This is a genomic window from Arenibacter flavimaris (genome assembly GCF_030291335.1).
Classification (GTDB): domain Bacteria; phylum Bacteroidota; class Bacteroidia; order Flavobacteriales; family Flavobacteriaceae; genus Arenibacter.
In genome coordinates this window covers 1-57,671 of record NZ_JASWIM010000032.1, presented here as the reverse complement: position 1 = coordinate 57,671, position 57,671 = coordinate 1, and the positions used below count along the sequence as shown (strand labels likewise).

Below are 57,671 nucleotides of genomic sequence, written 5' to 3'. Positions count from 1 at the left end.
CCTCATTTAGTGATGGCATAAATTCTTTCCCTGTATTTTTCATAATGGAAAAACCAGCTACGACGATAAGGGTTGGAATAGATAGGAATAGTAATTTATTAGCTAAAGCCCATCTTAAGATTCGTGTGTAATAGTTTCTAAATACAGTGAATGCTCCTAATAACCCAAAACAAATAAGTCCAACAAAAATGAGATTCCAAAAAATGCTTCTATCTACACCTAGTGGTCGCCAATATTCTGCTAAAAGAAAAACTATTGCTAATGCAGAAACTCCAATATTTAAAAGATTGGCTCGTTTTTCTGTTATTTTATCCTGCATTTTTAGTAGGGCAGTAACTCCAAATGCAATTAGAATTAGTCCTAGCCAATAACCAAAGATTATTGCAACAATACCGAGAGCGACCAAAAGACCGTTGATTAAATAACCAGATGTCTTTTTTATACTCTTTTTTCTAAATAAGAACGCCGCAAATGGTGGAATTAGAAACAACGCCACAATGATGGATGCCGTTAAAGCAAATGTTTTTGTAAATGCCAACGGTCTAAATAATTTTCCTTCCGCACCAATCATTGTAAATACAGGAATAAAACTAATAATAGTGGTCATTACTGCTGTTACAATTGCTCCAGACACTTCGGCAGTAGCATTATAAACTACTGTGTTTATTGGTGCTTTTTCATTATTTTCATCTAAGTGCCTTATAATATTTTCGGAGAGTATAACACCAACATCTACCATTGTACCAATTGCTATAGCAATACCTGATAATGCAACAATGTTCGCATCAACTCCAAAGAGTTTCATCGCAATAAATACCATTAAAACTGCTACAGGTAGAAGCCCGGATATCAGAACCGAAGCGCGAAGATTAAATACCATAATGATGATTACCAAAATGGTAATTAGTATTTCTAAAGTCAGAGCTTCGTTAAGTGTTCCAAGTGTTTCTTGTATAAGTTCTGTTCTATCATAAAAAGGTACAATGGTTACTTGCGAGGTTCTTCCATCGCTCAATACTTTCGATGGTAATCCAGGACTTAATTCATTTATTTTTTCTTTAACATTATTAATGACTTCCATCGGATTTGCACCATATCGAGCTACTACAACTGCTCCTACAACTTCCGCACCTTCTTTGTCTAATATTCCTCTGCGAGTTGCTGGACCTAAAGACACTTTACCAATATCTTTTATTTTAATTGCTGTGTAATCTTCTGATGTGACGACGGCATTTTCTATATCAGCAATAGACTTGACATAACCCAAGCCACGTACCAAGTATTCGGCCTTATTTATTTCTAAGGTCTGAGCACCAATATCTTTATTACTTTCTTTTACGGCTTTTACAACGTGATGCAAGCCAATATTATATTGACGCATCAGTTCTGGATTAACATCTACTTGATATTCTTGAACATAACCTCCAATGGAAGCTACTTCCGAAACACCACTTGCAGATGACAAGGCGTACTTTACATAGTAATCCTGAATACTTCGTAATTCGTGTAAATCCCATCCGCCGGTAACTTTTCCGTTTTCGTCGCGACCTTCAAGTGTGTACCAAAATATTTGCCCCAAGCCTGTCGCATCTGGTCCTAAAGCTGGGTTTACTCCTTCTGGAAGTAATCCACTCGGTAATGAATTTAGTTTTTCGAGAATACGGCTACGACTCCAATAAAACTCTATATCCTCTTCAAAGATGATATAGATGCTCGAAAACCCAAACATAGAGGAACTACGAATGGTTTTGACTCCTGGGATGCCTAGAAGCGATGTTGTTAATGGGTACGTTATTTGGTCCTCTATATCCTGCGGAGAACGACCATCCCATTTGGTAAAAACGATTTGCTGATTTTCGCCAATATCAGGGATGGCATCTACAGCTACAGGATTGGATGGTAAAAAACCAGTATCCCAATTAAAAGGTGCATTTACTATTCCCCATCCTATGAATAGAACGAGTAGTAATACTGCAACAAGTTTGTTTTCTATTAGAAATTTTATGCTTTTGTTTAGCATTGGCTTGATAATTAAACAATTAGACAATGGTGTTAAGAAAACACCGAATACAAAGAATTATCCTAATGGAAAACATCCACTGGATAAAAAAGTCTATTGCTTAAAAATCAAATTAAATAAGTCTCGTCAAGCTTGTAGATTTGCCTTATGACGAGTGGGGGGACATAATCCCTAAATGAAGTTACATTTTTTTCCAACCCTTCAAAAAGGTTGATATAAGTATAAACGAAAGACGCAACAAATACTTGTTGGTCAAATGTTAGTTTGTCAAAAGATATTTTTAATTCATCTTGACCATCAATGATTAATTGTTCGTCAGAACAACAATCTTTTACCTTAATGGAACAACCATCAGTTGAAGGTTTTTCCATTTCCATACCGCAACCTTTTGCTTTGTGGAATATGGCAGTTTCAACTAAATTATCACCACAATAATGCATATCAATAGTAAATGACATTGTAGAGAAAAGCACTACAATTGCCATTAAAAAGGATGATATTTTGTGAAAAATTTGCTTCATTCTTGATGCAAAGGTATAAAAAACAAAATATTTTTTGTTAAAATTTTTCCTAAAAATAGTTTTATTTAAGGTTTTCAGTTCTAAAATCGTAATTATAAAAAGTGAGGAAATTAAAAATTAACTACGCTATCCAAGGCATCATCAGCATCTTTATGGATGAAGTTAGCTTGATAGTTAATTGTCGTTTTAAGGTCTGTATGACGATATAACTTTTGAAGCATTAATGGATGAATATTGTCCGCGGCAATATTCCCAAAAGAATGACGAGCAATATGCATAGTTACCTTTTTTTGAATGCCAGTTCTTTTTGCAATTTTTTTCAAATGGTCATTAAACTTTTTATTAGCGACCTTTTTCTTCCTATATATATCTTTTGCATCGGTCAAATCTGCTTTTTTCATTTCTGGGAATATAAAATCGTTATCATTTTCTTTGTCTGAAATATATTCCAACAAGATTTTTTCGACCTTATTGGGTATTTTTAGCGACAATAATTTTGAATTCTTGCCCATTCTATAATGTAATCTACCGTCATAAATTTGTGACCATCGTGTAAATAAAACGTCCGAAACACGCATTCCGGCAAAATAAAAGCTGAATAACCAAACATTTAGTGAATGTCTTTCCATATCTGAAAGCTCTGGGCAATTTTCAAGAGATTTAATTTCTTTACCAGATAGGCCTGTTTTAGTAGTTTCTGGGAATTTAATTTTAAACTTACTTGTTCCGAAAGGATATATTTCCTTACTGACCACCTTATCTTTTATTGCCCGGTTAAAAAGAAGTCTTATCAGGACCATAACATTCATAGCGGTAGTTTCAGAAAGAGTGCAAGAGCCTTTTAAATATATTTTGAACTTTTTGAGAAAACGCTCATCTATTTCTTGAAATGTAAGATTTCGAGCCTTACTATACTTCTCAATATAACTAAGCCAAGCAGAGTCTGTCGAATGCCGATTTATTTTATTTTCAGCTTCAAGGGATTCAAGGTGTTCATCCGCAAAATCAAAAAATGTAAGACTTGATGTGGGCTTGTAAATTTCCTTTTTTATTTGGAAAGCTGTCGCATCTTTATTGTTGGTCTGCAAGGCAATCAAACCTTTTCTAGCTTCTGAAAGTTTTGATGTCAAGAGGTTATTTAAACTTTCTGCATCAGGATGTGATTTCTTTATTTTAAGATTTTTTGTATCCCAATCCTCTAATTCAATATAATGCCCTATATGTTTGTAGGTAGAACGACGGTCCTTAGTTATTCTAATTGCAAGTGGATATTGGCCTTTAGAGTTGACCTTTTTACGGAGTATAATTTTTGCGCTTGTTGACATTGTAAACCTGTTTTGAGTACGAAAGTCAAATCAGGTACAACATTTGGTTTTAAAACCTTCCTAAAGATACATATTTATTAGGAAACTTGGGTACAACATAGGTACAACAAATGTTGAAATTAACTGATATTAAATGACTTTAAATAAAATGACGAAAAGGATAAATCATTGAAAATGAGATGATTTATGTCTTATTGGTGCAATATATACCAGACTTAGGATCTAGTGCCGCAAGGTGTGAGAGTTCGAGTCTCTCCGCCTGTACAGAGGGAAAAGCTCTTCAGAAATGAGGAGCTTTTTCTGTTTATAAATCCTTTAGTTTAATAGCGCTAAGTTGGTGCCGGTAAGATTTTGGACATTGGCGGTAATCTTATCAATGGGCCAGTCCCACCATTGCAGTTCCAATAGCTTGGCAATATCCGCTTCCGAAAAACGCTTCCGGATCAATTGGGCAGGGTTGCCGCCCACAATACCATAAGCTTCAACATCTTTTGTTACCGTGGAATTGCTGGCTATTATGGCCCCATCACCAATGGTAATTCCTGGCATTATGGTAGCATTATAGCCAATCCAAACATCATTGCCAATTACCGTATTGCCTTTTGAAGGATAGCCCTTACCTTCCATGGCGTGGCTCCAATCCTTGCCAAAAATGGCGAAGGGATAGGAGGAAATGGAATTGCTCAAATGATTGGCTCCATTCATTATGAAGGTTACATTGGAGGCGATCATACAGAATTTTCCAATAATGAGCTTGTCTCCAATAAAATCAAAATGATATTTCACATTTTTCTCAAAATTGGCCACATCCTCAAAATCATCGTAATAGGTGTAATCGCCCACATGTATATTGGGGTTCTTTACAATGTTCTTCAAAAAGCAAAGTCGATCGTAGTTCTCTAACGGAAACGGAATGTTTTTATCAGGTGCGTTCATAGGACTATAAATTTGATAATTAACGGTAAATTATGCCCAAAGCAGCGCTAAATGTAGCGCAAAGCGTTGATAGTTTTTAATTTTTTTAAAAATATTTAACCCGAATTGGGTTAATTGAAAAAAATACAAAAGTCCGTGAATTAAGTAAAAGTCATGACGAAGTCTTGTTATTATAAATAAATTAAAAAGAAAGGATTTGAAAGTACATGCCCAAACGGGATTATACGGGTAAGGATTCTTCTAGCTTTGGGAGATAATTGTAACGTCATGGAGAAAGTAAACTCTTGAAAAACCTCTGTAAAGTTAATGTCTTTTTTAAAATTGTCACTGAAAAGTGTTTATTGCAAATTATTGTACTTTTGGAATATGTTGCTTTCTTTAGCAATGAAATCTAAGATCAAAAATCAATGCCAAGCAATAAAAACCGACGCATTGCGGTCATAATGTTTACCGATATTGTTGGCTACACCGCTCTGATGCAGAGGGATGAAAATGCCGCAGCGGAAATGCGGGCCCGTCATAGACAGGAGTTCGAAAAAAATCATAAACTTCATAATGGGGATATCCTCCAATATTATGGAGACGGAACCCTGAGCGTTTTTTCCAGTGGGTTGGAGGCAGTGGAATGCGCCATAGCCATACAAAAAGCTTTGCAAAAGGAGAACGCCGTGCCGCTTCGCGTAGGGTTGCACCTGGGAGATATTGTTTTTGATGGAACGGAAGTTTATGGGGACGGAGTAAATATGGCTTCCCGTATAGAGAGTCTGGGAATTGCAGGTTCAATTTTGTTATCTGGGAAATTAAATGATGAGCTAAAAAACCATCCGCATATACCCACAATATCTTTGGGTGATTTTAATCTCAAGAACATTGCCAGGCCAATAGAAATATTTGCTATAAATAAGCAAGGTATACAGGTGCCCAGTCGTTCCGATCTTATGGAGGTTCCTGAAAATGAGCCCAAGTCTATTGCTGTTCTCCCCTTTGTAAATATGAGTTCCAATGCGGACAATGAATATTTTAGTGACGGCATGACAGAGGAGATCATAAACGCCCTTGCTAAAATCAAGGGATTAAAAGTAACTTCTAGAACCTCTTCCTTTCACTTTAAAAATGTTAATCTTCCCATAGCTCAGATAGGCAAGGAACTTAATGTATCTACCATCCTGGAGGGTAGCGTGCGGTTGTCCAAAAATAAAATGCGCATAACTGCACAGCTGATCGACGTAAAGAATGATTTTCATTTTTGGTCGGAAACTTTTGATAGGTCCTTGGAAGATGTCTTTGCCGTTCAGGATGAAATTAGCCTGCTCATTGCAGAAAGATTGAGGGAACATATTGGACATTTTGAAATTGAAGGCCAATTGGTCCAAGACCCCGAAGTGCCAATTGATATATACCAAGGCTATTTAAAAAGCAGGTATCATATTTTAAAGATGGGCAAGTCCGATATTGAAACAGGGATGTCAATTTTAGAAAGAATTCTAGAGGATTACCCTCATTTTGCATTGGCCCATTTGGGGATGCATCTGGCCTATACGTTATTGGGTACAATAGGTTTGGTGCCCCTACAAGAGGCCTTTGCAAAGGGACAGCCTTTTTTGGACAAGGCCATAGAATTGGATGAAAACTTGCCCGAATGTCAATTGCACCTTTCCTATGCCTCCTTGATTCAAAAATGGGACCTACAAGAAACCTATAAGCATTTAAACAAAGTGTATGAAGCGGGACCACTTGTTGACTATTACCCGAGTATGGCATCCGCCTTGGTAGCCGAAGGGAGTTTTGGTGCGGCCCGGACCTATATTGAAACCGCCCTTCAGCTCGATCCTTTCTCTTCCATAAATTATCATTTGAAGGGATTTATAGATTACTGCGAAGAAAAATATGATGATGCCATAAAGTGTTTTGAAAAGGGAGTAGAACTCAAAGTAGATTTTAAAACCTCTACATTATATTGGGGGCAGTCACTGTTGTTGATGGGTAAAGGCAAGGAAGGATTGGCCTTTTTTGAGAAATTGCCACAGAATGAAACCGAAGATATCATGAGACTGGGGGGGACAACAATGGCCCATGCGGTATTAGGTAATAAGGATAAGGCCGAAAAGGGAATAGCCAAGTTGGAAGTAGCCCTGGAAACCGATCTTATGGGGAGGGCCCTAAACTTGCTTATTCTGTGCAATGCCCTGTTGGGGAAAATACCGGAAACCATTAGCTTAATAGAACAAGGTGTTGCCCACAGATTGCCAATGATGATTTACATTTTTGTGGAACCAATATTGAAGCCCTTTTACGGAATGCCCCGTTTTAAGGAACTTAGGAGGCAAGTTTTGGGTGAAGACAGTAAATTTTCGACCAAGAAACGGAAGTATCAAAAATCGTTGTTCAATAATACACAGCTCAGGGAATATAAGAAAAATTTGGATCGGTTAATGTTGGAAGAGGAGCCCTACTTGGACCCCAACCTTACACTTCCGATTTTGGCGGAAATGATGGAAATTCCTTCCAATCATTTATCGCAGCTGCTAAATGAGGGGTATGGGAAAAATTTTGCCGATTATGTGAACACCTACCGTCTGGAAGCTTTTAAGGCCAAGGTGGCCGACCAATCCCAAAGACAGCTCACTATTCTTGCATTGGCATATGATAGCGGCTTTAACTCCAAGACCGTCTTTAACACCTATTTTAAAAAGATAATGGGTACAACCCCCAGAGCTTATTGGAAAAAAATAGTGGCTTAAAAGGTTCCGATTTGTAATCCAGAACGACCAGTCCTGACATTTTATACATCTTTGTCTCAAATAAAACTATTCTAATTTAAGAATTAATATAGGTTTTATAACAGCTTACAATTAATATAATTTTACTTAAAAATGTATAAGGATTTTTTTGTTGGGACCGCAATTCAGATAGCAATGATCATTACCATCTTAATTACCTCATGCTCCCGTAATGATACAGACTCATATGAAAATAAATACCTGGAGATTCCAGATTCTAGTTTTGAAGCCATTTTAATAGAGCATGGTATAGATTCTGACGGGGTCCTAAATCAAAGGATGTTGAGAAAAGATGCTTCGGAAGTAAGTGTTCTGGATTTAAATTTTTCAAGTGAAGGTGTAATTAGTGATTTGACCGGAATTGAGGGCTTCGTAGGGCTAAGGAAGCTATCCGTAATGCAACATGAACTAGTGAGCATCGACTTAAGTTCCAATACTTTATTGGATACCTTATACCTTGCCGGTAACTTTATTTCCAGCATTGACGTAAGTAACAATCCCAATTTAATTATGTTGGATGTGCAGTCTAACCAGCTTAGTGCCATTAACGGACTTTCCAAAGCGGTTCACTTAAAAGAATTAAATCTATCCTTTAACGAATTGGAAGAATTTAGCATTGAAAATGAAACTCTTGAAATATTGAAAATAAGCAATAACTTATTGCATTCCTTTGATGTCAAAAGATCTATAAATCTGAAAAATATATTGCTAACAACGAATGAGCTAACTTCTGTAGGTTTTGGCAAAAATGTAAAATTGGAAACCTTATTGATTTCTGACAATAAAATTCAGAATATAGATCTTGAACATAATACAGGTTTAACACACCTCTATATTTCAAGTAATTCGCTTACTGATCTGAATGTGGGCAGTAATCAGGAATTAATTGATTTAAAGGTGGATAGAAATCCTAATTTAAACTGTATCAGAATTGAAAGTGGACAGAACATACCTAATGTTTCAATATCCGAATACCAAGAATTAAATACTTCCTGTGAATAACCAAAAATCCCACAACTCAAAAAAGGTTTCATATGTCCTTCAATAGAATACAGCAATTGGACCTTCATTTTAAATATTTCCTGTACATAGCCCGGAAATACTATTTTTAGGGTTTCTTTAAGATTGATACTTATGACATATAAAATAGAGTCCATTTCCCAGGCCGAATACCCCGTGGTGGTTGAGGTTTGGGAGGCCTCCGTAAGAGCCACACACCAATTTTTAAGGGAAGAGGACATTGCCTATTTTAAGCCGTTGATGTTGAACGAGTACTTAAAGGCAGTACAATTAAGGTGCGTTAGGAATGAGGTCAAGGAAATAATCGGATTTATGGGAGTGGAAGGTCGGCATTTGGAAATGCTATTTGTACATCCGGCTTACCGGGGAATGGGAATAGGCAAAAGTTTATTGACTTACTCCATACAAGAATTGAATGTAAATAAGGTGGATGTAAATGAACAGAACGAACAAGCTGTTGATTTTTATAAATATGTTGGATTTAAAACAGTAAGTCGTTCGGAATTGGATGCCTCGGGAAAACCTTACCCAATTCTGCATATGGAATTAAGAAAGTAAGAGCATCTTTATTTGTCCTGTGGTTGAAAAGAATTGCAATGCTTACATACTGGATTGGGCATGGCAAGACATTTTGTTCCGATTCCGAAACCCGAACGATTGGCTTAAAACTGCGCGATACATTTGTCATATAAAAAATGAAAAAATGAAAAAATGAAAGCGATCATAACAACAAAGTATGGCTCACCCAAGGTTTTGCAACTCCATGAAATTCCAAAACCCGTACCCAAAGAAAATGAAATTTTGATAAAAGTAAAAGCTGCTAGTGTAACCACCGCAGATACTATGATGCGTAAAGGAAAACCATTCTATGGAAGGCTTTTTATGGGTATGACCAAACCCAAGTACCCAATATCTGGAACCGGATTTTCGGGTGTGGTCAAATCTATTGGTAAAAATGTAAGCCTCTTTAAGGAAGGAGATCCTGTTTTTGGCGAATCGGTATTTGGACAAGGCAGTAATGCCGAATACTTATGTATTCCGGAAAATGGATTGGTGGCCCTGAAACCTATAAAAGTATCTTTTGAGGAGGCCTCAGTCCTATGTGACGGACCTTTGACCTCTTGGAACTATTTAAAGAAAATGGGCGATGTAAAAAGTGGACAGAAAGTGCTTGTAAATGGGGCTTCCGGAAGTCTTGGTTCTGCAGCGGTGCAATTGGCCGATTATCTTGGTGCGGACGTCACCGCGGTCTGCAGTTCCCCCAATTTGGATTTGGTAAAATCGCTGGGAGCGGATCATACCATAGATTATACAAAGGTAGATTTTACTAAAACAGAAAAGAGGTACGATATTATTTTTGATACTGTGGGCAAAAGTTCGTACCTCAAAAGCAAAAAAGTACTGGTTAAAAATGGCACCTACCTTTCACCTGTACTTAGTATGCCACTGTTGTTTCAAATGCTGTGGACCTCTATATTTAGTAGTAAAAAAGTAAAGTTTGCCGCCACAGGGCTTTTGGCAGTCCCAGAACTTGGTGCCATGTTGAATGAGCTCACGAAGTTATTGATGGCCGATAAATTAAAGTTGATCATAGATAAGCGTTACTCCCTTCATGAGGTTGCCAAAGCCCATAGCTATGTAGACACCGGCCACAAAAAAGGCAATGTAGTAGTAAAGTTATAGCGCTCTTTCTCTCTTTTAATCTTCAAAAATAATACGAGCTGGATTTACAACTCTTATTTGAGGTGATTATCCATAGTTTTCCTTTGGCTTAAATAAAAAGTAACCAAATCATTTATGGCACATTTAGTAAGGAAAATTACATTTTATCCGTAGTTTGTTAGAGTTGAACGTTGATATTTTGATACACGGGGATTCCATGCTAACTTTATAATTGAATTTCTGTCTTATTTGGATCTATGAAATTTAAACCTAGGAATATCCTAGTCTAGTTTAATTATCTCTCCTGTGTTACTGCGGTGACTATGGAAAACAATAAATTAAGGAATGAAAAAGAAATTTAATTTTATAGACTTGGTATTGACATTCAGCGGTGCCTTTGCGGTTATTGTATTGTTGTTGGTAGCTTCCAAGTTTTTATAGTTGTGCTTGGGATTAAGCTTATAGGAAAGTTTCTTAAAATTAACGGTCCATGGATGCCAATTTTTACATAAAAATGGTATCTTATCATGGAGCAATTTATGTTTTAATTTAAATATAAAATAATGTCTAAAACATCCGCCCGTTGGTTATTGGTATTGGGTCTTGTCGTTGTCAGCTTTGGGGTCGGTATTTACTTGCAGGATTTAAAACATCAAGAAAGCACCAAGGCAGCCTGGAAGGCCAACCGCTTCAATGTGGCTAGGTTTAACAAAATAATGAGGTATGCCGGGGATATGAATGATCATAATTGGGCTACTATGCGGGATAGCATTGGTAGTCAATTGGATAGTTTGATGATATTGAGGTTCAGAAAAGAAGTTGATAGCATAAAAAAATCGAAATAATAAAATTTCCGGATTAAATTTGTCCAAGTGGTTACCTGTCATGGGGATAAGGAAGTACCGCGGGAAAATAATCGTTAGAAGCAACCTAAGAGGGTTGCTTTTTTTGTGGGTAACAACACAGATAGGTCTTGCATTTTTGATTTGAATAGTTAACTTAGAGGAAAATAAATATAATAGGAATAAAATTGTGTGGAACATTATAAACCTCACAATTGGTATTATATTGTTTACATAAAAATATTAAATTGCTACTATGGACATTGAATCGTGGGAATGGATATTTCAGTTGTTGGGACGCTTTCACCCTTTGGTGGTGCATTTTCCCATAGGCCTGTTAGTGGTTGCTTTGTTTCTGGAGTTTTTAACCCTGGGGGGTAAGCGACAAGGCCTCAGGGAGGGAATTAATTGGATGGTATTTTTGGGAACTGTGTTTGCCTCACTGGCCGCGGTCTTGGGCTGGTTACTTCGTACCTATGACGAATATGAAGGCGAGTTGGTTCAATTTCATCAGAATGCGGGTATTATCACTGCTGTTTTGGCCGTTGTTACCTGGTTTTTGTTACGCAGTACCTTAAATGGAAAACTTACCAATTACATATATTACCGTTTTGGGTTATCAGCAACAGTATTGGTTTTGGTCGTGGCGGGTCATTTGGGAGCGAATCTAACCCATGGGGAGGATTATTTAAGCAGTGTCTTGCCCCATAATCAAGATTCATATGATAATGAAAGGACAAAGGAACTATTAACAGAATTAAAAGGGCTGGATTCTTTGTCTGAAGTCCAACAGGAAAGTTTAAATCTGGGAGTCCGGGCCATATTGGCACATAATTGTTATCAATGCCATAGCGAAAATAAACAAAAGGGAGATTTGGTATTGGATAATAAACGAGGAGTCTACCAAGGCGGGAAGTCGGGCCCTATTATTGTGGCGGGCAGGCCGGAAGAGAGTGAGATGTTTTTAAGGGTAAACCTTCCTCCCGATCATGATGATGTAATGCCAAAGAAAGGAAAGGTATTGAAGGATAGTGAAATTAAGTTGATAGAGTTGTGGATCAAAAATGGCGCTAAATGGTCGGATGGGGCACTAAAGATTTTTCCAGAGGCCGAGTTGGCCCTTTCACAGCCCGAATTACCCGAAGGCAGCATGGAGAGCCACCCTTTGGACAAAATAATGGATACCTATTTTAAGGAGGAAAAATTAAAATGGCCAAGGATCGTGGACGATAGGACTTTTATTAGACGAACTTATCTGGATATCCTCGGTTTGCTTCCAGAGCCCATAAAAATAGATCAATTTGTGAATGATGGGGATAAAGGGAAAAGGGCGAAGCTCATCGATGAATTGTTGGCGGATAAACATAATTATACCCAACACTGGTTAAGCTTTTGGAACGATTTACTTAGGAACGATTACAGTGGTCCGGGATTTATAACGGGAGGACGTAAGCAGATTACGGATTGGTTGTACAAGTCGCTTATGGAAAATAAGCCTTATGATGTCATGGTCAAGGAACTTATAAATCCAAATGAAGCATCGGAAGGATTTATTAAAGGGATTAAATGGCGGGGTTTGGTCAATGCCAGTCAACGCACCGAAATGCAGGCCGCCCAAAATATTGGTCAGTCGCTGATGGGGGTGAATGTAAAATGTGCCTCCTGTCATAATAGTTTTGTTAGCAATCTTACTTTGGAACAATCCTACGGCTTTGCTTCGATTTTTGCCGATTCCATTTTGGAACTGAATAGATGTGATATGCCCATTGGGAAACTGGCCGAAGTGAATTTTCTATATCCGGAACTGGGGTCGGTAGAGGCAGAGGGTGTTAAGGAAAGATTGTTTTTGCTTTCAGAGATAATGGTAAAACCTGAGAATGGTAGACTTTACCGTACCATTACCAACAGGTTTTGGAAACGATTTATGGGAAGGGGGATAGTGGAACCTGTGGACGAAATGGACAATGAACCATGGAATGCCGATCTGTTGGATTGGTTGGCTGCCGATTTTGTAAATTCCGGGTTTGATATAAAACACCTCATGAAAATGATCATGACGTCCAAATCTTACCAACTGGAAACAATGCGATTGGAAAATCAGGAAGATTTGAAAAAGGGGTATGTGTTCAAAGGTCCCATACTTAGGCGTTTAAGTGCAGAGCAATTCTCCGATGCCGTTAGCCAGGTAGTGGCCCCTATGTATTATGCGGCGGCTTACGACCCCAATAATGAAGGCCTGCCATTTAATAGGATCTGGCACAGGGAAATTAAGTTTGATCGAGATGTATTGCCCGAACCAGGAAGGCGGTATTTTAGGCATAGTTTCAATTTAAATGATAAAGAAATAATGGCGGCCAAAGCTTTGGTTTCTGTAGATCATTCCTATGTCCTGTACCTCAATGGCAAAAAAATATCGGAAGGTGCCGATTGGAGAAAGGTAGATCGTTTAGACGTGGCCGATATGCTTGTTCCTGGAGACAATATATTGGCTATAGAGGGAGATAACGAAGGAGCCATTGCCAATCCCGCTGGAATCTTATTTGCCATGAAAATCCAGTATGGGGATGGGACGGAAATGTTGGTCACCTCCAACGATAAATGGAAAAGCACGGATAAACTACCTGAAAAGGGATGGGTAAGCTTAGCATTTGATGATGATGGTTGGCAAGGTGTCCGTAATTATGGTTCCGGTAATTGGGACAAGTTGGTGAATTTCAATTTTGAAAATACAGGACGGGAATTCGCAAGGGCCAGCCTTGTAAAACAACATCCCTTTATGAAGGTTATGGGAAGGCCCACTAGGGAAAATGTAGCCACAACAAGGGACGAACAAGCTACTTTGTTGCAGGCACTGGAATTGACCAATGGGGAGTATTTTAATGGGGTGCTAAAGGAAGGGGCAAAGGAATGGCTCCAGAAATATGGAGATAAGAACGAGGAAATAGTACTAAATTTATATCAAAAGACATTGGGTAGAAATCCTACCGATAAGGAAAGGGGAATAATGTTGAATGCCTTGCAAACCGATGCAAAGGATGAAGCCTTGCAAGATCTTTTTTGGTCCATGTTTATTTCACCCGAATTTCAATTTATATACTAAGCAATAATGAATAAGGATTTACATATCAATGCACGTAGGGATTTTGTAAAAAAGATGGCCGCGGCCAGTCTGTCGGCTGCCACCACAAGTATCCCCATTGCTAGTTTTTTAAGTTCCTGCAATTCGGCGCCTGCAATAACCTCCAAAGCGGATACGGTTATATTGCTTTGGATGGCAGGTGGAATGGCCCATACCGAAACATTCGACCCCAAAGCATTTGTACCTTATTCCAAGGGTGTGGAGAGCAAAAGGGTTTTAAGCACCTTTCCCAAGGTGCCTACAATTGTTGATGGTCTACAATTTTCACAAGGATTGGAATCTATTGGGAGTGTAATGGATAAAGGAGCCATAATCCGTTCCTATAAATCCGCAGACCTTGGCCATATTCTGCATACGCGACATCAGTATCACTGGCATACCTGCTATGAGCCGCCACAATCGGTCCAGGCTCCACACATAGGTGCGTGGATAGCCAAGGAGTTAGGCCCTGTAAACCCTGTTATCCCCCCATTTATTGCCATGGGGCAGCGATTTACCGTTGGGGAGGCAGAGGAACTAAAGGCATTTCATTCTGCCGGATTCTTAGGGAGTGAATATGGTCCTTTTCTAATACCGGACCCTTCCACAGGTTTGGATAGTGTAAGGCCGCCCCAAGGAATGTCCCTTAAGAGATTTGAAGCCCGTTACAAACTTTATAAGGAGTTGGCCAATAAGAGCAAGATTATGGAAGGCGGAAGCGATTATCAAAGGGAATCCCTGATGCGCTCCATGGAACAATCCTATCGGTTGTTAAATTCTCCTGAAGCAAAGGTATTTGACCTATCACAGGAACCCAAGGAGGTGTATGACACCTATAACACTGGTAGATTTGGACTAGGGTGTCTATTGGCAAAAAGGCTGGCCATGAACGGAGGTAGGTTCATTAGTGTATCAACGGAGTATGAGCCTTTTCTTGGCTGGGATACCCATGAAAATGGCCATACCCGGGCCGCGAAAATGAAAGAGCTTATTGATAGGCCTGTTGCCCAACTCATTAAAGATCTGGACGAGTCCGGGCATTTGGATAGAACGCTGATTATTTTGGCCAGTGAATTTAGTAGGGACGCCATTATGGAAGGTCGCCCTGGGGTACCCGTGCAGGACCAAGTTGATCAACCAGATATTATTGAGGATGAAAAATTCTATGGTATGCATAGACATTTTACGGACGGTAGTTCCATTCTCATGTGGGGCGGTGGAGTCAAGAAAGGTTTGGTGTATGGCAAAACAGCCGATGAGCGACCCTGTTCTTCCATTGAAAACCCAGTGGTTATAGATGAAATACACCAATCTATATACCATGCCTTGGGAATGGATCCTGAAACAAATTACACTATTGAAGGCAGGCCATTTTACACCACTCCTGATGGGCAGGGCAAACCAATATTGGACCTGTTTGGCGAAAGAATAGTAACCTAGATTGCTTGTGTGGGTTCATTGTGCATATATGTGCCAAATTGAACCTAACTCCAGAGTAATAAAACAAGTACCCGTCATTATTGGGAAAAAGAATACGACCCAGAATTGTTTGGGTCTGAAAGGCTAGGGCAGGTTCCTCTTAAAAGAAACCAAAGGCCGCTAAAATCAAACAGACTACCACAGCCAATAGGATGGCAACCAATACTACGACCATAAGGCTTAGGAATCCATTGAGCACCCTTGTGCCAAAAGTAACATCTTCCATGATATTTAGATTTTAAAACAATTTAATGAATTATCCTCAAATTATCATGTGTTTTAGGGGCAAATCCGTTAAATGACCATGATTTGGTATACTAATCCGTTGTACTGTAAAAATTTTCGATAAAATACTGATAATCAGCAAGTGGTATTTTCTTACTTACTAAGTTTTTTGCTTAGTTCTTCCAAGGTAATTCCTTTGGTCTCGGGCATTATAAAAATAACAAAGAGCAATTGAAGCACCATCATAAAGGCGAAGAACCCAAATACTGGTCCTGGTCCCACCCATGCAAAAAGTGCGGGAATCGAGGAGGGTATAAGCCATGCCAGTACCCAATGTACAGAACTGCCAAAGGCCTGACCGGAGCCTCTTAGGTGATTGGGGAATATTTCGGAAATAAAGACCCAAATTACGGCACCCTGACCAATGGCGTGGGAGGCAATAAATAAGAAAAGAAAAATAGGGACAGCCATGCCTTCCCAGTTTAAAATAAATGCGGCAGCTACCAGAGACAGTGAAATTATATATCCAATAGAGCCAAAATACATTAATTGCTTTCGGCCAAGGCGGTCTATTAGGAATATACCCAAAAGGGTAAAGATAAGGTTGGTGATACCGATTCCTATACTGCTCAGTAGGGCTGTGCTTTCTCCCAACCCTGCAGCTTCGAATATCCTGGGAGCGTAGTATAAAAATGCGTTGATTCCGGAGAATTGATTAAAAAAGGCAATAAGAAAAGCCAATGTCAGGGGAAATCGATATTTCTTCATAAAAATATTCTCGGAGGCAGCAGCACTTTCTTCCCCGGAGGTAATTTCCGCCTCCAGTTCTTCCAATGAGAGGTCTGGGTTTATGGAATACAGTATTTTTTTAGCCTCTTCAGTCCTGTTTTTGGTCAAAAGCCATCTTGGGCTTTTAGGGACGGTTAGAACAAATAAGGTGTAGATTATGGCAGGAAAAGCTTCCACACCTACCATCCAGCGCCAATCGTTTTCGCCCACATTGCTAAGGGCATAATTGGACATGAAGGCCACGAGAATTCCAAATACAAGCATAAATTGATATAGGCCGACCAATCTTCCCCGATTTTTTGCCGGCGCAATTTCTGAGATATAGGCCGGGGCCGCCACTGTGGATGCACCGACCCCCAAGCCACCAATAAACCTAAATATCCCGAAGGTGACGGGGTCGTTGGCAAAGGCAGATCCTATTGCGGAGATGGAATATAGGATACCAATCCATATAAGGGTGTTTTTTCTACCTATCTTATTGGTGGGGATTCCACCCAGAATTGCCCCTGTAACAGTTCCGAACAAAGCCATGCCTATAACCACTGTTCCGTGAAAAGCTTCCGAGGAGTTCCATAAAAGTTGTAACTTTTTTTCGGCGCCTGAAATTACTACTGTATCGAAGCCAAATAAAAATCCGGCCAATGCGGCAATAAGGGAAATACGAAGAATTTTGGAATCCATAATTTGGTTCGTTGGTTTTTGTAAAGCTAACAAAAAAAGTAAACCAAATGTATAGACTATTTAAGATAGGGCAATTTTGGGCCTTAGTGTATCCCGTGTTTTGGACTTTTGACCATTTTTGGTTTTGGGTTTCAATTTTATGGGATCCGGTTTCTTGATAACTTCCTTTTTTGGAGATGAAGCTCCCTTTTCAGTTGGGGTTGTGCCTTGTTGTTCTCTTACCGGTTCCCTACACGAAAGACAGGAAAGTGCAAAATAAGTTACTGTGACCAAGGTTAAAGTTCGGAAATATTGCATAGTCGTACATAGGTGTTCATATTAATGTACGTATATAGGTCATGATTTGGATGCTTGCTCCTTTATTTTCAGAGACATAGGTGCTGTTGATAGTACCGGTTTTTGAGAGATATTTTAAATCTCCTGACAGTTTGTTTATTATAGTTTTGAACTCCATTTTGGATTTTACTACCAATATTCCTCCTTTATTTACCAAATCTTCGGCTTCCTTAAATCCTTTGTAGTTTGGGCCAATAATTACGGGAACTCCGTATACTGCAGGTTCCAATGTGTTGTGCAAGCCAGTGGCGAAGCCACCACCTACATAGGAAATGTCCGCATAACTATAAATTTTGGTCAACAAGCCAATGGTGTCTACAATAAGTACCTCGTAGTCGGCTAGATTTTTACTCTCAATTTCAGAAAAAAGTACTGTTTTCTTTTGTATGGACGCCCTTAATTTGTTGATATGTTCCAATTTTATGTTGTGGGGCGCAAGAACAAATTTTAAAGGGGATGTGACAGAGTTTATATACGGGACCAAAATTGCCTCGTCCTCGGGCCAAGTGCTGCCGGCCACTACAGTTTGTGTATCATTCTTAAACGCTTGCATGAATTTTAAATGGTTGTCTCGCTGGAGAATTTCAACCACCCTATCAAATCTGGTATCCCCGCTGATATCTGTATTTCTAATGCCAATTCCCTCCAATAATGCAATGGATTTGTTGTCCTGGACAAAAATATGGGTGAAATTGCGTAGGGCGCTGCGCATAAAACCACCTAAACTTTTGAAATAAATTTGATCATCCTTGAAAAGGGCAGATATGAGTATGGTGGGTATTTTATGTTTGTTCAAGGCCCTTAGATAATTGGGCCAAATCTCGTACTTAACAAAAATCACCAGCTTTGGATCCACAATGTCTAGGAATTTTTTGACATTTTTTGAGGTGTCCATGGGCAGGTAGGTGACCATATCGGCCGCTGTTGTATTTTTTTTGACCTCATAGCCCGAAGGGGAAAAGAATGTAACCAATATTTTATATGTTGGGTAATCCTTTTTTAAATTTTCTATAATGGGAAGGCCTTGTTCAAATTCTCCCAAAGAGGCGGTGTGGATCCAGATTATGCGATCCTCTTTTGCAATATTCTTTATAAGGTAGGGCAGCACTCCTTTACGCCCCCTTGCGAAAAGTTTAATTTTTGGATGAAAGAGCGCTATCAATTCCAGGAAAAGAGCGGACAATTGTACGGCAAAATTATATATAGCAAACACTGAATCTTCGTTTGGGGCTAAAATACGCTTCTTTACATAAATTCCATTGGCTGCCAATCCTTATTTTTGTAATATTGTTTCCTCCAAACCAAGTTTGGAATCTAAGTTTTATTCAATGAGGAAAATACAAATGGTTGACCTAAATGGTCAATATGAGGTTATAAAGGAAGAAGTAAACGCCTCTATCTCCAAAGTACTGGAAACAGCTGCATTTATTAACGGTCCAGAGGTGCATGCCTTTCAAAAGGAGTTGGAAAACTATTTGGGCGTGAAACATGTAATTCCATGTGCCAATGGTACCGATGCCTTGCAAATAGCTATGATGGGACTGGGTCTGAAACCGGGGGATGAGGTAATAACTGCCGATTTTACTTTTGCAGCAACGGCAGAGGTAATTGCCCTTTTACAACTTACTCCTGTTTTGGTAGACGTGGAACAGGACAGTTTTAATATAGATCCAATAGCCTTGGAAAAGGCCATTACTCCAAAAACTAAGGCAATAGTACCTGTGCATTTATTTGGACAATGCGCCAATATGGACGCTGTATTGGAAATTGCGGAAAGGCATAACCTATATGTAATAGAAGATAATGCCCAGGCCATTGGTGCCGATTATACCTTTAGTAATGGTAAAAAGCAGAAAGCCGGTACTATGGGACATGTGGCGGCAACCTCATTTTTTCCGTCCAAGAACTTGGGTTGTTATGGAGATGGTGGGGCTATATTTACCAATGATGGTGATTTGGCGCATACCCTAAGGGGAATTGTGAACCATGGGATGTACGAACGTTATCATCACGATGTGGTGGGGGTAAACTCTAGATTGGACTCTATCCAGGCAGCAGTGCTGCGAGCTAAGCTCTGTAGGTTGGATGATTATAATGCCAGTAGGAGGGCGGCAGCAAAAAAATATACCGAAGCCTTTAGTGGGAACAAGAATATTGTTGTTCCACAAATGGCCAATGGCTGTAGGGAGATATGTGATACTTGTGATTGCCATGTATTCCATCAATATACCTTGAGGATCTTAAATGGCCAGCGCGATGCGTTGGTTAAGCATTTGGCTGAAAAGCAAATTCCTTGCGGGGTGTATTACCCAATACCTTTGCACAGGCAAAAAGCATACTTGGATGAGCGTTATAAGGAGAAGGATTTTCCAATAACCAATCAATTGGTCAAAGAGGTTATTTCTTTGCCAATGCACACCGAGCTGGACGATGAGCAAATTTCCTTTATCACCGGGACCATTAACCAGTTTATAGGGGAATAACGGTAAAACGCTTTGGTGCGGTCAAGTTTAATTAACGAAAATGAAAACCAAAATTTAAAATAAAAATTAATAAATGAAAATACTCGTAACGGGAGGTTTGGGATTTATAGGTTCCCATACCACGGTAGAATTACAGAATAAAGGCTATGAAGTAATTATTATTGACGATCTGTCCAATTCAACCGAAAAGGTTTTGGATGGTATTGTGGCCATTACGGGGAAGAGACCAATTTTTGAAAAATTAGATTTGAAAGAAAGGTCAAAAGTTGAGGACTTTTTTAAAAGACATCAGGATGTAGCCGGTGTTATTCATTTTGCGGCCTCCAAAGCGGTTGGTGAAAGTGTGGAGAAACCATTGTTGTATTACGAGAACAATATTGGTACATTGGTTTATTTGCTAAAGGAGCTTTCGCAAAAGAGCCAGTCCAGCTTTATATTTAGTTCATCTTGTACCGTTTACGGACAAGCCGATAAAATGCCCATTACGGAAAGTGCACCTGTAAAAACGGCAGAATCACCTTATGGTAACACCAAGCAAATGGGAGAGGAAATTATTCGTGACACCTGTAAGGTGACGCCGAGCTTAAATGCTATTGCACTTAGGTATTTCAATCCAATGGGAGCCCATCCAAGTACGGAAATTGGTGAATTGCCAATTGGTGTACCGCAAAACTTAGTGCCCTTTATTACCCAAACAGGCATGGGCATTCGGGAACAACTTTCGGTTTTTGGGGGCGATTACCCCACTGAGGACGGTACCTGCATTAGGGATTATATTCATGTGGTAGATCTGGCCAAGGCCCATGTAGTGGCATTGGAAAGATTGATGAACGGTAAAAACCAGGATAATTATGAAGTGTTCAATGTGGGGACAGGGAAAGGCAGTTCGGTTTTAGAGGTTATTAAAAGCTTCGAAAAAGTGTCCGGAAAAAAATTGAATTATAAAATTGTGGACAGGAGACCGGGAGATATTACATCGGCCTATGCCGATACCACCAAAGCTAACACGGTTTTGGGTTGGAAGGCCAAATCTACTCTGGATGAAGCCATGGAGTCGGCCTGGCTTTGGGAGAAAAAAATCAGAAAATAAATTTCGGGAACCGACCTTTCCTTTTTAACGATATCCAAGAGAGGTATGCACGCAATGCCAGCCTCCATTGTTCTAGGTTACTGGGTGATTTGGAAAAATTGACCTAGGGAAAAGCAACCCATCCGAATCCTGTGCATCCTAAAAATAAAGGACCTTATGAAATCATTTATTGTTTTAACATTTGTTTTGTTAGCGCTAAATTGCAGTGATAACGATACGGATGATGCCTCCAATTGTTCCGATGTATTTTGCACCCAAGAATTTAGGACCATTACAGTTAGTGTCAAAGACAGGGATGGCGTTGCCGTGGCCTTGGATAAATTTAAAGTTGTGGTTTTGGCTGGTGGAGAGGATATTACCCTGAATACCGCAAATGGTGAGTATGATGGGATGATAAAAAATGGTACCTACCCCTTATTTAGTGATAAGTATTCAATGGAATACAGAAATAAGGAACTTGAAGTCAACTTCAAAGGGTATATAGGGAATAGTTTAGTGGTGGACTCCCATTATACGGTGGGTGCAGATTGCTGTCATGTTACACTTATTGAAGGGGAAACGGCTATTGTAATAGATAATCCTTGATCCGAAGTGGAATATGAAATGTCCTATTTTTTAAAAGGTGCCCAGGTAGATTTGGGTTTGTTCTAGGTAATTTCATCGAAAAAAGGGGCGGGATTGCTGAAATGTAAAAAAAGTGGACTTTATTGCGCTTTCTTAAAAACCATTTCAAATAAAATTTCGTAAGTAGTATATGGTTGTAAATTTTCCCAGCATTTCGGCGCTTTTAAAACATGCCAAAGACCAAAGTCTTTATCAGGATCTAGTATCGCAACTGCAGAAAGATTTTGTGTTCGCCAATGTATTTATAGAATTGCCGGACAATATACCCCCAAAGGATCTAAAGACGTTGGTACATGAGAAAGTTTATTATTTGATCATGGAGAAATTTACCGATTATTTAAATCTACTTTACATTATAGATGTTCCTGAAAAAGCTGTCAAGGCCATTGAGACCACGGATGTGGTCGAAATTTCGGAACAGGTTACTTTTGAGATATTAAAGAGGGAATGGCAAAAAGTATGGTTTAGGAACAAGTATGGTTCCTAGCCTAGAAATATACCCGCACAAAAGGCATCAAGGCATTGGCGTAAATACTTTTTTGTGTGTCGTGCAATACATTGTATCGCATGCCCAAGGTTAGGTTTCTATTGCTATAGCCTAGACCAAGAAACAATGCCGGCGACCAATAGTTTTCTTCCTTATTGCCACCATCCAACTCTAATACCCTATTTACCCTTAGTTGTTCCAGTTCGCCCGAAAGTTGCAAGGCAGGAATTGGATTGTAGAGGGATAAAAGACTACCGCCATAGGCCATTAATTGTGCATTTCGAAATTTGGCATAGTTGAAATTTATTCCCACTCCCATACCCAGTTGTTCGGTGGCCTGATAAATAGCACTGGGAGAGATGGATGTGTTAAAGGAATTATTGCCAAACCCAAGGCCAAAATTGCCTCCAAAATATACGCGGTTCCAAAAATCGGAATTCCCAAGGGTTGATTGCGAATGACCAAAACTCCAGAAAACCGAAAAAAAAACACCTAAAATCAAGCTTTTTTTTAAGGAAGGGCTATTTATCATAATTATTGTAATAATTTTCCAATATTAAGGGCTAAGATAAGCTTAGATATGCTAAATGTTGTATTTTTGAATAAATTTTGTTCAAAAGACAGAGAGACTTTTTCATGGATAAATATTCCTTTTTAAACGCTGCGCATACTTCTTATTTCGCAGAATTATACGATAAGTATTTAATAAATCCCGATAGTGTAGAGCCTAGTTGGAGGGCCTTTTTTCAAGGATTCGATTTCGGTATGGAAAATTCCATGGGCGGGATGGATGATGAATTGCAGACGGCACCTTTGTCCGTAGCTGGAGGTCACGAGGTTGAGGTTCCCGAAAGACTTCAGAAGGAATTTCAGGTAGTTCGACTTATAGATGGGTACAGGACAAGGGGGCATTTGTTTACCAAAACCAATCCGGTTAGGGAAAGAAGGCAATATTTCCCCACCTTGGAGATTGGGAATTTTGGACTTGCTCCAAATGATTTGGATACCACGTTTACTGCTGGGGAAATTTTGGGTATAGGCCCCAGTACCTTGCGTGAAATTATAGAGCACTTAACACGTATCTATTGTGATGCCATTGGGGTGGAGTACATGTATATCAGAAACCCTGAGAGGGTGGAATGGATACAAAATTGGTTGAATGTCAACGACAATCATCACAAATACGATGCAGATAGGAAAAAGCACATTCTTAAAAAACTAAACGAGGCGGTTTCCTTTGAAGGTTTTCTGCATACCAAATATGTGGGCCAAAAGAGGTTTTCTTTGGAAGGTAGTGAATCGTTGATACCTGCATTGGATGCCGTAGTGGAAAAGGCGGCCGAAATGGGTGTTGAGCAATTTGTTATGGGAATGGCGCACAGGGGCCGCTTGAATGTTCTGACCAACATATTTGGAAAGAAGGCAAAGGATATTTTTAGCGAGTTCGATGGAAAGGATTATGAGCAGGAAATTTTTGATGGGGATGTGAAATATCATTTGGGGTGGACCTCTGAGCGGAAAGCTAAAAATGGTAAGAAAATAATTATGAACATAGCACCAAACCCTTCCCATTTGGAGACTGTTGGTGCTGTTGTTGAAGGTATTGCCAGGGCAAAACAGGATGCTCGTTATAAGGATGATTTTTCCAAAGTATTGCCTATAGTAGTCCATGGTGACGCTGCCATTGCAGGTCAGGGATTGGTATATGAAGTGGTGCAAATGGCAAATTTGGATGGTTATAAAACCAATGGAACCATTCATATTGTTGTAAATAATCAAATTGGGTTTACTACCAATTATTTGGATGCCCGTAGCTCTACCTATTGTACGGATGTGGCCAAGGTAACCCTAAGTCCGGTACTGCATGTTAATTCCGATGATCCGGAGGCAGTGGTGCATGCTTCGCTTTTTGCCTTGGAATTCCGTATGCGTTTTCAAAGGGACGTATTTTTAGATCTTTTGGGATATAGGAAATATGGACATAATGAAGGTGATGAGCCACGTTTTACCCAGCCAAAGCTTTACAAGGCAATCGCCAAGCATAAAAACTCAAGGGATATTTATGCAGAAGCTTTGATAAAGGAAGGTATTATAGGGGATAGTTTTGTGCGGGAATTGGAAGAACAGTATAAAGCCTCTTTGGAAGAGGAATTGGAAGATTCCAGAAAAGAGGATAAGACCGTAATAACCCCCTTTATGGCCGATGAATGGAGCGGGTACACCCATGTACGGGAATGGGAAATGATGGATGCGGTGGATACAAAATACGATAAAAAGAAACTTACGGCCATAGCCAAGGTGTTAACCGAACTGCCAAAAAATAAGAAGTTCTTACGCAAAGTTGAAAAGTTGGTGAATGACCGTAAGGCCATGTTTTTTGAAAATGACAACTTGGATTGGGCCATGGGGGAGCTATTGGCTTACGGTACGCTTCTGGAGGAAGGTTACGGGGTGCGTATGTCCGGTCAGGATGTTGAAAGGGGTACTTTTTCACATCGCCATGCTGTAATGAAGGTAGAGGAAAGTGAGGAGGAAGTAATGCTTTTGAACCACATTTCGGATAAACAGGGGGTTTTTCAAATATATAATTCACTTCTGTCCGAATATGGGGTAGTGGGATTTGACTATGGGTATGCTATGGCGAGTCCTAATACCTTAACGATTTGGGAAGCCCAGTTTGGGGATTTTAGCAATGGTGCCCAAATTATGATAGATCAGTATATATCTGCAGCAGAAGATAAATGGAAATTGCAAAATGGATTGGTGATGTTATTGCCGCATGGGTACGAAGGCCAGGGTGCGGAACATTCCTCCGCCCGAATGGAGCGTTATTTGCAACTATGTGCTAGGGATAATATGTATATAGCCGATGTAACCACCCCTGCCAATATGTTCCATTTGTTAAGAAGGCAAATGAAGGTAAATTTCAGAAAGCCCTTAATAGTGTTTACACCAAAAAGTTTGTTGAGGCATCCTCGGGCCGTGTCAACGGTGGAGGAATTTGCCAACGGAGAATTCCAAACGGTAATTGATGATGCATCCGCTGAGGTATCCAAAATTAAGAGTTTGGTTTTCTGTACCGGTAAATTCTATTACGACCTATTGGCATATAGGGAAGAAAACAAAAGGGAAGATGTGGCCTTGGTGAGGGTAGAGCAATTATTTCCGATGCCTACTAAGCAAATGAAGGCGATAATGGAGAAATACAAAAATGCCGAAGACAAGGTTTGGGCCCAGGAAGAGCCAAGGAATATGGGTGCCTGGGGGCACTTAACCATGCACTTTAGCGAGGCTCATAAATTAAGGGTGGCCTCAAGGAGATTTTATGCTTCCCCGGCCGCCGGTAGTGCAGTGCGCTCCAAGCGCCGTCATCAGCAGGTAATAGATTATGTTTTTGATATCAACAAGAACAATATGGGTAGAAACCCTGATAATATGGATAAATAATATTATTTTCCTTGGACATCTGGGGGTGAAAACGGCTTAATGACCAATAGAAGGTAATTTTAGAAAGATAAAAGTTAAAAAACGAGTTTAGGCAAAACACAAATCAAAATTATAAAACATGATTTTAGAAATGAAAGTCCCTTCTCCAGGGGAGTCCATTACGGAGGTAGAGATAGCGGAATGGCTGGTGAGCGATGGCGATTACGTGGAGAAAGATCAAGCAATAGCAGAAGTAGATTCGGATAAGGCCACATTGGAATTGCCGGCAGAGGAAAGTGGGATTATTACGCTTAAAGCAGAGGTGGGAGATGCTGTTGCGGTAGGCGCGGTAGTGTGTTTAATAGACACCAGTGCTTCCAAACCTGCAGGGGCAGCCAAGAGTGAAGAAAAACCAGAGGAGAAGAAACCTGAGGTGAAGCAAGTGGCTGAACAGAAAACCGAGCTAAAGTCGGAAAAAACTTCTTATGCCACGGGGTCGGCTTCACCAGCCGCCAAGAAAATACTCGCTGAGAAGGACTTGGATGCCTCCACCATAAAAGGTACAGGAAAGGACGGACGCATTACTAAGGAAGATGCGGTAAAGGCCATTCCTTCCATGGGCACGCCTACAGGAGGGTCGCGAGGTGAAAGTAGGACCAAATTGTCCATGTTGCGTCGTAAGGTTGCCGAACGTTTGGTAGCTGCCAAGAATGAGACGGCAATGTTGACCACTTTTAACGAAGTGGATATGTCGGCCATCTTTGCTTTGAGAAACCAATACAAGGAAGACTTTAAGAATAAACACAATGTTGGCTTAGGTTTTATGTCCTTTTTTACAAAGGCCGTAATCAGGGCTTTGCAAATGTATCCTTCCGTGAACTCAATGATAGACGGCAAGGAAATGATTTCCTATGATTTTTGTGATATCAGTATAGCGGTTTCTGGGCCTAAAGGTCTTATGGTACCTGTAATCCGCAACGCGGAGAATTTAACCTTCAGAGGTGTGGAATCGGAAGTAAAAAGATTGGCCATAAGAGCACGTGAGGGTGAGATTACAGTTGATGAAATGACAGGGGGTACCTTTACCATTACCAATGGAGGGGTGTTTGGATCCATGTTGTCCACCCCAATTATCAATCCTCCTCAAAGTGCCATATTAGGGATGCACAACATCGTGGAGAGACCTATTGCCCGCGATGGGGCCATAGCTATTGCTCCTATCATGTATGTTGCTTTGTCTTATGATCACCGAATCATTGATGGTAAGGAGTCTGTAGGCTTCCTAGTAGCAGTGAAAGAGGCCTTGGAGAGTCCTGAAGAGCTACTGATGGACAACAACGTTAAAAAGGCGTTGGAGCTTTAGTACGAAATTATGTTCGTGGGGGTCAACCCTATGTGGAATAATATGGACCTGTTGGGATTTTAAAACCTGACAGGTCTTTTTTTTATTTGAAGTCTAATAGGTCCTATTGTTTGAGGTAAAGTCGGGTTTTTTGGTAATCAATGATGGCCTTTCCTTTTTTTAATATATCCGCCCCAATAATGCCGTCAACGGGCATGGCTTGGTGCGAGGTCAGGGCCTGATTTACATGGACAAGGTCGAACAGGACTATTTTTTGTTTGTGTTTAAACCATTTCCCTATTTCTATAAGATTTTTGGTGGATAGTTTGGTGAACATTTCCGTGGCTCCTGCTCCTGCAGCCTTTACTTTGGAATCTTTGGAGTTTAATTTGAAGAATTCTATTTTGTCCAGACCAATACAGGTGTTGGAGGCGCCGGTGTCCAATATAAACCTGCCTTTTACTCCATTGATGGTGGCCGTGACTTCAAAATGATTGGTGGCCGTAAGTACCAACGGAATAGCTATATATTTTTTTTTATGTAGAAAAACTTTAAGACTGGGCATATGTACTTTTTTTGTCAAAGATAATCCTATTTTTGTTCTATGATATTAACAGATACACATACCCATTTATATAGTGAAGCTTTTGATGGGGATCGCTCCCTAGCCATAGAGCGAGCTTTGGATTTGGGAGTAGAGCGCTTTTTTATTCCCGCAATAGATTCATCCTATACTGAGGCAATGCTGGATTTGGAAAAAGCCTATCCGGATAATATCTTTCTTATGGCAGGGCTACACCCAACCCATGTTAAGGAAGATTATCGGAAGGAGCTGGCCCATGTGGAGGAAATGTTGGCATCCAGGAAATTCTACGCAGTGGGGGAGACGGGCATCGATCTGTATTGGGATAAAACTTTTTTAAAGGAGCAGCAGCTTGCCTTTAAACAGCAAATACAATGGGCTAAAAAGTATGCGTATCCTATAGTTATCCATTGTAGGGATGGTTTTGACGAAGTCTTCCAAATCCTGGAAGAAGAAAAGGGCGAAGGGCTTTTTGGTATTTTTCATTGTTTTACCGGCACTTTTGAGCAGGCACAGAAGGCAATTTCATATAATATGAAATTGGGTATCGGTGGGGTAGTTACCTTTAGAAATGGTAAAATAGATACTTATCTCGGAAAAATTGACCTAAAACATGTCGTTTTGGAAACGGATTCCCCCTATTTGGCCCCTGTTCCCTATCGTGGAAAACGTAACGAGAGTGCTTATTTGGTGAAGGTTTTGGAAAAGATGGCCCAAATATATTCCATGGACAAGGAAGAAGTTGCTGCCATTACCACAGACAACTCCAGACAGGTTTTTGGAATTTAAGAGGATCTGTGCATCGCTGGTCTAGAGGCCGTAGTTTTTGCTTTAGGGTGGATGGAGCTCCCTATTTTTTTTACCTAACGGATATTGAGAATGAAAAACAAATATTCCAAAGTCGATAAAACCCGAATACTCCTCATTTATACTGGAGGCACCATAGGCATGGTAAAGGATTACGATTCGGGGGCGCTAAAGGCTTTTGACTTTAATAAATTGATAAGTAATATCCCCGAACTTGGTCAATTGGATTGCGCTATAGACAGTATTACCTTTGATGTTCCAATAGATTCATCCAACATGAATATTGAACATTGGGTAAATATTGCTACGATCATAGAAAAGCATTATGATTCACATGAAGGATTTGTGGTGCTTCATGGGAGTGATACCATGAGCTATACTTCCTCGGCCTTGAGCTATATGTTGGAAAATCTGCAAAAACCGGTCATATTTACGGGGTCCCAGTTGCCCATTGGTGATTTAAGGACAGATGCCAAGGAGAATTTGATCACCTCCATACAAATTGCTGCCTTACGGGAATACAATAAGCCGGTAGTGCAGGAGGTAGGGCTGTATTTTGAATATAAATTGTATAGGGCCAACAGAACTACAAAGATCAATGCGGAACATTTTGAAGCTTTTGCCTCCCTAAATTATCCTGCCTTAATAGAGTCCGGGGTGCATTTAAAAGTAAACAGGGAGTATTTGTTAAGGCCAAATACCGCTAAAAGGTTAAAAGTTCACAAGGAGATGGATCAAAATGTGGTCATTTTAAAATTATTTCCCGGTTTTAACCAAACGGTGTTGCATAGTATCCTAAATTCCCCTAACTTAAAAGCAGTGGTCTTGGAAACATATGGTTCGGGCAATGCTCCTACCGAGGAATGGTTTACTTTGGAGTTGAAAAAGGCGATGGAAAGAAATATTTTTTTAATTAATGTTACACAGTGTTCTGGGGGAAGTGTCCTTATGGGGCGTTATGAAACTAGTAAGCACCTGCAAAAACTGCAAATTATTAATGGTAAGGATATTACAACAGAGGCGGCAATTACCAAGTTGATGTATTTACTTGGAAATAATATTTCCCCTAAGTTGTTCAAAACCATATATGAAACATCCCTCAGGGGCGAAATGCAATAAAAATAACAGTCTAAATTTCTTTAACTAATATTTTTTTTGTTATTTGGCTGCCCAATAACTATAACTAGAGAGGTGGCCGAGTGGTCGAAGGCGCACGCCTGGAAAGTGTGTATACCCCACAAGGGTATCGAGGGTTCGAATCCCTTCCTCTCTGCTGTTAAGTTTTAATTTTTATATTGCGAATTTTTTTTATCTTTAACCCTATTAACTAACTAAATTTAAGTTTGAAAGAAATGAAAAGATTATTCTCTATCCTGGCAACAGCTGGGTTATTTGTGGCAGGTACAAATACAGTAAGTGCAAAAGTTGTTGCAGCAGCGGCTATTTTGCAAGATGCAGCTCCAGAAGCGGAATTAGGATTCACCCAAGTGCTCAAGGAGCAATTTATACAAGGTGGTGCCGGATTTATGGGTATTGTTCTTTTATGTTTAATTCTTGGTTTGGCAGTGGCAATAGAAAGGATTATTTATTTAAACCTTGCTACAACCAACACTACTAAACTAAAGCAACAAGTAGAGGACGCTTTGGCTTCCGGTGGTATAGAGGCTGCTAAAGAGGTTTGTAGAAACACAAAAGGTCCTGTTGCTTCCATTTACTATCAAGGTTTGGAAAGAGCTGGGGACAGTATAGAGTCTGCAGAGAAGGCAGTTGTAGCCTACGGAGGTGTGCAAATGGGACAATTGGAGAAAAACGTTTCTTGGCTGTCATTATTTATTGCAGTAGCTCCAATGCTTGGGTTCATGGGTACGGTAATCGGTATGATTCAGGCCTTCCAGAAAATTGCAGCGGTTGGTAACTTGAGTGCCTCCCTTATTGCAGGTGATATTCAGGTGGCGTTATTGACTACGGTATTCGGTCTTATTACTGCGATTATCCTTCAAATTTTCTACAATTATATCATTGCTAAGATTGACAGTATTGTAAATGATATGGAAGATTCATCAATCACTTTGATTGATATGTTGGCAGATCACAAAAAATAAGTCGGACACTAAATACTTAAAGTATCATGCATAAAATAGTTAAAATAATATTAGTTGTACTCGGAGCGATTGGGGCCATACTGTGGTTTCAACTTCCAAGTGCAGACGTTCCCGTATCGGAGGCCATAAATAATGGGTCTATGAACTTCATGTTCATCATTACCTATTTATTGTTGGGGATTGCGATTGCGGCCACGGTTCTTTTTGGATTGATGAATTTATTTACATCCAAGGGGGCCTTAAAGAAAACCTTATTTGGTGTAGGTGGTCTTTTGGTGGTCGTTGTTATTTCTTATGCCCTGGCTAGTGGAACCGATGTTAATTTGGAGGAAATGGCCAAAAAAGGCGTTCCTACTACCGAGAGTACCGTGAAAACCATAGGTATGGGGTTGAATGTGTTTTTTATCCTTACCATTGTAGCTGTAGGTGCCATGTTGTGGTCTGGAGTTAAGAAAATGATTAGTAAATAATAAAATAAAATATTATGCCAAAAAGAGGAGCACCACCAGAGGTTAATGCGGGTTCTATGGCAGACATAGCGTTCTTATTGCTTATCTTTTTCCTAGTGACTACCACTATTGAAACGGATGCAGGATTAGATCGTATGTTGCCACCAATTGAGCCGCCAGATACCGATGTAATCATTAAGCAAAAGAATATTTTTCAGGTCAGTATAAACCGGGATGGACAATTATTGGCAGACGAGGAATTAACAGATATTAAGGAGTTAAAGGCCAAAGCCATTGCCTTTTTGGACAATGGAGGTGCGCCATCGGGATCTCCGGACTATTGTAGTTATTGCAAGGGTAAAAGGGATGCATCTTCATCCGATAGCCCGGCCAAGGCCATTATTTCGCTTAAGAACGACAGGGAGACGAAATACGGAACCTATATAACCGTTCAGAACGAATTGGTTGGAGCGTATAACGAGCTTAGAAATAGGGAAGCCCAACGTCTTTTCAAGAGGAATTTTACGGATATGGAAGCGGAATATCTCAATCCTGAGACTCCGGATGATGTTCGTGAGGAACTGAAGGAAAAGGTAAAAAGGATACAGGATTTGTTTCCACAGAAACTTTCAGAGGCCGAAACATCGTCAAACTAAATAGAGAAGTTAAAACAAGTTACTATGTCAAAATTTAATAAGAAAAAAGATGCGGCCTTACCTGCGGTGAATACTGCATCGTTGCCTGATATCGTTTTTATGCTTTTGTTCTTCTTTATGACGGTTACAGTGATGAAAGACAGTACCTTGAAGGTTGAAAACGTCTTGCCCAATGCAACGGAAATTAAAAAATTGGAGAAGAAAGATAGGGTAATCTATATTTATGTTGGGAAACCAACCCGTGAATACGAGAAGACCTATGGTACCGAATCCAAAATTCAATTGAACGATAAATTTGCCGATGCTTCCGAAGTTGGAGATTATATTTTGATGGAAAGGGCCAAAAAGCCACAGGAACTACAAAATGTATTGACAACCGCACTTAAGGTGGATAAGGAAGCCAATATGGGTATTATTTCCGATATAAAACAAGAACTTAGAAAGGTAAATGCCTTGAAGGTAAATTATACCACCTATGAAGGTGATGCTTTCAGGAATTTGCAATAGTTAGTAAAAGGATAAGAGAATTTAAAACGCTTCAAATGCATATATTTGAAGCGTTTTTTATGTTTAATTAATTACCTTTAAAGGACTATGAAATGTTCCTTCATATATATAATACTACTGCTTTCAGGAGCTTTTGTTTCTGGGCAGGTCCTGGAATCCAACAAGGATGTGGATAAGAAATATTTGGAAGATCAATTTTATGTAGGACTTACCTATAACTTTGCGACCAATTTGCCATCCGGGGTTTCCCAAAGGAACCTGTCATATGGTCTGCAAGCGGGTTTTATAAAGGATATTCCGCTGAGTTACGATAGGGACATGGGCCTGGGTATCGGTCTGGGTTATGGCATTAATTCCTATTACACCAATTTGTTGGCATCCCAGCAAGGTTCCACGTTGGAATATTCAGTGTTGGATAGTGATGCCGATTTCAGGAGAAATAAGATTGCGACCCATGTCTTGGAGATTCCCTTTCAGTTTAGATGGCGTAATTCAACTCCAGAGGAATATAAGTTTTGGAGGATATATACCGGTATTAAAATGGGTTATGTTTTTGATGGTCGATCCAAATTCGTTTCAAGCTCGGAAAGAATAGTGTTTGTTAATAAGGATTTAAGGGACTTTCAATACGGGCTAACTTTGAATGTGGGTTACAATACCTTCAATATTCATATCTATTATGCGCTCAGTTCCCTGTTCAATGATAGAGTAATGGAGCAATCAGGAGAGGTTATTGAGATAAAGCCGCTCAGAGTAGGGCTTATTTTCTACATTTTATAACCAGAATTTAATCGTAAATAACTGGGTAAACAGACCTATGGCAAATCCAATCAGAACTTCTGCCTTGGTATGGGCGTTCAGATAAAGTCTGGAGGTGGCGGCCAAGCCACTGAGCAAGGTTACTATACTTATGGCAAGGGTAACGTTTATTTCAAAGTGGATACTGAGGTTTATTAGGTACATTAACAGGCTTCCCATGCCCAAGAGGTGCATACTGCACTTAAAATTTAGAAATAGCAGTACAAGGGCGCTAAACAAGCCTGCGATTAGGCCTAAAAAGTAATAGTGCAACTCTATGGTAAAGTTATTGGGTATTACTTTGAATAAGACCATTATAAGCAGTCCTAGGCTAATATAAAGTGGGTATTTCCTTTCTTGGAGATTGGGCATGAATACAGAACTTACAATACCTAGGTTGCGTAAGATCAGGTAAAATATAATAGGTATGATGATGGTGAGTATAAATATGGGCAGGATATTTCCACTCTGAACCTCCAACGGACTGTATTTGGGAGTAATCAGGAAATAGGCTATGGTTCCTGCAAAGGGTATAAAAAGCGGGTGTAAAAGGTAAGATGTGATCTTAAGGAATAGTCGCATTAGATCTGTTTTCTCAGCCTAGCTACTGGAATATCCAGCTGTTCCCTGTATTTAGCTACCGTACGCCTGGCAATTGGGTATCCTTTTTCTTTGAGAATAGCAGCCAATTTATCATCGGTAAGTGGCTTCTTCTTGGTTTCCTCCCCAATCACTGTTTCCAATATCTTTTTTATCTCTTTGGTAGATACATCTTCCCCTTGATCGTTTTTCATGGATTCGGAAAAGTAGTCCTTTATTAATTTTGTACCATATGGGGTGTCAACATATTTACTATTGGCCACCCTGGACACGGTGGAAACGTCCATGCCAATACCGTCGGCTATATCCTTTAGGATCATAGGCCGCAGTTTGCGCTCATCCCCGGTTAGGAAATACTCTTTTTGGTATTCCATGATTTCGTTCATGGTGATATAAAGGGTTTGCTGTCGCTGTCTAATGGCATCAATAAACCATTTGGCCGCATCCAGTTTTTGCTTGATGAACATTACGGTGTCCTTTTGGGACTTTGATTTCTCCTTGGAGTTTTTATATCCTTCCAGCATATTGTTATACTCGCGGGAAACATGAAGCTCCGGTGCATTTCGTCCGTTTAGTGTGAGTTCCAGTTCCCCATCCACAATACGGATGGAAAAATCGGGGACTACGTGCTCCACAATTCTGTTATTCCCAGAATAGGAACCTCCCGGTTTGGGGTTTAAGCGTTCAATTTCCGTAATGGCATCCTTTAATTGCTCCTCAGTAATATTGTGTTTTTGAATAAGTTTTTGATAGTGTTTTTTGGTAAACTGCTCAAAGGATTTTTCCAACAATTGAATGGCCAATTCTATACTTGGGGTCAGCTCTTTTCTTTTTAATTGAAGAAGAAGGCACTCTTCCAGCGTTCTGGCTGCCACCCCTGCAGGGTCAAGATCCTGGACTATATGCAATACTTTTTCAATGGTTTTTTCCTCTGTATAGATGTTCTGTGTAAATGCCAGGTCGTCCATTATATCTGAAAGAGGTCGTCTTATATACCCGCTCTCGTCTACACTGCCCACCAAAAACTCGGCAATGGACCATTCCTCATCCGTTAAATAAATAGTATTTAACTGATTTATAAGATACTGGTTAAATGAAATTCCAGCTGCATATGGAACATTTTTTTCCTCATCATCCGCACTGTAATTGTTGGCTTGTGTGCGATAATCAGGAATCTCGTCATCACTTAAATAATCATCTATATTGATGTCTTCGGCACTGATGCTTTCACTGTCGGTTTCATTATCGTACAAATCCTCAAAATCATCGTCTTGACTTTCATTTTCCTCCTTTCCAGTTTCCAGGGCAGGATTTTCCTCCAGTTCCTGTTTTAGTCGTTGTTCAAATGCCTGCGTAGGCAATTGAATCAACTTCATCAACTGAATCTGTTGTGGAGATAATTTCTGCGATAATTTAAACTGTAGGTGTTGTTTCAGCATTGATAATGGTGATCGATCTTATAAAGTTAAAGAATAATGATTAGAATTCAGCATTTTGTGGCGTTCTTGGAAAGGGTATTACGTCCCTGATATTACCCATTCCTGTTGCAAACAATACCAATCTTTCAAAACCAAGCCCAAAGCCACTATGTACGGCAGTTCCAAATTTTCTAAGATCCAAATACCACCAAAGTTCTTCCTCATCAATGCCCAAGGCCTTAATCTTCTCCATTAAGATGTCCAGGCGTTCCTCACGTTGGGAACCACCAACAATTTCACCTATACCAGGGAACAGGATATCCATAGCCCTGACCGTTTTTCCATCCTCATTTAAACGCATATAAAATGCCTTTATTTTGGCTGGATAATCGAATAGTATCACTGGGCATTTAAAATGTTTTTCCACCAAGAAACGTTCGTGCTCACTTTGAAGGTCGGCTCCCCATTCGTCGATAAGGTATTTAAATTGCTTCTTTTTGTTGGGTTTACTGTTTCTAAGAATATCTATGGCTTCGGTATATGTTACACGTTTAAACGTATTGTCCGAAACAAACTTAAGTTTTTCTATTAAAGGCATATCACTGCGCTCGGCCTGTGGCTTGCTCTTCTCTTCGTCCAATAATCGCTTTTCTAGGAATTGCAGGTCTTCCATACAATTTTCCAAAGCATAATTTATAACATTCTTTATAAAATCTTCGGCCAAATCCATGTTGGCGTCCAGGTCATTAAATGCCACTTCCGGCTCAATCATCCAAAATTCGGCCAAATGTCTTGAAGTGTTGGAGTTTTCTGCCCTAAAGGTTGGGCCAAAGGTGTAGACCTTGCCTAGGCCCATGGCATAAGTTTCGGCTTCCAATTGTCCGGAAACCGTTAAATTGGTCTCTTTTCCAAAAAAATCTTCCTTATAATCAATTTTGCCATCCTCTGTTAAAGGCGGTTTTTTATTGTCCAAGGTAGATACCCTGAACATTTCTCCAGCACCTTCAGCATCCGAACCTGTAATTATTGGGGTATGAACATAAAAGAATCCATTTTTTTGAAAATATTGATGTACAGCGAACGAAAGGGCCGATCGCACCCGCATGATAGCTGCAAAGGTGTTTGTTCTAACACGGAGATGAGCTTTTTCCCGTAAAAACTCCAGAGAGTGTTTCTTGGGTTGGATAGGGTAGACTTCAGGGTCTGCTCCTCCGTGTACAATGATTTCCTTTACCTGGATCTCCACGGACTGTCCTTTTCCTTGGCTTTCAACCAACGTTCCACTTATTTGAAGTGCGGCTCCTGTATTAATTTGCTTTAGTGTGTTTTCATCAAATTCCTCAAAATCTACTACGCATTGAATATTGTTTATAGTAGACCCATCGTTCAAAGCAATGAATCTATTGCTCCTATAGGTTTTTACCCAACCGTTAACAATAACCTCTTGGTGCAAATAATCGGTCGATAGTAGCTCTTTTACGCTAAATGTATTCATTTGAATTCCTTGTAAATTAAGTGGCAAAGATAGCCTTTTTGCAAAAATATAAATTGGGTATATATCTGTATATACCAGGTAAAAAATATTTTAATTAATGGACTATTCCTCCTTGTCCGTGATATTGAGTTCTTCCTTGGGAAGAATGTCTATTTGTGGTTCTTTTAATACCTGTTTGTTGGCAATGCTTCTTTCCAAAGATAGAAGTAAAGACGGTAATAAAATAAGGTTTGCCAGCATGGCGAACATTAAGGTGGCCGATACCAATGCGCCTAAAGCCACTGTTCCTCCGAAACTTGAAATTATAAAGACCGAAAAACCAAAGAACAGTACAATGGAGGTGTAGAACATGCTAACTCCGGTCTCCCTTAGGGCGGCATAGACCGATTTTTTTATTCTCCAATGGTTGCTTGTTAGTTCCTGTCTGTATTTGGCGAGAAAGTGTATGGTGTCGTCCACGGAAATTCCGAAAGCAATACTAAATACCAAAATAGTGGAAGGCTTAATGGGTACTCCTACAAATCCCATAACCCCTGCTGTTATTACCAGCGGCAATAAGTTGGGGATCAATGAAATTACGATCATTCTAAAAGAACGGAAAAGATAGGCCATAAATAGGGCAATTAGCCCAATGGCCAACGCTAGGGACATAATGAGGTTTTTTACCAAATATTTGGTACCCTTTAAAAATAGAAGGGCGCTGCCGGTCATGGAAACCTTATACCTGTCCGCAGGAAATATTTTGTCGATATTTTCTTTTAATTTGGCCTCTATGGTTTCCATACGGGATGTCTTTACATCCTTCATATAAGTAGTCATTCGGGCTATCTGCCCGGTGCTGTCTACAAAACTGCTCAGTAGGTTGCCGTTGTCTGCTGATTTCCGGGCAACATCCATTATAAAAGTATTCTCTTGGGAGGTGGGCAGTTGGTAATATTTGGGTATGCCGTTGTAAAAGGCCTGTTTGGAATATTTTACCAGGTCCACGACCGAAACTGGCCTGGAAAGTTCGGGAATGTCATTTATCACCGTACCCAACTCGTCCATCTTTTTCAGGGTGGAAGGTTTTAAGACCCCTTTGGGTCTTTCGGTGTCCACCACAATTTCAACTGGCATTATTCCGTCAAATTCTTGTTCAAAAAATCGTATATCCTGGAAAAACTCAGCTTTTTTTGGCATGTCCTCTATGGGACTTCCCGAAATGTCTATTTGATAAATACCAATAATACTGGTTACAAGAAGTGCAATGGATACAATATAAACGGTAATCCTTCTTTCCCTTACAATTCTTTCCATCCAGCTTACAAAAGTTTCTATCCACTTTGTGTTCAGGTGTTTCAAATGCTTGTGTTTTGGAAGGGGCATGAAGCTATAGATAATCGGAATTATCAGGAGGGAAAGTACAAATATCCCAATGATATTGATAGAAGCAACAATACCAAACTCTTTAAGTAGTTTGCTATCGGTTATAATAAATGTAGCGAAACCGGAGGCGGTAGTAACGTTGGTCATTAAGGTGGCATTACCAATTTTTGAGATAACACGTTGTAAGGACAGGGCCTGGTTACCGTGCTTTTTTACTTCCTGTTGGTATTTGTTGATAAGAAAGATACAGTTGGGAATGCCAATAACAATAATCAATGGCGGTATTAGGGCGGTAAGCACTGTAATTTCATATTGTAACAGACCTAAAATCCCAAAGGCCCACATAACGCCGATAATTACGACGAACATGGAAATGATCGTAGCCCTAAAACTTCTGAAAAAGAAAAAGAATATCAAGGAGGTGACCCCCAGTGCCGCAAGAATAAATTTCCCTATTTCATCTATAATATTTTGGGAGTTCATGGTCCTTATGTAGGGCATGCCCGAAATATGAACATCGAGGCCGGTTTCTTTTTCAAAATTTTTGACCAAGGTAGATAGGTCTTCCAAAATAAAGTCTTTACGTACAGAAGTATTAACAATATCTTTGTCCAAATAAATAACGCTGCGTATGGTATGTGTTTTTTTATTGTAGATAAGGTTGTCGTAAAAAGGAAGGTCGTTAAAAAGATGATTGGTAAGACTGTCCACCTCTTTTTTGGTTTGCGGGGTCCGTTTAATAAAGGGCTGCATAACAAATTCTTGTTTTACAGTGTCCTTTACGAGCTCTTGTAAATTATCCGTGGACAATACAAAGTCTACTTCAGGGAAGGCACCCAATTGTTTGCTGAGCTTGTTCCAACGATTAAATTTTTTAGGGGTGAACAGCGAACTGTCCTTTACGGCTATAACAACCACATTGCCTTCTTCCCCAAACTGTTTTAGGAAGGAAAGATACTCCAAGTTTACAGGGTGGTGATCTGGCAAGAGATTGGCCTGTGAATTGGAAAACCTCATTTTGTCCCATTGCATGGACATAAAAATGGTCATAATGGCTAAAAGAACAAGAATTATAATTCTGTTCCTAAGTATTAACCTTGCTATTTTTGCCCAAAATCCTCGCGTTAACTTTGCAACCATCTAGTGAAACGTCTTATATCAGAATGTTTTTTGGTATATAAACCATAAAAAAACCTGTAAATCCTTAGGATTTAAAAAGGTCTTTCGGATTCTAAATTTATTCGAGCGCAAAGGTAGAGAATGATTGTTATTGTTCCTAGGAAGCTGGGATTAAATAGTAGGGGGTGGGCAAACGAATTTAACCGGTGACGGAAGTTATGGTATAGGGACTTACAATCTGGGGTTTTTGCTAATGGGATGGGGAATACAAAAAAGAGCGACCCATAGGTCGCTCTTTTTTGTATCGGTATTTTACTTTAAGGATTATACCTTCATGATTTCTGCTTCCTTGGCCTCAAGGAAGGCATCGATCTTTTTTATATACTTGTCGGTGAGTGCCTGTACATCGGCCTCTGCATTCTTTTGTAGATCTTCGGACACTTCGAGGGCCCTAACTTCCTTGTTGGCCTCCTGACGTGCATTACGGACACCGATCTTGGCGTCTTCCGCTTCCGCTTTTGCCTGCTTTACCAAATCCCTTCTTCTTTCTTCTGTTAAGGGAGGTACGTTGATGATTACAAAATCGCCATTGTTCATAGGGTTAAATCCCAGATTGGCGTTCATAATGGCTTTTTCAATTTCATGTAGCATGTTTTTTTCCCATGGTTGAACGGAGAGGGTACGTGCATCAGGGGTATTCACATTTGCAACTTGGGACAAAGGGGTGGGGGATCCGTAATATTCCACCATTACACTGGATAACATTACCGGACTGGCCTTGCCTGCCCTAATTTTCAGAAACATCTTTTCAAGGTGTGCTATGGCACTGTCCATCCCTTCTTTGGTGGTGTCAAGTATAAATTTAATTTCTTCGTTCATATGCTATTTTTTAAAGGATTTAACACAAATAGTGCCAAAACTATAAATTTACGACGGTTCCTATATTTTCGCCGGAAACCAACTTCATCAGGTTTCCTTTTTTGTTCATATCGAAAACAACAATCGGTAATTCATTTTCTTGGCTTAAAGTAAAGGCTGTGGTATCCATAACTTTAAGTCCTTTTGTCAGTACATCTTTAAAGGTTATCGTGTCAAATTTGGTGGCTGTTTTGTCTTTTTCCGGGTCGGAGGTATAAATACCATCCACTCGGGTACCTTTTAAAATTACATCTGCCTCAATTTCTATTGCCCGTAATACAGCGGCTGAATCTGTGGTAAAATATGGATTTCCTGTACCACCGCCGAATATGACAACTCTGCCCTTTTCCAAATGTCTCATGGCACGTCTTCTGATAAATGGTTCGGCTACCTCATTTATTTTTATGGCAGATTGTAACCTGGTTTGTACTCCTTTCAGTTCCAGGGCGCTTTGTAGTGCCAATCCGTTTATCACAGTGGCCAACATACCCATATGGTCTGCCTGTACCCTGTCCATTCCATTGCTGGCTCCTGCCAATCCACGAAAGATATTGCCGCCACCAATAACAATAGCAACTTCTATACCTTTATCGACAACTTCTTTGATCTCCTCGGCGTATTCGGATAAACGCTGTGCGTCTATGCCGTACTGCTTAGTACCCATTAAAGCTTCTCCACTGAGTTTTAAAAGTATTCTTTTGTATTGCATCGTGTTGTTGGTTATTTTGATGCAAAAATAATCAAAAATATTTATGAAGTAACTTGGTATGCACGATTCGTCTATCCTTAATTATTTCCTAATGCATATGGGAAGGTAGATTTATTTTTATAATCTTGTGCCGGTTATTGTAGTTCCACCGATATTTAGTGGCAAAAAGCCGTTCCCGGCCATTTTGGTTTTTAGGGGGGTATCGGCATTTTGGAGAAAACAATAAATAAAATCAATAGAAAATGACAAATAGAATTAAGTTATTTAAAAGAACGTGGGTTTTAGGGGTTGCAATTTTGATACTTCATGGATGTGGAACCACAAAAGCTTTGGTGTCTGTAGAAAAGGCTGCCATTATTGCTAAAATTGATTTAATCAATGTAGCAGATGATAAAGTTAATGTGGTATTGGATCCAGCAGCTTTTCAAACGGATACGGTTACCTTCTTTATTCCCAAGACGGTACCGGGCACCTATAGCGATGATAACTACGGGAAGTATATAGAGCAGTTCAAAGCCGTAGATTACAAGGGAGGGGAGCTGAAAGTAGAAAAGTTGGATGATAATACGTGGAGGATAACCGATGCCAAGAGTTTGGATAAACTTGATTACTGGGTGAACGACACCTATGATACCGAGATGGAAGAGGGGGAGCATGTCTTTTCACCTGCCGGTACCAATATTCTTAAAGGGAAGAACTTTATGTTGAACCTGCATGGTTTTGTTGGTTATTTTGATGGCCTCGGGGAAGCACCGTATTCATTGGAAATTTCTGCCCCCGATGGATTGGAACCTGTGACTTCCTTGGTTAAGGGGATTCAAGATGTAAATAAGCCTGAAACAGATGTGTTTGTGGCCAACCGCTATTTTGAGGTTATAGATAATCCTATCATGTATTCCAGTCCCAGTACGGAAACATTTCAGGTGAATGATATTGCGGTTACCTTAAGTGTTTATTCTCCCAACGGTCATTTTACTGCCGCCGGTCTAAAGGCTGGGATGGAGAAAATGATGCGAGGTCAAAAGGCTTTCCTGGGAGACATCAATAGTACCAAGCATTACACCATTATCCTATATCTATCCGATATGGACGGTAATGATGCTACAGGTTTTGGAGCGTTGGAGCACCATACTTCCACGGTAGTGGTAATGCCTGAGCAAATCTCGAAGGAGCGATTGGAAGAAGCTATTTTTGATACAGTGGCCCACGAATTTTTTCATATCGTTACCCCCTTGACGATCCACTCCAATGAAATACAATTTTTTGATTTTAATGATCCCAAAATGTCCATGCACCTTTGGATGTACGAGGGAACTACCGAATATTTTGCCAACCTTTTTCAAATTCAACAGGGGCTGATCACGGAGGAAGATTTTTACCAACGACTTATGGAGAAGGTTGAGAGGTCCAAAACCTTTGACGATAGGATGTCCTTTACCGAAATGAGCAAAAATATTTTGGAGGAACCTTACAAGGAGAATTATGCCAACGTTTATGAAAAAGGAGCTTTGATAAATATGGCCCTTGATATTAGGCTAAGGGAATTAAGTTCTGGGGAAAGGGGTGTTTTATGGTTGATGAAGGAGCTTTCCAAGAAATATGGGGATTCCAAGCCATTTGAGGATGATAAATTAATTGATGAAATCGTTGCTATGTCATTTCCGGAAATAAGGGAATTCTTTACTACCCATGTGATAGGGAATACCCCTATAGACTACGATTCGTATTGGAAAAAAGTGGGGCTGCGCACAACGGAACAGGAGCAGTCCACGGGATACTTTTTTGACGGGGAAATACCTTATATAGATGTGGATCCGTCAAATGACAATGCTATTTTTGTAAGGGAAGGAATTCAATTGAACAGTTTTTTCAATAGTTTAGGAGCCCAAGGGGGCGATATAATTAAGAGTGTTGATGGTAAGATCACCAATTTGGTCAATATTCGATTGCTGATAGGGCAGAGTATAGATTGGGATCCGGACAAGGAAATTGAATTGGTGGTGAAAAGAGGAGAGGAGGAAATTACCTTGAGCGGAAAAGTTGGTGTTCCTACTTTGAAGGTCGTTAAGTTGGTCCCTATGGAAGGCGCTAGCGAACAACAGAAGAAGCTACGGGAAGCATGGTTGAAGGGGTAGTTCCTAATGGATTATATAGAATTGACGGTGGTCTTTTTAAAAGGTGGCAATTGAAATTGGTTGGGTTGCATTGTTAAATTCCGTACGTCGACCGTTTGAAAGGGGAAAAGTGGAATTGTGTTAAACGACACCAGTCCGGAATTACCGGTGTGCCCAAAAATGTTACAAGCTAGGTTTATTTAACCACGATGTGATTTAATGCATAAGGAGTTACTGACTTTGATGACTGTCCAATGTTGGGAAAGGACCCAATACAGATATATTTCTTTCCATTTAAAGTGCTTGATCCTGAAGGGAATTTTCTATAAAACTTTCATTTGGAATGGCTAGGAGTGCCTTAGAGTTGGGGCATAAAAAAAACGCCTTTACACGATGTAAAGGCGTTTTTTTTAATATGCTTGGGTCGTGGATTAACCTAAAGCAACCCTTTTAAATCCTGTTACTTCCAATTTGGAATCAACAGATTTTACGTATTGTGCTACACTTTGTTTGCTGTCTTTAATAAAATCTTGGTTTACCAAAGTATTGTCTTTGAAGAAACGTTTCAATTTACCTTTGGCGATATTGTCCAACATAGCTTCTGGCTTTCCTTCTTGACGTAGTTGATCTTTGGCAATTTCGATTTCTTTATCAATGATCGACTGGTCCACTCCATGTTCATCCAGGGCTACTGGATTCATAGCGGCTGCCTGCATGGCAACATCCTTGGCGGCAACGTCTGCACCTTCAACGGCAGCAGAAAGTCCTACCAAGGTAGCTATTTTGTTTCCAGCGTGAATGTACGAACCAACAAATGGAGCAGAAAGTTTACTGAATCCACCTATTTCAATTTTCTCGCCAATAACACCTGTTTGTTCCGTAAGTTTATCCTGAACGGTGTTTCCTTTGTAATCGGCATTCAAGAAATCTTCTTTAGTATCGAAATTTAAGGCTATGTCTGCCAATTCGTTGGCCAAAGCTACAAACGTATCGTTCTTTGCAACGAAATCGGTTTCACAGTTCAAAGAAATGATAACCCCACTAGTGTTGTCTGCATTTACTTTGGCGATAGCGGCCCCTTCGGAAGAATCCCTATCGGCTCTCTTGGCGGCAACTTTTTGTCCTTTTTTACGTAAGATTTCAATTGCCAAATCAAAATCCCCTTCTGCTTCAACCAGGGCATTTTTGCAATCCATCATGCCAGCACCAGTTGTTTGTCTTAATTTGTTTACCTCAGCGGCGGTAATTTTAGCCATTTTATTTTGTTTTAATTTTCACCTATATAGGGGTTGAAATGTATTCCTTACCTAGGTTAATTTATTATTTTATTTTATGTATCAAGGGGGTTATTCTATTCCTCCCTTAACGCTATCTTGCCATTCCTGCAGTTCATCCCAATTACCTTCTGCTGCCATTTTTGCCTGCTTTGGCCATGACCCTGGGTTTTTGGAAGCATATCTAGGGCCTGATTCAGTAAGGATCCCTTTAAGGTCGTCCTCTGATTTGTCCGCTAGGTCTGCATAGGTATTTATGCCCGCTTCTTGGAAAATTTCGGCAATTTTTGGACCGATACCTTCTATTTTAGTCAGGTCATCTCCGGCAGTAGTGGCTTTTTTAGGAGCCTTCACTTCTGATTCAGGAGCTTTCTCTTCCGATGTAGGGGCCTTTTCCTCTGCAGCTACCTTTGCTTTTTTCTCTTTTGGTTTGGCTTCATCTCCACCTTCCTTCTCACTTTGTTTTTCAGATTTACGTTCCGTTAATCCTTCTGCGATAGCAGCGGTTACAGATGCCATAATCACCTCTATGGATTTGGAGGCATCGTCATTGGATGGAACTATAAAATCGATTGGTCGTGGATCGGAATTGGTATCTACCATTGCAAAAATTGGAATGTTCAATTTTTGTGCTTCTTTAACGGCGATGTGTTCCCGCATAGTGTCAACAATGAACAATGCCGCTGGTAGACGTGTCATTTCAGAAATGGAACCTAAGTTCTTTTCCAACTTGGCACGTAAACGGTCTACTTGTAAACGCTCCTTTTTGGAAAGTGTATTAAAAGTTCCGTCTTTTTTCATTCTATCAATAGAAGCCATTTTCTTAACAGCTTTACGAATAGTGACGAAATTGGTCAACATACCACCTGGCCATCTTTCTGTGATGTAGGGCATGTTTACATTTCCTGCTTTTTCAGCAACAATATCCTTTGCTTGTTTCTTGGTAGCTACGAAAAGTATTTTTCTACCTGAAGCTGCAATTTTCTTAAGAGCCTCGTTGGTCTCATCTAGTTTTGCAACTGTTTTATAAAGATTGATAACGTGAATTCCGTTACGCTCCATGTAGATATAGGGAGCCATGTTCGGATTCCATTTTCTGGTAAGGTGACCAAAATGTACACCTGCCTCTAAAAGGTCTTTTACTTCAACTTTGTTTGCCATTTTTATTTTTTAGTTTACGTTCCTTTGAATTAGCAATATTAAAGTGGTACCCCTTGGTAGCCTTTAATATTTAGATGCTAAACTAATTTATCCAGAATTTGAATTCATCGGATTTTCCCATAAGGAGAAGTCCTGTGATTAATCTTGGATTATTACTTACCCTATGACCAGGGTTTTCAATGAACAATTTAAAATTATACCGAATCTCCCAATTTTCTCTCGATAACCCTCAAGAACATTGCTGTATTTCAGTATTTGATTTGTTAATGCGGTATTAACGTTTAGAGAACTGGAATTTCTTACGAGCTTTCTTCTGACCAAATTTCTTACGTTCAACCATTCTTGGATCTCTAGTTAAAAGACCTTCTGGTTTTAGAACCAATCTGTTTTCGGCATCCAATTCGCACAATGCTCTGGACAATGCCAAACGAACGGCTTCTGCCTGTCCTGTAATACCACCGCCATATACATTTACCTTTACATCGAAGTTTTCTTCGTTGTTGGTCAAGGTAAATGGCTGCTTTACTTTGTACTGTAATGTTGCTGTAGGAAAATAGTTGCTTAAGTCTCTCTTGTTGATAGTAATGTTACCATTTCCTTCAGTAACATAAACTCGGGCAACTGCAGTTTTTCTTCTACCAATTTTATGAATCATTTCCATTACTTAAAATCGTTTAAGTTAATTGCTGTTGGTTTTTGTGCTTCTTGGTTGTGGGTAGCTCCGGCATATACCTTCAGATTACGGAAAAGCTCTGCACCCAATTTATTTTTGGGCAACATACCTTTTATCGATTTCTCTACGATACGCGCTGGATCCTTAGCCAACATTTCTTTAGCCGTTGTAAACCTCTGGCCTCCTGGATAACCGGTGTGACGAACGTAAGTTTTTGAATCCCACTTCTTTCCGGTTAGGTTGATTTTTTCTGCATTGATAATAACAACATTATCCCCACAATCAACATGTGGTGTAAAACTAGGCTTGTACTTCCCTCTAAGTAACTGCGCTACTTTAGAAGCAAGACGGCCCAATGTTTCTCCTTCAGCATCAACTAGTAACCATTGTTTGTCAACGGTCGCCTTATTGGCCGAAATCGTCTTGTAGCTTAATGTATCCACACTAATATATTTATTGATTAAACACTTCAATCCCGTTTAACGGGCTGCAAATGTACAATTATTAAGTTGAATTCCAAATGGTTGTTTCTTATTATTTATAGTTTTTTCCAATATTGTTATATTGAAGTAAACTTTGCATGCACTTTGCCATCTCAATAATTGTTTTTAACATGCATTAAGACTTTTTGTTCTTCATAAATCCCAAGAAGCCATAATGGTCTTTTGTTTTAATGTTGGGTATGGTTAAAATTTATCATATTATCTGCAGGGTACTCTATAACCCACTTAATTTTAATTGCTGTCCATGATGGTCAAATAGGGTTTCGGTAGTGTGCCTAATTGCCTGTCCTTATGATGTACTAATTTATGCTATAATGCGTTAGCTTTTAGTATAATGTAAATTTTAAAAAAGATGAAAATTAATTGTTTACTGCTTTTTCTGCTTACGAGTCTTGTCATTTCATGTTCTTCGGACAGTGACGATGATAATTCCAAGGAGGATTCCATTGTTGGGGTTTGGCAGGCCTATGAACTTAAGGTCAATAATGATACCGCCAGTGATGATGAAAAGAATGCCAGGGATTTATTGGCTTTTTTAAGCGCGAAAAAGTGTTATGTACTGAGTTTTGATTTTAAGGAGGATTTAACCGTTATTATTGAAAACTCCGTGCAATATCTGGAAATTGGTCTAAATTCCGAAGGGAATGGTTTTGATATTCCTTGTCCTACCGAAAAGGATACGGAAACCACCGTTTATGTGTATGCAGACGGTAAACTAACATATACGGACGAAGATCAGCAGGAAATATCTGTTGATATTACTATAGATGGCGATGTAATGACCCTTGATGCCGCTGATCTTGATATCCCCAATTTAAATGCAGGGGGGCAGCTTATCTTTAAGAGAAAATAAAACCTTGGCAATAAGTTATTCCTAAAAAAAACGGAACACCACTGGTTTAAATCAATGGCGTTCCGTTTTTATTTTTTCAGGGCTTAGGTTTAATGGGCTTCTAGCCAATTGTTTCCAACGCCCAATTCCACATCCAAGGGTACGGATAATTTATAAGCGTTTTCCATCTCCGACTTGATCATGGTCTTTAGCTCCTCCAATTCGGGCTTAAATACGTCGAATACCAATTCATCATGAACCTGTAGGAGCATCTTACTTTTGTATTTTCCTTCCTCGAGTTTTCTATGAATATTGATCATTGCAATTTTTATGATATCGGCAGCACTTCCCTGTATAGGCGCATTTACTGCATTGCGTTCCGCAGCTCCCCTTACAATGGCATTGCTTCCATTGATATCCTTGAGATACCTGCGTCTGCCCAACACGGTCTGGACGTATCCATGTTCCCTTGCGAAATCTATTTGTTCACTGATGTAATTGCGCAATTTGGGGTAGGTTTTATAATAGGTGTCTATTAGTTCTTTGGCTTCTGCACGTGATAGATCGGTTTGGTTGCTCAATCCAAATGCCGATACACCATATATAATTCCAAAATTTACTGTCTTGGCATTGCTGCGCTGCTCCCTTGTAACATCCTGCAATGGGATGTTGAATACCTTGGAGGCGGTGGAGGCGTGGATATCCTCTCCATTTTTAAAGGCCTCTATCATGGTGGATTCATCGCTTAGCGCAGCTATAATCCGCAATTCTATCTGGGAATAATCCGCTGCCAGTAAGGTGTAATTTTCGTTCCTTGGAATAAATGCTTTTCTTACCTGCCTTCCCCGTTCAGTTCTAATAGGGATGTTTTGCAGGTTGGGATTGTTGCTACTTAATCTTCCGGTAGCGGCAACCGTTTGCATATAGTCCGTATGTACCCTGCCGGTACTTGCCTCAATTTGTTCCGGAAGGGCATCCACGTAGGTGCTTTTCAGTTTGCTGAGTCCTCTATAGTCCAATACGCATTGAATTATTTCGTGGTCTTTGGCCAGATAGGACAGTACGTCTTCCGCAGTGGAATATTGACCTGTTTTGGTCTTTTTTGGTTTGTCTACCAGTTTTAGTTTATCGAATAATATTTCGCCCAATTGTTTTGGTGAGGCAATATTGAATTCCACCCCTGCTTCTTTGTATATTTTTAATTCCAGGTTTTTGATGTCATTGTCAAGATCCTTGGCAAGCGAATTTAAAAAGGCCTTGTCCAAATTGATCCCTTCCTGTTCCATATCGGCGAGTACATGCAATAAGGGGATCTCTATATCATTAAAAAGTTCTTCGGTTTTTGCTTCTTTCAATTCAGGACGAAAGTGTTGTGCCAATTGAAAGGTGATATCGGCATCCTCTACGGCATATTCGGTTTGTTGCTCAAGGGGCACATCCCTCATGGATAATTGATTCTTTCCTTTTTTACCTATGAGTTCGGTTATGGAAACCGGGGTATAGTTTAAATAAGTTTCAGCCAGTACATCCATATTGTGGCGCATATCCGGATTAATAAGGTAATGGGCAAGCATGGTGTCGAAGCATTTGCCTTTTATGCGGACATTGTACTTGTGCAGTACTTTGATGTCATATTTTAAATTCTGTCCAATTTTTTCAATTCCCTCGGCTTCAAAAAAAGGTCTTAATTGTTCAATGATCTCCTGGGCTTGGGACCTATCTTCTGGAAAAGGGATGTAGAAGCCCTTACCTGCCTCCCAGCTAAAAGCTATGCCTACCAATTCTGCGGTAAGAGGATTCAATCCGGTGGTCTCAGTGTCAAAACAGACCGAAGTCTGTTTCATTAAATTTTGGACAAAAAGTTTCATGGCCATGCCAGGAAGGATACTCTGGTAGACATGCGGTACTTCCTTGATATTTTTTCTGCTGGAAACTTCCTTAATGGTACCCCCGCTAACCTGTCCGTCACCGCCAAATAAGGAAAATTGACCACCTCCGGCCTCTGTTTGTTTCTTTTTTGATACGGGGCTGTTGTCCTGTTGCCCCACATTTGCGCTATCGTTATCCGATTCTGGGGAGAAAAGCTTTAAGAACTGGTCCTTAAGTCTGCGAAATTCCAATTCCTCGAAAATCTCCTGCACCTTTTCGCCATCGGGCATGGTGAGTTCATAGTCTTTGGCGTCAAAGGTTACATCGCAATCCACGAAAATTGTTGCCAGTTTTTTGGACAGGATGCCCAGTTCTGCATTTTCTTGGACCTTCTCCTTCATTTTGCCTTTGAGCTTATCGGTATTCGCAAGCAAATTTTCCATGGAGCCGAACTCTTCAATAAATTTTTTGGCGGTTTTGTCGCCCACTCCGGGCAATCCGGGAATGTTGTCGCTTGCATCGCCCATCATCCCCAAATAATCTATTACCTGTTCCGGACGTTCAACGCCAAAGCGTTTCTGGACTTCTGGGATGCCCCAAATTTCTATGCCATTGCCCAATCTCGCCGGGCGGTACATAAATATGTTCTCGGAGACCAATTGACCAAAATCCTTATCCGGTGTAACCATATATACTTTATAGTCCTCTTTTTCCGCTTGCTTGGCCAAGGTCCCAATAATATCATCGGCTTCCATTCCCTCTAATTCCACTACGGGAATATGCATGGCTTTTAAAATATTCTGAATATAGGGAACGGCTATTTTAATGGCATCTGGTGTGGCATCCCTATTAGCCTTGTATTCGGCGAACATTTCTGTGCGGTCCGCACTTCCTCCCTTGTCAAAACAAACGGCCAAATGATCCGGTTTTTCCCTTCTTATTACGTCCAGTAGAGAATTCATGAATCCCATAATGGCAGAAGTATCCATTCCCTTGGAGTTTATTCTTGGGTTTTTTATGAGTGCATAATATCCCCGAAATATGAGCGCGTATGCATCAAGTAAGAAAAGTCTTTTTTGTTCAGCCATTATAATTGATTCTTGTTGAGATTTGGATATTGAATAATTGGTAATTAGGATTTCAAGAAAGTCTCCGTCGGATTATTGCTTTGTCCTGCCCCTGTAAATTTGCTATAACTAAATCCAGGATGTATACAGTAACCTCCGGTTTCCCCTTTCTTGTTGATGGCGATAAACCCAATTTGAAAATCCCTTCTGTCCTTGTTCTTTTCCATGATCCGTCTTACTCCTTCCTCGCATGCCTCTTGTGGCGATTTTCCTTGACGCATTAGTTCCACGATCAAGAAGCTGCCAACGGTTCTTACCACTTCTTCGCCAACCCCTGTAGCCGTTGCGCCGCCAACTTCGTTGTCTACGAATAGTCCTGCACCAATAATAGGGGAGTCGCCAACACGTCCTGCCATTTTGTAGCCCATTCCACTTGTGGTACAGGCGCCTGCAATATCCCCGTTTTTGTCAATGGCTAGCATGCCAATGGTGTCGTGGTTTTCTATATTGATAATGGTTTCGTATTTGGAGTTTTTCTTCCATTCCAGCCAATCTTTTTTAGCCTTCTCGGTAAGTAGATTTGTTTTTGGGAACCCTTTTTCATAGGCAAATTGTTCTGCTCCTTTTCCGGCCAACATTACGTGGGGGGTATCTTCCATTACCTTTCTGGCAACAGAAACGGGGTGGGCTATATTTTCCATACATAATACCGCTCCACAGTTTCCGTCCTTGTCCATGATACAGGCATCCAATGTAACATGGCCATCCCTATCCGGCCTTCCGCCGTTGCCGACCGTTTCGTTGCTGAGATCGGCCTCTTCCACCATAACTCCTTGCTCTACCGCGTCCAGTGAAGAACCGCCTTTTTCCAAAACTTCCCAAGCCTTAGCCGTGGCATTCTTGAAATTCCAGGTGCAGATTACAATAGGTTTTACGCCAACTGTGGTGTCTGCAATTGGGGGGAGTTCCTTTTTTGTTTCCTGGCAGGAGGCAAAAAGAGGTGCGGATATTATTCCAGCGGTACTTAGGGTAGAATTTTTTAGGAAATTTCTTCTTTTCATAAGATAGTGTTACTTAATTTTAAGGTTCTAAATATAAGAAATATGATTGTAGAAGTATGTGCCAATTCTTTAGAATCTGCCTTAAATGCCCAAAAAGCTGGTGCTGACCGAATTGAGTTGTGTGCCGAGCTTGCCGTAGGTGGGGTTACCCCTTCTTTTGGGCTGTTGCAGCTTGTAAAGGAACATATTTCTATTCCCGTAAACGTATTGATAAGGCCAAGAAGTGGCGATTTTACGTATTCCGATTTGGAATTTGGAATTATGAAAAGGGATATCGCCATATGCAGGGAATTGGGTTTTAATGGAATTGTTTCAGGGGTGCTGTCCAAGGATTTTACCTTGGATTATAAAAGAACAAAAGAACTGATAACAGCTTCTAGGCCATTGCAATTCACCTTCCATAGGGCCTTCGATTGGGTTAGGGATCCAATTACTACCCTTGGGCAATTGGAAGAATTGGAAGTGGATACCATATTAAGTTCTGGACAACAAAATTCTTCGCTTACGGGGTTGGACTTGTTGATCCGGTTGTTGAAAGAATCAAAGTACAGTACTATTATGCCTGGGGGAGGTATAAGGGATGCCAATGTAATGGAATTTCGGGAGAAAGGTTTTGACGCGGTACATTTGTCGGGAATACAATTTCACAGAACTCTGGATGAAGCCCCTGCAGTAAAAATGAGCACGCCCAGTTTTCTTAAGGATGATGAAATTGCCATTAGCAACTTAACTACCTTAAGGGAAGTGGTCCGCTTAGTTAAAGAAAAGTGAAATGGACACTAATGGTATTGAAACCGATATCTTTACAAAAAAATAAGGTATGCTTCGTTGGATTGTTTTTATTGTCATCTATATTGTACTGGGAATTTATACTTTACAGGCTATTAAGGCAGCAACCCGTTATCCCTGGGTTTATTATGCCTATATGGTATTTTCGCTCTTTGTCCTCGGAAATTTCATATATCAGTTTACTTTGGGTGACGCTCCTGGCCGTGTATTAAGTGTTCCAAAAAGTTATGCTTTTGGACTTTTGTTGGCCATGCTGACTTTTAAATTGATAACCATAGTCTTTTTGTTTTCCGAGGATATTTTTAGATTTCTTACTGCAGCATATCACAAAACATTTGGTGGGACCAAGGAATTTAGCCTCCCCCAAAGAAGACGTTTTTTAAGTACCCTGGCCATGGGTATTGCCGCTTTGCCCTTCTCCGCATTGTTGTACGGGATGGTCAAGGGGAAGTATAATTTTAAAGTCCTTAAGTATGATTTGGAATTTGATGACCTGCCCAGCAGTTTCGAAGGGTATCAAATAACCCAAATATCGGATGTGCACAGTGGTAGTTTTGATAATAGGGAGAAAATTGAATATGCCATAGATTTGATAAATCGGCAAAAAAGCGATGTGTTGCTTTTTACAGGGGATATGGTAAACAATATGGTAGAGGAAATGTTGCCATGGAAAGACCTTTTTTCGACCTTAAGTGCAAAAGACGGTAAATTTTCCGTGTTGGGGAACCATGATTATGGGGATTATGTGGATTGGGAATCCGAAGAAGCCAAGAGAAATAATCTAATTGATCTTAAAAACCTACAAAAGGAAATGGGGTTCGACCTCCTGCTTAATGATAGCCGATATTTGCAAAAAGGGGAGGATAGGATTGCCTTGATCGGAGTTGAGAATTGGGGTAGGGGAGGTTTTAAAAAAGCGGGCGATCTAAAGAAAGCCGTTTCCAAAATCGATAAAGATGATTTTAAAATTCTAATGAGCCATGATCCTTCCCATTGGGAAGATCAAGTCCTAAAGGATGATTATCACTATCACCTTACTTTGAGTGGGCATACCCATGGCATGCAATTTGGGATAGAAATTCCGGGATGGGTGAAATGGAGCCCGGCCAAATGGAGATATAAGTATTGGGCAGGGGTATATGAAGAACTGGGTCAAATGATTAATGTAAACCGGGGGTTTGGATTTTTGGGGTATCCTGGAAGGGTCGGTATTTGGCCCGAAATCACCGTAATTACCTTAAAAAAGAGGTCATTAACGTGATTTTAACCACTACCTTGTCGACAAAAATGATAGCACTGGTTGTGTTTTAACATTTTTTCTTATTTTTGATTTATATTCCAATGTATAGTATATGTCTAAATTTGGTGAATTAATTGATATCAATGTTCCTGTGTTATTGGATTTTTACGCAGAATGGAACGAACAGTCAACAGCCATGCATCCTGTCCTAAGGGATGTTGCCGCTGCCTTGGGCGATAAGGGCAAGGTGATCAAGATTGATGTGGACAAAAATAAGGAGCTTTCCCAGGCTTTACGGGTGAAAGGTTTGCCTACCTTGATGATATACAAGAAAGGTGAAATGGTTTGGAGGCAAAGTGGGGAGCAGGATGCAAATACACTTATAGGGATACTTAATGAGTATCTGTAACTAATTAAATAGTATAAAAAAACCGAGACCTGAGTCTCGGTTTTTTTGTGTCCATTATTCCGGAATTGCTATGCTGTCCAATTGTTCTTCCGGTAAGGCATCTATAGCCGATGAATCCATTAGGTCGGGATCCGATGTCGGAGCTTGTATGTCCTCCATCGGGTCGTTGCGATAAAAGCGTTCAAACTTCTCTATGTATTCGTTGAAAATAAGGGTTTCCTTTTCTGCAATCTCCTGATCCTGGTTGGTAATCAAAATGTCGATATTTCTACTGTAGGCCTCCAAGTCGGGAATAATTTCATCCAAGAACATTCGCTGTTCCTCAAAAGGTAGATTGGAATAATAATCCAAGCGTTCCTGATAAATATTTTTTAATTTTTGAAATAGGTCCCTGGCCCTTTGGGTTTCCCCTACCTTAAAGTACCCATCTATAAAAGGTTCTACAAAGGCGTAATAGCCGAAATACTCCACGGGCATATTTTCCATGGCAATATTGATCACATCCTTTGCTTTTTCTATCTTGTTTTCCTCTATCAACGTTTCTGTAAGACGAGCTAGGTTGCCTCTAAAGGAAAGTGCCTGTGTGCGTGTTTGGGGATCGTGATAAATATCCGGGCTTCCCGCATTGCCCCATTCCCATTTCTTTACAATGTCGTACATGAGGTCGGCATCTATCCTGCCCATCTCATAAGAACTCCTGTTTGTTGTTTTAATGGGTACCAGTTTGTACACCAAGCCGTCCAATTGAAGATAATCTTTCATCCATATGTATTCTGCGGCATCAAAACTTCCTCCGGAGAAATATATGGGGCGTTTCCAGTCATTGTTGGCAATGATGTCCAACATCAGGATTCGGTTTTTGGGAAGGGCGCTTTTTGGTAGGTCAATATCAATATAATCGACAATTAGTGCCGAATCCTTTTCTTTGACCAAGCCACTTTCCAGTACATTTTTCTTATTCACCGGAACCCTAATTTTATTGGTCGGATAGTAAACAACATCCAAATTGCTTTCGGAATACTGACTTAAGTCCGCACCTTTTTTCTGTAATATGCTTCTAAATTTGGTTTGTTCCTTGTCGCTGCCTACCCAGTTCATAAAGTCTTTTATGTCCCATCTACTTTGGGTAAGCTCATTAAAGTATATGGCATCCCTAGACCCCCATTTGTATTCGTTATGGGTAAGCTGCGAGGGAATGGGATCACTTTCATAGGCCTTCTTTTTCATTTGGTCTATATACCAATCGGTGGCAAAAAGGCTGGTATTTACCACGCGTACGTCTGTCCTAAAGCCTTCAATTTCCTGGGCGTACCATAAGGGAAAGGTGTCGTTGTCCCCAATAGTGAACAAAATGGCGCCAGCATCTTCTTTGGTCGATTCCAGATAGGCCTTTGCTGTAGACTTGGCAGTAAATCTATTGGATCTGTCATGGTCGTCCCAATTTTGGAACGCCATTACAGCTGGAACTGCCAAAAGACAGAGAATAGTAATTCCGGGAGCCAATATTTTTGGACTCAATAACTTTTGGAATTCATCAAAAAGTCCGTACACGCCCAGGCCGATCCAGAGGGCAAACACATAAAAGGAGCCCACAAGGGAGTAATCCCGTTCCCTAGGCTGAAAAATGGCCGGATTGGTGTAGAACTGGATGGCAATACCGGTAAACATAAAGAACACGAACAATGCCCAAAATTGTTTGGGGTTTTTACTAATTTGAAAGATGAGGCCTATAATACCAAGTAGTAAAGGGAGGAAGAAATAGGTGTTCCTGCCTTTGTTGTTCTTGATATCACTAGGTAGGTTTTCCTGACTGCCTAGTCTGGCATTGTCAATAAAGTTTATACCGCTTAACCAATTTCCGTGGTTGTCATATCTACCTTGTATATCATCTTGTTTACCCACAAAATTCCACATGAAGTAGCGCCAGTACATATATCCAAATTGAAATTGGAACATGTATTTTATATTTTGCATCACCGTGGGAGGCTGTACATCTATATATTCGCTAAACTCCCTAAGGAATCTCATATATTGGGAAGTGTCTATTTCTCCCTTGGCGAAACCGTCCTTAAATTGGTTTACGGCTTCCCTAAGTTCATTGTTTCCGAGATAATCAGATTTGATCCTAAAGGTGAGCGGGTCAAAATACTTCATGTAATTTTCTGCATTTTGTTCGCTCCACATCCGCGGCAGGAGTCCTACATGATCGGAGTTTGGTCCCTGCAGCGCATTTTTATAGTTGTTTACTATAATGTATTTTCCGGTCTTTAGGTCTTTTTCGTATTTGGGTTTTTCGTCCTTTTCATCCCCTGCAGGAGCAAAAGTGTCCGAGTAATAGGCGCCATAAACAGGGCTGTCCACCCCGGGATATTGTTCCCGGTTGTAATAGGCCAACAAAGATCTGGCATCCGAAGGGTCATTTTCATTGATGACTACATCGGCATTTGCCCTTATGGGCAGCATTAGCCATGAGGAGAATCCTAAAAACAAGAACATTAGGCAGAGCACAATAGTGTTGGCTACGGTGTAATTGTTCTTACGCGTGTAGCGCAATCCCCAATAAAAAACACCTACAAATATGAGGCCCATAATAATGGTTCCTGAGTTAAATGGCAGGCCAATGGTGTTGATGAAAAACACCTCGCTCCAACCAAAAACCTTTAGTACATAGGTCAGCGAAAATTTGTAGACCAGCATCAATATGGCCACTACGATAATATTGGCCAACAAAAAATTCTTTATTGTGGTGGTCTTGTAGGTTTTAAAGTAGTACAACAAACCTATTGTAGGTATCGCCAGGAAGCCCATGAACTGAATTCCAAAAGTAAGTCCTACTACAAAAGAAATAAGTACAATCCATTTGTTGCCTCGAGGATTCTCCAGGTCATCTACCCATTTTAACCCTAACCATAGAAGGAGGGACATGATTAAGCTGGCCATTGCATAGACTTCTGTCTCTGTGGCGTTGAACCAAAAACTATCGGAAAAGGTAAAGGCCAGTGAGCCAACTAGCCCACTACCCAAAATGGCCAAGGCTTTACTGTTGGTTATGATTTCTTCCTTGGATATAAGTTTTCTTGTGAGGTTGGTAATGGTCCAAAACATAAAAAGGATGGTGAAGGCACTTGAAACCCCGGAAACGAGGTTTACCATCTTTGCAACCTGGGTAGGTTCCAAAGCGAACATGGCCATAAATGCCCCTATCATTTGCAATAAAGGTGCTCCTGGTGGATGTCCTACCTGCAGTTTGGCCGCTGTTGAAATATATTCTCCAGCATCCCAAAAACTACTAGTTGGTTCAACGGTAATTACGTAGGTAATAAGGGCTATAAAAAAAACAAACCATCCTGTGATGGTATCCCATTTTTTAAAATTTTTTGAAAACATGCGGTTTGTCGTTTGTCCGAAGGGCGAATTTACTAATTTAAATAGATAATAGGATATATATTTCATAAACCTTTAACATGATAATTGGGTCATGGTGCCTTCAAAATGCAGGACATAACAAGTAGCCCCAAGGTGTGCTCCTTTTGGATTAGTGGTTTGTGGTATTGTGGGAACCCCCGCATTGCGGGTTGTTGGGGAGTATTTTTTTATTTTTTTGGAATATGACTCGAAAATATTTGTGCATATAAAACTTTGTTTTAAATTTGCACGCTCAAACGAGGTAGTGGCCTATGGTGTAATTGGCAACACAGCTGGTTTTGGTCCAGTCGTTCTAGGTTCGAGTCCTAGTAGGCCAACTTTACAATCCCCTGATTCTATTGGTTTCAGGGGATTTTTATTTTTCAGGTACAACATAGGTACAACAAATTGGGTTTTTCAATCACTAAAAGATTATTCAGGATCAAGTCCGAAATCTGGGTTTTTACCATTTTAAGAATATAATTTAATCAAGCGATATAAGAAGTATTCCGTATTCCTGACTCCCCTAAATTGTGATCTAAAAGCCTTTACTTTGGCATTA

At 40.1% G+C, this 57,671-nt stretch carries 48 protein-coding genes and 2 tRNA genes (1 of these 50 running past the window's edge); 27 read left to right on the top strand and 23 right to left on the bottom strand.

All coding sequences use genetic code 11. The features are described from left to right. From QSE00_RS19850 to QSE00_RS19835, 4 genes are all read right to left on the bottom strand, one after another. Positions 1-2,020: the 5' portion of an efflux RND transporter permease subunit gene (locus QSE00_RS19850; protein ID WP_286107215.1), read on the bottom strand. Its footprint begins 1,688 nt before the window's first position; only the first 2,020 of its 3,708 coding nucleotides appear in the window; its start codon is at positions 2,018-2,020; the stop codon falls past the left edge of the window. Between the two features lie 107 nt (positions 2,021-2,127). Beyond that, positions 2,128-2,541, bottom strand: a complete 414-nt coding sequence (locus QSE00_RS19845) for an HYC_CC_PP family protein (RefSeq protein ID WP_303507559.1) — start codon at positions 2,539-2,541, stop codon at positions 2,128-2,130. Between the two features lie 110 nt (positions 2,542-2,651). Next, the gene (locus QSE00_RS19840) at positions 2,652-3,866 is read right to left on the bottom strand and encodes a site-specific integrase (protein ID WP_286107213.1); all 1,215 of its coding nucleotides are present in this window, start codon (positions 3,864-3,866) and stop codon (positions 2,652-2,654) included. A gap of 315 nt (positions 3,867-4,181) precedes the next feature. Further along, positions 4,182-4,802, bottom strand: coding sequence for a CatB-related O-acetyltransferase (locus QSE00_RS19835; RefSeq protein ID WP_286107212.1), 621 nt, complete (start codon positions 4,800-4,802; stop codon positions 4,182-4,184). 407 nt (positions 4,803-5,209) lie between these two features. Here QSE00_RS19835 and QSE00_RS19830 point away from each other — a divergent pair, with 407 nt between their 5' ends. The 7 genes from QSE00_RS19830 to QSE00_RS19800 all read left to right on the top strand — a co-directional run bounded on the left by QSE00_RS19830 (position 5,210) and on the right by QSE00_RS19800 (position 15,664). Then, a complete protein-coding gene (locus QSE00_RS19830) occupies positions 5,210-7,543 on the top strand; it encodes a helix-turn-helix domain-containing protein (protein ID WP_286107211.1) in 2,334 nt (777 codons plus the stop codon). 132 nt (positions 7,544-7,675) lie between these two features. Next, complete coding sequence (locus QSE00_RS19825) at positions 7,676-8,584, top strand: leucine-rich repeat domain-containing protein (protein WP_286107210.1); 909 nt, start codon at positions 7,676-7,678, stop codon at positions 8,582-8,584. A 132-nt stretch (positions 8,585-8,716) separates the two neighbouring features. Continuing rightward, positions 8,717-9,160 (top strand): GNAT family N-acetyltransferase, encoded by a 444-nt coding sequence (locus QSE00_RS19820; protein WP_286107209.1) that lies wholly within the window; start codon positions 8,717-8,719, stop codon positions 9,158-9,160. Between the two features lie 153 nt (positions 9,161-9,313). Further along, on the top strand, positions 9,314-10,285 hold the full coding sequence (locus QSE00_RS19815; protein ID WP_286107208.1) for an NAD(P)-dependent alcohol dehydrogenase: 972 nt from the start codon (positions 9,314-9,316) through the stop codon (positions 10,283-10,285). Positions 10,286-10,827: 542 nt separating this feature from the next. After that, the gene (locus QSE00_RS19810; RefSeq protein WP_110356957.1) at positions 10,828-11,109 is read left to right on the top strand and encodes a hypothetical protein; all 282 of its coding nucleotides are present in this window, start codon (positions 10,828-10,830) and stop codon (positions 11,107-11,109) included. Between the two features lie 253 nt (positions 11,110-11,362). Further along, positions 11,363-14,206 (top strand): DUF1549 domain-containing protein, encoded by a 2,844-nt coding sequence (locus tag QSE00_RS19805; protein WP_286107207.1) that lies wholly within the window; start codon positions 11,363-11,365, stop codon positions 14,204-14,206. Between the two features lie 6 nt (positions 14,207-14,212). Further along, positions 14,213-15,664: a DUF1501 domain-containing protein gene (locus tag QSE00_RS19800; protein ID WP_286107206.1), complete on the top strand. Its 1,452-nt coding sequence runs from the start codon at positions 14,213-14,215 to the stop codon at positions 15,662-15,664. 139 nt (positions 15,665-15,803) lie between these two features. Here QSE00_RS19800 and QSE00_RS19795 read toward each other — a convergent pair whose 3' ends face one another. From QSE00_RS19795 to QSE00_RS19780, 4 genes are all read right to left on the bottom strand, one after another. Continuing rightward, positions 15,804-15,929: a hypothetical protein gene (locus tag QSE00_RS19795; protein ID WP_258364872.1), complete on the bottom strand. Its 126-nt coding sequence runs from the start codon at positions 15,927-15,929 to the stop codon at positions 15,804-15,806. A 152-nt stretch (positions 15,930-16,081) separates the two neighbouring features. Beyond that, positions 16,082-17,398, bottom strand: coding sequence for a sugar porter family MFS transporter (locus QSE00_RS19790; RefSeq protein ID WP_286107205.1), 1,317 nt, complete (start codon positions 17,396-17,398; stop codon positions 16,082-16,084). Between the two features lie 60 nt (positions 17,399-17,458). Next, positions 17,459-17,695: a hypothetical protein gene (locus QSE00_RS19785; protein ID WP_286107204.1), complete on the bottom strand. Its 237-nt coding sequence runs from the start codon at positions 17,693-17,695 to the stop codon at positions 17,459-17,461. Between the two features lie 16 nt (positions 17,696-17,711). Beyond that, a complete protein-coding gene (locus tag QSE00_RS19780; protein ID WP_459076851.1) occupies positions 17,712-19,004 on the bottom strand; it encodes a 3-deoxy-D-manno-octulosonic acid transferase in 1,293 nt (430 codons plus the stop codon). Positions 19,005-19,062: 58 nt separating this feature from the next. Here QSE00_RS19780 and QSE00_RS19775 point away from each other — a divergent pair, with 58 nt between their 5' ends. From QSE00_RS19775 to QSE00_RS19760, 4 genes are all read left to right on the top strand, one after another. Continuing rightward, complete coding sequence (locus QSE00_RS19775; RefSeq protein WP_110357075.1) at positions 19,063-20,217, top strand: DegT/DnrJ/EryC1/StrS family aminotransferase; 1,155 nt, start codon at positions 19,063-19,065, stop codon at positions 20,215-20,217. 73 nt (positions 20,218-20,290) lie between these two features. Continuing rightward, positions 20,291-21,307 carry a UDP-glucose 4-epimerase GalE gene (gene galE, locus QSE00_RS19770; RefSeq protein WP_110356952.1) on the top strand — a complete coding sequence of 339 codons (1,017 nt, stop codon included), beginning with the start codon at positions 20,291-20,293 and terminating at the stop codon, positions 21,305-21,307. Between the two features lie 156 nt (positions 21,308-21,463). Further along, positions 21,464-21,892 (top strand): hypothetical protein, encoded by a 429-nt coding sequence (locus QSE00_RS19765; RefSeq protein ID WP_286107203.1) that lies wholly within the window; start codon positions 21,464-21,466, stop codon positions 21,890-21,892. A gap of 169 nt (positions 21,893-22,061) precedes the next feature. Then, positions 22,062-22,418, top strand: a complete 357-nt coding sequence (locus QSE00_RS19760; RefSeq protein ID WP_286107202.1) for a hypothetical protein — start codon at positions 22,062-22,064, stop codon at positions 22,416-22,418. A gap of 1 nt (position 22,419) precedes the next feature. Here the strand turns inward: QSE00_RS19760 and QSE00_RS19755 are convergent, their stop codons facing one another. Further along, positions 22,420-22,950 (bottom strand): alpha-ketoglutarate decarboxylase, encoded by a 531-nt coding sequence (locus QSE00_RS19755; RefSeq protein WP_181422902.1) that lies wholly within the window; start codon positions 22,948-22,950, stop codon positions 22,420-22,422. A gap of 104 nt (positions 22,951-23,054) precedes the next feature. Here QSE00_RS19755 and QSE00_RS19750 point away from each other — a divergent pair, with 104 nt between their 5' ends. Together QSE00_RS19750 and odhB are read left to right on the top strand one after the other, a co-directional pair. Then, positions 23,055-25,865 (top strand): 2-oxoglutarate dehydrogenase E1 component, encoded by a 2,811-nt coding sequence (locus tag QSE00_RS19750; protein ID WP_286107201.1) that lies wholly within the window; start codon positions 23,055-23,057, stop codon positions 25,863-25,865. A 118-nt stretch (positions 25,866-25,983) separates the two neighbouring features. Next, positions 25,984-27,207, top strand: coding sequence for a 2-oxoglutarate dehydrogenase complex dihydrolipoyllysine-residue succinyltransferase (odhB, locus tag QSE00_RS19745; protein ID WP_110356948.1), 1,224 nt, complete (start codon positions 25,984-25,986; stop codon positions 27,205-27,207). A gap of 103 nt (positions 27,208-27,310) precedes the next feature. Here odhB and QSE00_RS19740 read toward each other — a convergent pair whose 3' ends face one another. Further along, positions 27,311-27,751, bottom strand: coding sequence for a retropepsin-like aspartic protease family protein (locus QSE00_RS19740; protein ID WP_110356947.1), 441 nt, complete (start codon positions 27,749-27,751; stop codon positions 27,311-27,313). A 39-nt stretch (positions 27,752-27,790) separates the two neighbouring features. On the opposite strand from QSE00_RS19740, the gene QSE00_RS19735 reads away from it, so the two are divergent. From QSE00_RS19735 to QSE00_RS19700, 8 genes are all read left to right on the top strand, one after another. After that, positions 27,791-28,558 (top strand): TatD family hydrolase, encoded by a 768-nt coding sequence (locus QSE00_RS19735; protein ID WP_286107200.1) that lies wholly within the window; start codon positions 27,791-27,793, stop codon positions 28,556-28,558. 90 nt (positions 28,559-28,648) lie between these two features. Beyond that, complete coding sequence (locus QSE00_RS19730) at positions 28,649-29,695, top strand: asparaginase (RefSeq protein ID WP_286107199.1); 1,047 nt, start codon at positions 28,649-28,651, stop codon at positions 29,693-29,695. 66 nt (positions 29,696-29,761) lie between these two features. After that, positions 29,762-29,849: transfer RNA gene (locus QSE00_RS19725), tRNA-Ser, on the top strand. 79 nt (positions 29,850-29,928) lie between these two features. Then, a complete protein-coding gene (locus tag QSE00_RS19720; protein ID WP_110356944.1) occupies positions 29,929-30,678 on the top strand; it encodes a MotA/TolQ/ExbB proton channel family protein in 750 nt (249 codons plus the stop codon). A gap of 26 nt (positions 30,679-30,704) precedes the next feature. Beyond that, positions 30,705-31,148 carry a hypothetical protein gene (locus QSE00_RS19715; protein WP_110356943.1) on the top strand — a complete coding sequence of 148 codons (444 nt, stop codon included), beginning with the start codon at positions 30,705-30,707 and terminating at the stop codon, positions 31,146-31,148. 14 nt (positions 31,149-31,162) lie between these two features. Next, positions 31,163-31,783 (top strand): ExbD/TolR family protein, encoded by a 621-nt coding sequence (locus QSE00_RS19710; RefSeq protein ID WP_110356942.1) that lies wholly within the window; start codon positions 31,163-31,165, stop codon positions 31,781-31,783. Positions 31,784-31,807: 24 nt separating this feature from the next. Then, complete coding sequence (locus QSE00_RS19705; RefSeq protein WP_110356941.1) at positions 31,808-32,290, top strand: ExbD/TolR family protein; 483 nt, start codon at positions 31,808-31,810, stop codon at positions 32,288-32,290. An 87-nt stretch (positions 32,291-32,377) separates the two neighbouring features. Then, positions 32,378-33,070 carry a porin family protein gene (locus QSE00_RS19700; RefSeq protein WP_286107198.1) on the top strand — a complete coding sequence of 231 codons (693 nt, stop codon included), beginning with the start codon at positions 32,378-32,380 and terminating at the stop codon, positions 33,068-33,070. Here QSE00_RS19700 and QSE00_RS19695 read toward each other — a convergent pair. From QSE00_RS19695 to pyrH, 6 genes are all read right to left on the bottom strand, one after another. Beyond that, entirely contained in the window at positions 33,065-33,670 is a 606-nt protein-coding gene (locus QSE00_RS19695) for a hypothetical protein (RefSeq protein WP_110356939.1), read from the bottom strand. The genes QSE00_RS19700 and QSE00_RS19695 overlap by 6 nt on opposite strands. After that, positions 33,670-35,127, bottom strand: coding sequence for an RNA polymerase factor sigma-54 (gene rpoN / locus QSE00_RS19690; protein WP_110356938.1), 1,458 nt, complete (start codon positions 35,125-35,127; stop codon positions 33,670-33,672). Before rpoN ends, QSE00_RS19695 begins: the two co-directional genes overlap by 1 nt. Before the next feature lie 40 nt (positions 35,128-35,167). Next, a complete protein-coding gene (gene asnS, locus QSE00_RS19685) occupies positions 35,168-36,601 on the bottom strand; it encodes an asparagine--tRNA ligase (protein ID WP_286107197.1) in 1,434 nt (477 codons plus the stop codon). 102 nt (positions 36,602-36,703) lie between these two features. Next, a complete protein-coding gene (locus tag QSE00_RS19680) occupies positions 36,704-39,106 on the bottom strand; it encodes an efflux RND transporter permease subunit (RefSeq protein ID WP_110356936.1) in 2,403 nt (800 codons plus the stop codon). Positions 39,107-39,409: 303 nt separating this feature from the next. Next, complete coding sequence (frr, locus tag QSE00_RS19675) at positions 39,410-39,964, bottom strand: ribosome recycling factor (RefSeq protein ID WP_110356934.1); 555 nt, start codon at positions 39,962-39,964, stop codon at positions 39,410-39,412. Between the two features lie 40 nt (positions 39,965-40,004). Further along, on the bottom strand, positions 40,005-40,712 hold the full coding sequence (pyrH, locus tag QSE00_RS19670) for a UMP kinase (protein WP_110356933.1): 708 nt from the start codon (positions 40,710-40,712) through the stop codon (positions 40,005-40,007). Between the two features lie 242 nt (positions 40,713-40,954). Between pyrH and QSE00_RS19665 the strand changes: the two genes are divergently transcribed. Continuing rightward, on the top strand, positions 40,955-42,847 hold the full coding sequence (locus tag QSE00_RS19665) for a M61 family metallopeptidase (RefSeq protein ID WP_286107196.1): 1,893 nt from the start codon (positions 40,955-40,957) through the stop codon (positions 42,845-42,847). 410 nt (positions 42,848-43,257) lie between these two features. Here the strand turns inward: QSE00_RS19665 and tsf are convergent, their stop codons facing one another. From tsf to rplM, 4 genes are all read right to left on the bottom strand, one after another. After that, positions 43,258-44,082 (bottom strand): translation elongation factor Ts, encoded by an 825-nt coding sequence (gene tsf / locus QSE00_RS19660; protein WP_110356931.1) that lies wholly within the window; start codon positions 44,080-44,082, stop codon positions 43,258-43,260. Between the two features lie 90 nt (positions 44,083-44,172). Then, positions 44,173-45,261 (bottom strand): 30S ribosomal protein S2, encoded by a 1,089-nt coding sequence (gene rpsB, locus QSE00_RS19655; RefSeq protein ID WP_286107195.1) that lies wholly within the window; start codon positions 45,259-45,261, stop codon positions 44,173-44,175. A 274-nt stretch (positions 45,262-45,535) separates the two neighbouring features. Then, positions 45,536-45,922: a 30S ribosomal protein S9 gene (gene rpsI / locus QSE00_RS19650; protein ID WP_031442374.1), complete on the bottom strand. Its 387-nt coding sequence runs from the start codon at positions 45,920-45,922 to the stop codon at positions 45,536-45,538. Beyond that, complete coding sequence (gene rplM / locus QSE00_RS19645) at positions 45,922-46,377, bottom strand: 50S ribosomal protein L13 (protein ID WP_110357074.1); 456 nt, start codon at positions 46,375-46,377, stop codon at positions 45,922-45,924. The genes rpsI and rplM overlap by 1 nt, the downstream gene beginning before the upstream one ends. Before the next feature lie 412 nt (positions 46,378-46,789). Between rplM and QSE00_RS19640 the strand changes: the two genes are divergently transcribed. Continuing rightward, positions 46,790-47,290 (top strand): hypothetical protein, encoded by a 501-nt coding sequence (locus tag QSE00_RS19640; RefSeq protein WP_286107194.1) that lies wholly within the window; start codon positions 46,790-46,792, stop codon positions 47,288-47,290. A gap of 89 nt (positions 47,291-47,379) precedes the next feature. Here QSE00_RS19640 and polA read toward each other — a convergent pair whose 3' ends face one another. Both polA and QSE00_RS19630 read right to left on the bottom strand, forming a co-directional pair. After that, a complete protein-coding gene (gene polA, locus QSE00_RS19635; protein ID WP_286107193.1) occupies positions 47,380-50,226 on the bottom strand; it encodes a DNA polymerase I in 2,847 nt (948 codons plus the stop codon). Positions 50,227-50,270: 44 nt separating this feature from the next. Beyond that, on the bottom strand, positions 50,271-51,266 hold the full coding sequence (locus tag QSE00_RS19630; protein ID WP_110356927.1) for an isoaspartyl peptidase/L-asparaginase family protein: 996 nt from the start codon (positions 51,264-51,266) through the stop codon (positions 50,271-50,273). A 42-nt stretch (positions 51,267-51,308) separates the two neighbouring features. Between QSE00_RS19630 and QSE00_RS19625 the strand changes: the two genes are divergently transcribed. The 3 genes from QSE00_RS19625 (at position 51,309) to QSE00_RS19615 (ending at position 53,704) form a co-directional block, all read left to right on the top strand. Beyond that, positions 51,309-52,037, top strand: coding sequence for a copper homeostasis protein CutC (locus QSE00_RS19625; protein ID WP_110356926.1), 729 nt, complete (start codon positions 51,309-51,311; stop codon positions 52,035-52,037). A gap of 49 nt (positions 52,038-52,086) precedes the next feature. Beyond that, the gene (locus tag QSE00_RS19620) at positions 52,087-53,316 is read left to right on the top strand and encodes a metallophosphoesterase (RefSeq protein WP_286107192.1); all 1,230 of its coding nucleotides are present in this window, start codon (positions 52,087-52,089) and stop codon (positions 53,314-53,316) included. Between the two features lie 91 nt (positions 53,317-53,407). Then, positions 53,408-53,704 (top strand): thioredoxin family protein, encoded by a 297-nt coding sequence (locus QSE00_RS19615; RefSeq protein ID WP_072862855.1) that lies wholly within the window; start codon positions 53,408-53,410, stop codon positions 53,702-53,704. A 54-nt stretch (positions 53,705-53,758) separates the two neighbouring features. Here the strand turns inward: QSE00_RS19615 and QSE00_RS19610 are convergent, their stop codons facing one another. Next, a complete protein-coding gene (locus QSE00_RS19610; protein ID WP_286107191.1) occupies positions 53,759-57,091 on the bottom strand; it encodes a glycosyltransferase family 117 protein in 3,333 nt (1,110 codons plus the stop codon). Positions 57,092-57,375: 284 nt separating this feature from the next. Here QSE00_RS19610 and QSE00_RS19605 point away from each other — a divergent pair. Beyond that, positions 57,376-57,447: transfer RNA gene (locus QSE00_RS19605), tRNA-Gln, on the top strand. Positions 57,448-57,671 lie beyond the last annotated feature (224 nt).

Coding starts and splice junctions, on each gene's coding strand:
- QSE00_RS19845 (WP_303507559.1), bottom strand. CDS start 2,541: ATGAAGCAAATTTTTCACAAAATATCATCCTTTTTAATGGCAATTGTA.
- QSE00_RS19840 (WP_286107213.1), bottom strand. CDS start 3,866: ATGTCAACAAGCGCAAAAATTATACTCCGTAAAAAGGTCAACTCTAAA.
- QSE00_RS19835 (WP_286107212.1), bottom strand. CDS start 4,802: ATGAACGCACCTGATAAAAACATTCCGTTTCCGTTAGAGAACTACGAT.
- QSE00_RS19830 (WP_286107211.1), top strand. CDS start 5,210: ATGCCAAGCAATAAAAACCGACGCATTGCGGTCATAATGTTTACCGAT.
- QSE00_RS19825 (WP_286107210.1), top strand. CDS start 7,676: ATGTATAAGGATTTTTTTGTTGGGACCGCAATTCAGATAGCAATGATC.
- QSE00_RS19820 (WP_286107209.1), top strand. CDS start 8,717: ATGACATATAAAATAGAGTCCATTTCCCAGGCCGAATACCCCGTGGTG.
- QSE00_RS19815 (WP_286107208.1), top strand. CDS start 9,314: ATGAAAGCGATCATAACAACAAAGTATGGCTCACCCAAGGTTTTGCAA.
- QSE00_RS19810 (WP_110356957.1), top strand. CDS start 10,828: ATGTCTAAAACATCCGCCCGTTGGTTATTGGTATTGGGTCTTGTCGTT.
- QSE00_RS19805 (WP_286107207.1), top strand. CDS start 11,363: ATGGACATTGAATCGTGGGAATGGATATTTCAGTTGTTGGGACGCTTT.
- QSE00_RS19800 (WP_286107206.1), top strand. CDS start 14,213: ATGAATAAGGATTTACATATCAATGCACGTAGGGATTTTGTAAAAAAG.
- QSE00_RS19795 (WP_258364872.1), bottom strand. CDS start 15,929: ATGGAAGATGTTACTTTTGGCACAAGGGTGCTCAATGGATTCCTAAGC.
- QSE00_RS19790 (WP_286107205.1), bottom strand. CDS start 17,398: ATGGATTCCAAAATTCTTCGTATTTCCCTTATTGCCGCATTGGCCGGA.
- QSE00_RS19785 (WP_286107204.1), bottom strand. CDS start 17,695: ATGCAATATTTCCGAACTTTAACCTTGGTCACAGTAACTTATTTTGCA.
- QSE00_RS19775 (WP_110357075.1), top strand. CDS start 19,063: ATGAGGAAAATACAAATGGTTGACCTAAATGGTCAATATGAGGTTATA.
- galE (WP_110356952.1), top strand. CDS start 20,291: ATGAAAATACTCGTAACGGGAGGTTTGGGATTTATAGGTTCCCATACC.
- QSE00_RS19765 (WP_286107203.1), top strand. CDS start 21,464: ATGAAATCATTTATTGTTTTAACATTTGTTTTGTTAGCGCTAAATTGC.
- QSE00_RS19760 (WP_286107202.1), top strand. CDS start 22,062: ATGGTTGTAAATTTTCCCAGCATTTCGGCGCTTTTAAAACATGCCAAA.
- QSE00_RS19755 (WP_181422902.1), bottom strand. CDS start 22,950: ATGATAAATAGCCCTTCCTTAAAAAAAAGCTTGATTTTAGGTGTTTTT.
- QSE00_RS19750 (WP_286107201.1), top strand. CDS start 23,055: ATGGATAAATATTCCTTTTTAAACGCTGCGCATACTTCTTATTTCGCA.
- odhB (WP_110356948.1), top strand. CDS start 25,984: ATGATTTTAGAAATGAAAGTCCCTTCTCCAGGGGAGTCCATTACGGAG.
- QSE00_RS19740 (WP_110356947.1), bottom strand. CDS start 27,751: ATGCCCAGTCTTAAAGTTTTTCTACATAAAAAAAAATATATAGCTATT.
- QSE00_RS19735 (WP_286107200.1), top strand. CDS start 27,791: ATGATATTAACAGATACACATACCCATTTATATAGTGAAGCTTTTGAT.
- QSE00_RS19730 (WP_286107199.1), top strand. CDS start 28,649: ATGAAAAACAAATATTCCAAAGTCGATAAAACCCGAATACTCCTCATT.
- QSE00_RS19720 (WP_110356944.1), top strand. CDS start 29,929: ATGAAAAGATTATTCTCTATCCTGGCAACAGCTGGGTTATTTGTGGCA.
- QSE00_RS19715 (WP_110356943.1), top strand. CDS start 30,705: ATGCATAAAATAGTTAAAATAATATTAGTTGTACTCGGAGCGATTGGG.
- QSE00_RS19710 (WP_110356942.1), top strand. CDS start 31,163: ATGCCAAAAAGAGGAGCACCACCAGAGGTTAATGCGGGTTCTATGGCA.
- QSE00_RS19705 (WP_110356941.1), top strand. CDS start 31,808: ATGTCAAAATTTAATAAGAAAAAAGATGCGGCCTTACCTGCGGTGAAT.
- QSE00_RS19700 (WP_286107198.1), top strand. CDS start 32,378: ATGAAATGTTCCTTCATATATATAATACTACTGCTTTCAGGAGCTTTT.
- QSE00_RS19695 (WP_110356939.1), bottom strand. CDS start 33,670: ATGCGACTATTCCTTAAGATCACATCTTACCTTTTACACCCGCTTTTT.
- rpoN (WP_110356938.1), bottom strand. CDS start 35,127: ATGCTGAAACAACACCTACAGTTTAAATTATCGCAGAAATTATCTCCA.
- asnS (WP_286107197.1), bottom strand. CDS start 36,601: ATGAATACATTTAGCGTAAAAGAGCTACTATCGACCGATTATTTGCAC.
- QSE00_RS19680 (WP_110356936.1), bottom strand. CDS start 39,106: ATGGTTGCAAAGTTAACGCGAGGATTTTGGGCAAAAATAGCAAGGTTA.
- frr (WP_110356934.1), bottom strand. CDS start 39,964: ATGAACGAAGAAATTAAATTTATACTTGACACCACCAAAGAAGGGATG.
- pyrH (WP_110356933.1), bottom strand. CDS start 40,712: ATGCAATACAAAAGAATACTTTTAAAACTCAGTGGAGAAGCTTTAATG.
- QSE00_RS19665 (WP_286107196.1), top strand. CDS start 40,955: ATGACAAATAGAATTAAGTTATTTAAAAGAACGTGGGTTTTAGGGGTT.
- tsf (WP_110356931.1), bottom strand. CDS start 44,082: ATGGCTAAAATTACCGCCGCTGAGGTAAACAAATTAAGACAAACAACT.
- rpsB (WP_286107195.1), bottom strand. CDS start 45,261: ATGGCAAACAAAGTTGAAGTAAAAGACCTTTTAGAGGCAGGTGTACAT.
- rpsI (WP_031442374.1), bottom strand. CDS start 45,922: ATGGAAATGATTCATAAAATTGGTAGAAGAAAAACTGCAGTTGCCCGA.
- QSE00_RS19640 (WP_286107194.1), top strand. CDS start 46,790: ATGAAAATTAATTGTTTACTGCTTTTTCTGCTTACGAGTCTTGTCATT.
- polA (WP_286107193.1), bottom strand. CDS start 50,226: ATGGCTGAACAAAAAAGACTTTTCTTACTTGATGCATACGCGCTCATA.
- QSE00_RS19630 (WP_110356927.1), bottom strand. CDS start 51,266: ATGAAAAGAAGAAATTTCCTAAAAAATTCTACCCTAAGTACCGCTGGA.
- QSE00_RS19625 (WP_110356926.1), top strand. CDS start 51,309: ATGATTGTAGAAGTATGTGCCAATTCTTTAGAATCTGCCTTAAATGCC.
- QSE00_RS19620 (WP_286107192.1), top strand. CDS start 52,087: ATGCTTCGTTGGATTGTTTTTATTGTCATCTATATTGTACTGGGAATT.
- QSE00_RS19615 (WP_072862855.1), top strand. CDS start 53,408: ATGTCTAAATTTGGTGAATTAATTGATATCAATGTTCCTGTGTTATTG.
- QSE00_RS19610 (WP_286107191.1), bottom strand. CDS start 57,091: ATGTTTTCAAAAAATTTTAAAAAATGGGATACCATCACAGGATGGTTT.